This window comes from Streptomyces sp. NPDC001222 (assembly GCF_042896945.1).
Taxonomy (GTDB): domain Bacteria; phylum Actinomycetota; class Actinomycetes; order Streptomycetales; family Streptomycetaceae; genus Streptomyces; species Streptomyces gibsoniae.
Genome location: NZ_JBIAXT010000020.1, coordinates 112,448 through 161,428, shown reverse-complemented (window position 1 = coordinate 161,428; position 48,981 = coordinate 112,448). Strand labels below are relative to the sequence as shown.

The window sequence follows — 48,981 nt, the reverse complement described above, 5'->3', positions numbered from 1 at the left end:
GGCAACTGCCGCGGAGGCGAACATGGTCCGGGTCACTCGCATGAGGTCGTCCTTTCGCCGCCGCCGCGAAGGCCGGCACCACGCCGGCACAGCGGAATCGCAGCAGCAACGTGATTACCCTCAACCCCACCCCCGCCCGCGCCCCTGAAGGACACGGAAAGGGAGCGGCGCCCTTACTCCCTCCGAGTGCCTCCAAGCCGAAAAGTAACCCGGTCGGCCGCACGCCCGATCCGCCAGACCGACGTATGCGGCCATACAAGCGCGTAAAGCGTCAGGGACATGTCGTGGACACACGTTCGGTGACGCGGTTTCAGGCTGCCCGCGGGCCACCCGACGTCGTTGCGTGTGTCTGCGCCGAAGCCGAACGGGAGGGAATGGCGTAAGCCGTGACGCATCCCGTCCCGCCGCCGGTGTCAAGAATTCCGCGAAACGCGGAAAGGGGTGGAGGTGAAGCCCAATTTATCGCAGTGGCTTGGGAGTTGATGCACGAGGCGATGGTGCCTGGAGATCACGATGGCGTAGGTTGGGCCCTGGTGGAGGGGGCGAAGAACATGGCAGAGACCGCGTCGTCCGAGCAGTCGGCACCGGGGCGGCATGCCGCTCGGCGGAAGAAGGCGGCGGCGGGAGGTGTGGGCCGGTCATCCCTGCTGATGGCCCTCGGCACCGTCGTGTCCAGGGCCACGGGGCTCATCCGGACGGTGTTACAGGCCACCGCCTTGGGCACCGGCCTGCTCGCCAGCACCTACAACACGGCGAACACCGTACCGACCAGCCTGTACACCCTCCTGATCGGCGGTGCGCTCAATGCCGTGCTGGTGCCTCAACTGGTACGGGCCCGGGCCACGGACGCCGACGGCGGGCAGGCGTACGAGCAGCGGCTTGTGACCTTGGTGGTGTCCGTGCTGGGCGTCGGGACGGCACTGGCGGTGTGGGCGGCACCGCAGATCGTCGGCATCTATATGCGGGACACCCCCGCCACACATCAGGCGTTCGAACTGACGGTGGTCTTCGCCCGCTTCCTGCTGCCGCAGATCTTCTTCTACGGCGTGTTCAGTATCTACGGCCAAGTCCTCAACGCCCGCGAGAAGTTCGGGGGGATGATGTGGACACCGGTCCTGAACAACGTCGTCCTGACAGGCATGTTCGGCGCCTACCTGAGCCTGATGACCGTCCCTGACCGGGTGGAGGACATCACCACCACCCAGGTCCGGCTGCTGGGCGTCGGCACGACGGCCGGCGTCGCCGTCCAGGCCCTCGCGCTGATCCCATTTGCGCGGGCCGCGGGATTCCGCTTCCGGCCACGGTTCGACTGGCGTGGCACGGGCCTCGGTTCCAGCGTCCACGCCGCGAAATGGACGCTGTTGTTCGTTCTGGTCAACCAGGTCGCCCTGACGGTGGTCACCAACTACGCGAACAGCGCCGACCAGGAGCTGCCGAACGCCGGTGTGGGCTACTCCGCGTACACCTACGCGCAGACCATCTGGATGCTGCCGCAGTCCATCGTCACCGTCTCCGTCGTGACCGCGCTGCTGCCCCGCATGAGCAAGGCCGTCGCCGAGGGCCGCATCCCCGACCTCCGGGCCGATCTCTCGCGCGCGTTGCGCGTCAGCGGAGTCGTCGTCGTGCCTGCCGCCTTCTTCTTCCTCGCGCTCGGCCCGCAGATCTCGACGCTGCTGTTCGCCCATGGCGCGACCGACCCCGCCAAGGCCCAGCCGCTCGGGCACATGCTGCAGGCCTTCGGCCTTGGACTGATCCCCTTCTCCGCCCAGTACCTCCTGCTGCGTGGCTTCTACGCGTTCGAGGACACCCGCACCCCGTTCTTCATGGCCCTGTGGACCGCGGCGGTCAACATCGTCCTGGCCACCGCCTGCCATGTGCTGCTGCCCGCGCGCTGGGCGGTGACCGGGATGGCCGGGGCCTACACCCTCTCCTATGCGGCCGCCCTCGCCCTCACCGCGCGGCTGCTGCGCAAGCGGGCCGGCGGCCGTCTCGACGACGGGGAGGTGCGCCGCACCTACGCCAAGCTGCTGTGCGCCGCGGGCCTGAGCGCCGGCCTGTCCTGGGTCACCGCACGCGGCTGCGCCTCGGCCCTGGGGCCGGGAGCCTGGCCCACCGCCGTCACCCTGGCAGCGGGCACGCTCACGCTGGGCCTGGCCTACCTCGTCCTGGCCCGGCTGATGAGGGTCGGCGAACTCCCGCGTCTGCCGGGACTGGGGTAGGGCGCGCTGCGGCGCGGGGCTCTAAAGTGAGCCGACATCTGCGTTCGGCCGGAGGGCACTCATGGTGCGTAGAACCAGGATCGTCCGCTGTGCCGCCACGCTGGCGGCCCTGCTGCTCTCTGCCTCGTTCGTCCAGGGAGCAGCAGCCAACGGGGCTCCTGGCCGGTCGCGTCAGCTCGCCGTCCAGCTCAACGCCTACTGGACCCCGGCCCGGATGGCCGCCGCCTTGTCCAGCGACGCCGACCAGGGCGCGGAGTCCGCCCCCAATGCCCCCGCCGGATCCCCCGCGGGGGACGGGCCTCAGCCGGGTGAGTACATCCCGCCGAGCGAGGCCTTCGACGGCATGCCCGAGGTGGGCACCTTCTTCTGGACCGACACCACCGGCGCCGGCCGCACCTGCAGCGGCTCCGTGGTGCGCAGCCCCGGCCGCGTCCTCGTGCTCAGCGCCGGTCACTGCCTGAAGGACTATGCCGGCACTTCCCCCCAGCGCAATCTCGCCTTCGTGCCGCAGTACCACGACGGGCTCAAGCCCTTCGGTGTCTTCCCCGTCATGAACAACGGCGTCTATGTCTCGCAGCAGTACTACGACCTGGGCCCGGACGCGGGGGCCGAGTACGACTTCGCCTTCGCGGTCACCGAGCCGAACGAGGACGGGAGGCTGGTCCAGGACGCGGTCGGTGGGCTGCGGTTGCTCACCGGGACGGGGTACGACCACGCCCCGGTGCGGATGGTCGGGTACCCGGCGGCGACGGAGAAACCGTTGGAGTGCTGGAGCCGGACCACCAAGTGGGCCAGCGACGACCCGGCCGACCCGGGCGTCTTCCCGCGCATCGCCTGCGACGGCTTCGTGGGCGGAACCAGCGGCGGGCCGATGCTGGTGCCATGGCTGAGCGGATGGGCCGTGATCGGCGTGATCGGCGGATACCACACCGGCGGCAACACGCCCCAGGTCTCCTACAGCGCCTACTTCGGTGCCGCCGCCCGGACGCTGTACCAGGCCGCGACCACCGGCGCCCCACCGGCAGGGCCGACGTCCTGAGGGCGCCCACCGGAGTCTCGAAGCCGACACCGTGACCTGCCCGGGCCGGCATCGGCGTAGGCCCCGTGTCGATGGGCTCACAGGCCGGCGGCGGCTCTCCTCCGTGCCTGCTCGAACTCCGCCAGCGGGTCGCCACCGGTGCGCCAGGGCCATACGGTGACCGTGCCGCCGAGCGCCTCGAAGACCGGATGGGCCTCGCGCCGCCGGTCGGCTGCCATCAGCGCGTAGGCGAGGAGATTCAGGTCGGCCAGGGCGGTGGCGTGATGGAAGAACTCCGGCCTGGCCCAGGTGCGGACCGCGCGGTCGAGGGCCTGAGTCGCTTCCCGCTGGCCCCAGTGATTGCCCGCCACCAGGGCTTCGACGCCGCCTCGTGCGAGAACGGACTGGTACTGCAGCACCTGGGCGGTGAGTTCGATCGCCGCGCACGGCGCGTTCGCGGGCATGCGGGCGCAGAGGGCGTCGACGAACTCGAGCACCTGGACCCGCGAGCCCCCTTCCTCCGGAGTGAGATAACCCAGCATGTTCAGATAGGCCTCGCGATTCCAGCGATCGCGGGCCAGAACCTCGTTCCACAGGCCGAACACCTGCGACTGATCCCAGCGTTCCAGCCGTGCCGCGCCGAGCAGGACCACCCAGGGGGTGGGGTCTTCCGGCGCCAGCTCGGCAGCCTGGAGGCAGCTCCTGGTGACCTCGGCCGTGTCGTCCAGGCCTCCCTGGGCGCGGCCTCGGGCCAGCAGCGTCCCCGCGTGGAGAACCAGTGCGCTCGCGTTGTGCGGCTCCCGCTTCGCCCAGCTCTGCGACAGGTGTGATGCGCGAAGACAGTCCGCCAGGACGGTCATGCGGTGCGTATGGCGGTCCCAGTCGCCCGGGTTCTCGTCCATGAGGCGCGATATCTGTGCCACACACAGGTCTGTCGTGGCGATGGTGCCTGTTCTGGTGGTCGCCACAAGGGACTTCAGAAGCCTGCCCAGGGCCTGGTCGTCGAGTTCCGGGGCAAGGCGGGGTCTTCTGCGGCGGCTTGAGAGGAATGCCATGCACGGAGGCTAGGGCGGACCTGGTGTCACACAAGACATACGCCAAGATCGTTATCAGTTGCACGTCTTATCTGCTGTTACCCGCTCGTATGGCGAGATACATGCAACTGACACCTGACGGCGGGGGATCGCGGTGCCGGGGGGAGGGGCCGCAAGGGCGCGGGTCCACCGCGCGACAACGGGGAGACGACCAGTTTCGGTCCGGGCGGGCGACGCCTGTCCTCGGTCACCCCGTCGGCACGCTGATCTCCCGCTTGAGGATCTTGCCGGTGGGGCCGGTCGGCAGGGCGTCCACGAGCCACACCATGCGCGGGTACTTGTACGCAGCGACACGGTCCTTGACGAACTGCTGAAGTTCCTCGGCGCCGGCTTGGGCGCCCTCGCGCAGCACGACCGCGGCCGCGACCTCCTCGCCGAGCCGCTCGTGCCGCACGCCCACCACGGCCGCGAGCGCGACGGCCGGGTGCTCGTGCAGCACCTCCTCGATCTCGCGCGGATAGACGTTGTACCCGCCGCGGATGATCATGTCCTTCTTGCGGTCGACGATATAGAGGAAGCCGTCCTCGTCCTGGCGGGCGAGGTCGCCGGAGCGCAGCCAGCCGTCGGGGATGGCGGCCGCGGTCGCCTCGGGCAGGTTCCAGTACTCCTTCATCACATTGGGTCCCCGCACGGCCAGCTCACCGACCTCGCCGGGGCCCACGTCCCGCCCCTCCTCGTCGAGCAGCCGGACCTCCACGTCCTGGATCGGGGTACCGATGGACCCGGCCTTGCGGGGCCGGTCGAGGTGGTTGAAGGTGACCACCGGGCTGGTCTCGGACATGCCGAAGCCCTCCAGCACCGTGCAGCCGAACCGTCGCTCGAAACCGTGCAGGACCTCCACGGGCAGCGAGGCACCCCCGGACAGGCACATCCGCAGCGTCGGTACATCCACCTCCGCCGGATGCTGGAGCAGCGCCGCGTACATCGTCGGGACCCCGTCGAAGACCGTGGCCCCGTCCCGGACGACGGCCTCGAGAACGGTCGCCGGGTCGAAACGCGGGATCAGGGTGAGCGAGGCGCCACTGTGGACGGCCACACTCATGGCGCAGATCTGGCCGAAGATGTGGAACAGCGGCAGACAACCGACCACCACGTCCTGCGCCGTCATCCGCTGCACATGTTCGGTGTTGACCTCGGTGTTGTGCCGCAGTCCGGCATGGGTGAGCGCGGCGCCCTTGGGCCGTCCCGTGGTGCCGGAGGTGTACAGCAGCACGGCCACGTCGTCGCCGGCCGTCTCCGCCACCGCCGCGAGCGGCTCGTGCCCGGACAGCAGCCCGGCGAGGGAGGAGGGTTCGACGACGATGTGCCGTGTCCCCGCGGCGGCCGCTCCCTGCGCCCCTTCGCCCGGCGCCCGGTACCACTCGAACAGCAGCGCCGCACCCGAGTCCCCGAGCTGGTATCCGATCTCCCGCGCCTTGAGCAGCGGGTTCATCGGTACGACGATCGCGCCGGCGCGCAGGATGCCGTAGTAGAGCACGACGAACTCGGGGACGTTCGGCAGCATCAGGGCCACCCGGTCACCCGGATGCACACCCTCGGCGCGCAGCAGTGCCGCGACCCGCGCACTGCGCTCGTCCAGCTCGGCGTACGTGGTGACCTGCGTGTCCAGACGCAGCGCGGGACGTTCCGGCTGCCGCTGTGCCGTCCGTGTCAGGAACTCCGCCAGATTGGGCATGATCCCGCCTCCACACATGGTTGCCGCTGAACTCCGCTGTTCACCTGGACGACATCGTGGAGTGGCCGACTGCGACGATCCATGGGGCGGACGACAGAGTCGCCTCCCCGGCTTTGTTCCCGGGAACAAAAGCACATCGTTATACTGCGTCGATGGACTTCACGGGCGTAGCAGGGGCACTCCATGCGCGGCTGCCGGAACTCGGTGAGCGCATCGCGGAGCGCATCCGCGCGGATGTCGTCGCCTACCAGGACGAGGCGCTCATCCCCTTCGACTCGCTGCGGCACTCGTGCACGGCCAACGCCGACCTGGTCCTCAGACATCTGTGCGACGCCGCCACCCCGGACCCCCTCCCGGCCCGGGAGACCGGCCGTATCCGCGCGGAACAGGGCGTGCCGCTGGCCGACGCCCTGCACGCCTACCGGATCGGCTTCGAGTTTCTGTGGTCGGAGATCCTCGACGAGGCCTACCGCCACCCGGACGTCTCGGACGCCCAACTGGTGGCCCACTCCGCCAAGATCTGGTCGCTGTTCGGCCGCTACGCCGAGGCGGTGGCGGAGGCCCATCGTGAGACCACCGCCGACCTCACCCTGCAACGCCAGGCCCGGCGATCCGCACTGGTGGAAGCGCTGTTCACCGGCGTCATCGCCGACCGCACCACGCTCTGGGAGGCCGCCCGCGAACTGGGCCTGCCCGAACACGGGCCGTACACGGTCGTCGCCGCCGAATCCGCGGCACCCGGCACCGAGCCGCTGGTCGGCATCGAATCCGCGCTCCGCCAGGCCCATCTGCCGTCCGCGTGGCGGCTGTTGCCGAACCAGCAGATCGGGCTGGTCGCCCTGACCACGCAGACGGCGGAGACCACCGGCCTGCGCATCCTGCGCCGGGCCCACGCCCGTGTGGGAGTCAGCCCCGGCTTCCACTCCCTGCGCGAGACGCCCCAGGCCCTGCGTTTCGCCCGGCTGGCCCTCGCCAGCCTGCCCGGCAGCGGCCCAGGGGTCGCGCGCTTCGACGACAGACCCCTGGCGATGGTCGTGGCCGCCGCCCCGGCGGAGGCGTCCCACCTGGTGAAAGTGGCGCTCGGGCCCCTCCTCGACCTCCCGGCCTCGGAGCGCGCCCGCCTCCTGGCCACACTGGAGCACTGGTTCGCCGCGGCCGGCTCCGTCGCCGACGCTGCCGAGGCGTTGTTCGTCCACCCCAACACCGTCCGCTACCGGCTGCGCCGCGTCGAGGAACTCACCGGCCGGCCCCTGTCCGACCCGCGCACGGCGGCCGACTTCGGCGCCGCGCTCCTCGCCGTGCGCAGCCCCGCCCAGGAGCAGCGGCGGACCTGACAGGTCACTCGATCCGGCGGTTCTCCCGTCCGTCGCGGCGGTCGTGCCGGCTGTCGGGACTCGGCACCGACGGGCGATGGCCGGCCCCGTCGTCGGCATGGTCCGTACCGTGTCCCGGCCCGGCGCCGACGGCCGAGGCGTCCAGGACGCGGGATCCTCCTGGTCCCGGCTGGGTGACCGGCCGTCGTGTGGCGGAGCGGCGCTTGCGGAGCAGCAGCCGTCGTCCGGGACGTTCCACCGCCTCGTACAGAACCCAGGACAGTCCGAGCGACAGGGCGAACGCGCCGGCAGTGACGGCGAGCGCCGTCGGCAGCCCGAAGCGAGGGGAGTCGCCCAGCAGGTGGACGCCGGCCCGAAGCACCAGCAGATGGACCATGTAGAAGGCGAACGAGAGTTCGCCCAGGCGCACCAGCCGCCGATGCCGCCACAGCGAGGGCTGATCCCGCAGGTCCGCGACGGCCGCGGCCGGGATGAGCAGGGCGAAGCCGATGAGGGTGCACGGGGTGGCCGGGTACCCGGCGGTGACCTGGGGGACGAAGAAGTAGCCGATGATCGCCACGGCGAGCGAGGCCTCCAGGCCGGGGCCACGCCACCGGTCCAGGATCACCAGGCGTGCCACGGCGGCGCCGAGGACGAACTCCGGCAGACGGGCGACGGGCAGTGAATTGACCGGCTGGCTCAGCCACTGGTGGGCGTCCACCCGGCTCAGGACCAGGACCGTCAGCACCGAGACCCCGGCCAGCGCCGTCGTTCCCCGGGCGCCGAGACGCCGCAGCAGCAGCGCCAGCAGCGGGAAGGTGGCGTAGAAGAACGCTTCGCAGGCCAGGGACCAGCTGACCGGGTCCAGGGTCTGCCACCACGGTCGCCACCAGGAGTGCACCAGCAGAACGTTCGCCAGTCCCTGCAGTGGTTCCGGTCTCGCCCGGTGGTCCAGCGTGTAGGCCAGGACCAGCGCGATCGCCGCGGTGACGAGATGGACCGGATAGATACGGGCGAAGCGGCGCCGCCAGAAGGTGAGCGCTCGGTCGCCGGGGCGCGCGGACCACATCAGGACGAATCCGGACAGGATGAAGAAGAACGACACTCCGGTCGCTCCGGCTCCGAATCCCCACGTCATGACGCGGCCGCCGGTGCCGCCGAAGTAGCCGAAGTTGCGCACGTGCAGTCCGAAGACCAGCAGCGCGGCGATCCAGCGCAGTCCGGTGAGGGACGGCAGTGGGGGCGCCGAAGAGCGCGGGGGTGTTCTGGGGGTGGCCGCGGTGGCGGTGGCGGGCGGCGTCCGGGTGGCGCTGGTCGCCGTCGTCATCGTCTCACCTGCTGGGGTTCTGGGTTCGGGGCATGAGAGGGAACGTTGCCCATTCAGTCGATTTCATTCCGGTGTGGTTGCGCACGTCACATCGGTCGGTGTGGCGCCGCACGGGCGTGTCCGGGTCAGCAGGGCTTGCGCCACACTCCCAGCTCGGGTTTCTTCTGCATCGACGACAGATTCAGTCGTCGGGACTCGGCGCAGAACTTCTCGGTCGGCTCGGCGTATTCGACGTGGAAGACCGCCTTGCCGGCCTTGATGAACGGAGTGAGTTCGGCGCACTCGCCGTACTGGGCGCACTCCTCGTTGACGGCGAAGTCGAAATCGCGCACGAGGTGCGGTATCTGCGGGAGGTCGTTCTTGAGTCCGACCGACAGTCCGCGGTCGTGGGCGAGATCCGCGATCACACGGTTGTAGGCGAGCTGGTCACGCGCGGTGAGCGGGAAGCCGGTCGTGTTGCCGTAGCCCTCCACCAGATCCGGCTCCACCGCGTCGAAGCCCTTGGTGCGGCACATGTCGAAGCGCCGCGCCATGATCGGGCGCAGCACCGAGCGGCGGCGGATGTCCAGCCAGCGCTCGCCCGACCAGCCGTTGGACTTCCCGAGCAGCGAGCGCGGGAAGACGCCCTTGTCGGGACGGAAGTCCTCCCAGGCGCCCACGTTGACATAGCAGATCACCTTGCGCCCGGCCCGGTGCAGACGGGCCACGTCCGCCGCGGAGTTCTCGAAGCCGTCGATGTCGTAGACGGGCACGTCGGCCGAGGGATCGACCTTTCCGTCGAGCTGCCACTGCCAGGCCAGGCCGGGGCGGGGCCGCCAGCGGGCCTTCGCCGGACGGGACGGTCTCGCCGGTGCGGTGGCAGTCCCCCCGGCGGACGGTGTCCCGTGCGCCGCGTCCGGCCGGTCGCCGTCGCGCGGGCCGTCCGTGGCGGAGCAGCCGGTCAGTACGGAGGCCGCCACCGCGGCCGCCAGGGTGACGCGGGCCCACATCGTGCTCTTCATCGCTCCGTTCCGTTCAGCGCTGGGGTCAACTCCCCCCAGGGGTTGGGGGGTTCGCCGGTCACGGGGCCGCAGACCGCCGCGCCGCGCTCGTGCGCGGTGCGCACGGCGAGCGGCACCAGGGCCTCAGGCACCCCGTACACAAGATGGCAGAACCGCTCGGGTGGTTGCCGCGTCGTCCACCTCGGTCTGCTGAAAGCCGACACATACGTCGACCAGTGGCCCTCGAAGGTGACGGTGAGGTCGGCGAGGCGGGCGTATCCGGGTGCCGGGTGAACTCCCGGATTGAGTACGACCGTTGTCGCGCCGAGTCTCCGCACGGCACGGACCAGCCGACGGCACGCCGGCAGCCCGCCCGGTGTCGCGGTCACCCGGTCCAGGAAGCAGCCGTCGGCCGCGTACCACCGCTGGTGCCGGCGCAGGTCCTCGGCGATCTCGGCACGGTCGCGACGGCCGTAGTCGGTGTCCACATAGCCGAGCAGCCGGGCCCCGGCCGCCCGCAGCGCCTCGGCCACCGAGGTGAACGCCCGGTCCGGCGCCGTGCCCGGTCCGTTCGCGGGGTTCAGCACGATGGCGTAGGTGCGGGCCGCGGCTGTGATGAGACGGTGCCAGGCGCCCGGATCCTCGGCGGGGTGGACATACAGCGGAACCAGCAGGGTCACAGAACGCGCTCGCCTTCCGGGTGGGGGCACGAGCCCTCGGCCGTGGCCGACCACAGCGCGGCGAGCGCATCGTCCAGCGTGCGGGACGGCCGCCAGCCGAGGGCCTCGTTCGCGGCGGTGATGTCCGAACACTGCCAGGACACCTCGGCCGAGCGGGCCGAACCACCCGCGTTCTCCTCGATCCGCCCCCGGAAACCCGCCGTGCGGGCCAGTCCCCGCACAAGTTCCCGAACCGCGACGGCATGGCCTGCGCCGATGTTGAGGACCGGGGGCAGCGGGCCCGGCGCGGCCAGCGCCAGCTCCGCCGCCCGGGCGACATCGCGCACGTCCACGAAGTCGCGGTACGCGGACAGATCACCGAGCCGCAGCACGGCCTCCGGGTCCGCGCCGGCCGCGCGCAGCAGCGCGGCCATCCGGCCGGGAAGCCCGGTGGCCGGCGCACCGGGCCCCACCGGGTTGCCCACCCGCAGCACCACCGCGTCCAGGCCCGAGGCGGTCACGGCGACCGTGCCCGCGAGCTTGGTCGCGCCGTACGGGCCCACCGGCCCAGTGGCCGACGACTCCGTCACCCGGGTGTCCCGGACGCCCGGTCCGTACTCGGCGGCCGAGCCCAGATGGACCAGCCGCGCCGCGGGCGCCGCCTCCCGCAGCGCGGCACACAGCACCGCGGGGCCACGGGCGTTGACCTCGGCGAGGGTCACGGCGTCGCCGCCGGTGGCGCCCGCACAGTTGACCACCGCGTCGGGCGCCGCCGACGCCAGGGTCCTCGCCAGCGCGTCGGGCCGGTCGCAGGCGAGATCGACGGTGAAGTCGGCGCCGGGCGAACGGCCACCGCCGAGGACCAGCGCACCCGGCCGGGCGCGCAGCCGTTCGACGAGGTGACCGCCCAGAAACCCGGTTCCGCCCAGGACGAGAATGCGCATGCGGTGCTCAGGCTCCCTTGAGCAGAAGCGACTTGCGGGTGGTGAACTCGGCGTTGGCCCGGTCGTAGTCGTCCGGGCGGCCGATGTCCAGCCAGTAGCCGTCGAACTCGTAGGCGTGCGGTGGCCGCTGAGCCGTCAGCAGGTCGAGAACCAGTTCGTCGAAGCCCAGCGGCAGCCCGGGGGTGTAGCCCCCGAGCGTCTCCCGGGACACCCCGTAGACCCCCATCGAGACGCGGTAGTCCATGCTGGGCTTCTCGGTGAAGGCGACGACCTTGCTGGACTCCGTGGTGAGCACTCCGAAGTCGATGTGCACCTTGCGGGCGTAGGTGGCGATGGTCAGCGGTGCGCCGGAGTCCCGGTGTGTGCGCAGTACGTCGGCGTAGTCCAGGTCGGTCAGGACGTCGCCGTTCATCACCAGGAAGGTCTCGGGCAGCCGGTCACGCAGATTGAGCAGCGGGCCCATGGTGCCGAGCGGGCTCTCCTCGGTGGCGTAGTCGACGGTCATGCCCCACTGGGAGCCGTCACCGACGTAGGCGCGGATGATCTCACCGAGATGGCCGATGGCGAGGGTGCAGTGGGTGAAACCGGCCGTGGCGAGCTGACGCAGCACGATCTCCAGGATGGCGTGCTGGTCACCGATGGGGACGAGCGGCTTGGGCAGCGCGGTGGTGTAGGGGCGCAGCCGGACGCCCTTGCCTCCCGCCAGGATCACGGCGTGCATGGGGCTCCTCCTTCGTGGATGCCGGGGGATGACGTGCCGGTCGGGGGTCAGATGTTGTAGATGCCGGTCTTGTAGCGGGCGAGGTTGGCCGGGTCGCGGAAGAACTCCACGGTGTGCGCGAGGCCTTCCTCCAGCGTGCGGGCGGGCCGCCAGCCCGTCGCCGCGGCGAGCCGGGAGGCGTCCGCGACCAGCCGCATCACCTCCGAGTTCGCGGGCCGGATACGCTCCCCGTCCTCCCGTACGTCCAGCGGGGTGTCCATCACCTTGCCGATCAGCGCGACGAGATCGCCCACCGAGATCTCCCCGCCGGTACCGGCGTTGAAGGTACGGCCCACGACCCGCTCGGCCGGTGCGCCGCCCACCGCGAGGAACGCCTGCGCGGTGTCCTTGACGAAGGTGAAGTCCCGCGTGGGACGCAGATCCCCGAGGGTGATCGTGTGATTCCCGGCCGCCACCTGGCCGATGACGGTGGGGATCACCGCGCGCATCGACTGACGCGGTCCGAAGGTGTTGAACGGTCTGAGCGTCACCACCGGTGTGTCGAAGCTGGCGTGGTAGCTGTCCGCCAGCCGGTCCCCGCCCGCCTTCGAAGCGGCGTACGGGGACTGGGTGTTGATGGGGTGGTCCTCGGTGATGGGCACGGTCCGCGCGGTGCCGTACGTCTCGCTCGTGGAGGTGTGCACCAGCCGGGGCGTGCCGAGCGCGCGCACCGCCTCCAGCACGTTCAGTGTGCCGGTGACATTGGTGTCCACATAACTGTGCGGCGCCCGGTAGGAGTACGGGATCGCGATGAGCGCGGCCAGGTGGTAGGCGACATCGGCGCCTTCGAGCAGGCCGCGGACCGAGCCGGGGTCGCGGACGTCGCCCAGGACGATCTCCACCTGGTCGAGGACGTCCGGGGCGAGGGTCTCCAGCCAGCCGTAGGAGGAGAAGGAGTTGTACAGGACCATGGCCCTGACCCGGTGCCCCGAGGCGACCAGCGCCTCGGTGAGGTGGGAGCCGATGAAGCCCTCGGCTCCGGTGACGGCGGCGAGCGGTGCGGAGGTCAACTCGTGTGTCCTTCCGATGGGTTGGGTGGGCTTGGTGCACCCGGGGGGCGGCATGGCGGGTGCTGCCGTACGGCGGCGCGCACAGGCCGGTTCATCAGGCGTGCGGGGCGGGCCGTCCGAGCAGACGCAGCGCGCACGCCGCCAGACACAGTGCGGCGGTGCCGCAGCCGAGCGGCAGGATCGCCGGGCCCGGTGGCAGACGCAGCAGCGTGACCGCTCCGACGGCGGCCGCGGCCGCGAGGCAGATCACCGCCGACGGCCACGCCACCCCGAACGCCTGGAGCAGCAGCGCGGTCCACAGGGTGGCCGCGAGCAGCAGCAGCGCGGTCGGCTCGGACCCGGTCAGCAGGGCGGCGGGCAGCAACGGCAGCACGTAGGCGAGGAGACACAGGGTGAGGACGCCCGCAGAGCGCAGCAGGAAACCGGCGGGCGTCGCGGCCGCGCGCAGCGCGGAGACCGACAGCCCTCGATAGCGGTACAGCAGCCATTCCGCCGGTCCCATGCTCAGGGTCAGCACGATCACCGCGTACGGCTCCCGCCGCCCCTCCAGCAGCACCAGCGTGCCGGCGGCCAGTCCGAACAGGCCGTACGGCAGCGACGCCGGCAGCCGCGGTCGGCCGGCGCCGACCGCGGGCGGGGTGGTGAGGACCTGGGCCAAGGCCAGTCCTGCGGCGGCCAGCGTCCCGGCCAGCGCCAGCATCGGCAGGCCTACGCGCAGCGGCGCGCCCGGCTCCCACCACGGGAGTACGGCGGCACCGGCGGCCAGCGGCGACAGCGCGGCCAGCAGCAGCCGTTCGCGGCCCAGCACCAGCAGGACGCCCGCCGCCGCCAGGTACAGCGACTGCGCGGCCGCCGCCAGCGTGACCGGGCCGCCCCCGGCGGGCAGGGCGGCGAGTGCCGTGGCGAGCGCCGCCCCCAGCGGCGCGCCGATCAGCAGCGTCCGCCCGGCCTCCCGGCGCCCGGCCGCCATCCGCAGATGCGCGCGGTGGCCCAGTGCCTGCCCCCAGGCCCAGGACGCCAGTCCCGCCACGACGAGCACGGCGGCATACCGTCCGGGGTGCCACAGGGGTGCGGTGAGCAGATAGGCCAGTCCCGGCAGCGCGAACAGCGCGCCCCGCAGCAGGCAGCGCAGAGTGTTAGGACGCCAGGGGTCGGGGGCCGGACCGGGCTCGGGAAAGACCCGTGGCACCCGCTCGTAGAGCGCGGCGGCGAGCGAGAACAGGTTCGGGTGTCCGTACCGCTCTCTGATCACGTCCGCGGACAGGCCCTCCGCCTCCAGCAGCGCGGCGACCTCGTAGGGATGGACCGCGGGACCGATGCGGTCGGCCAGTTCGGCGGCCAGCCGGCTGACGGCCTCCTCGTCGGGGCCGCGCCCCGGCAGCCGCGGCGTGAGTGTGCCGTCGTCGGCCGGGCGGGAACGTGGCGCACGCCTCCTGGTTCCGGCCAACCGCAGGGCCAGCGTGTCCTGTTCCGTCCCGCCCGGCTCCAGTGCCATCGGCCCGCTCATCCGGCCAGGCTCCTCGCGTCGGCGGCCACCGAGGCCGGGGCGCCCGTGTCGGCCGCCGCGCCCGGAAGCGTGGACGTGGGCACCATCGCGGGCTCGGACGAAGCTGGGGACGGGGCCGTAGCCGTAGACGCGTACGCCGGCGAGGTGCGGAGGAGGGTCGCCAGCTCCAGGTAGATGGCGCGGAAGGTGTCGATGGTCTGCCGCAGGGTGAACCGCTCGACAACCCGCAGCCGCGCCGCCTCGCCCATCGCCCGGCGGCGCCCGGGCGCGCCCAGAAGCTCCAGCGCCGCCGCGGCCATGGCTGCCGGATCGCGCGGCGGCACCACGAGCCCGGTGTCGCCGACGGCCTCCCGCACTCCGCCGACATCGGTGGAGACGGTCGCCCGGCCGCACGACATGGCCTCGATCAGGGTGAACGGGAAGCCCTCGCTGATGCTGGAGAGCATCACGACGTTGCCGGCCGCGTAGGCGTCCTTGATGTCGTCGACCCGGCCCTCGAAGGTGACGGCGTCCGCGTGCCCGAGTCCGGCCGCCAGCGCCTCGCACCGCTCCCGGTAGGCCTCCCCGCCACGGGGCGTTCCGCCGAACAGCCGGAGCCGGGCCTCGGGTATGCGCTCCCGGACCTCGGAGAACGCGCGGATCAGGGTCTCCAGGTCCTTGATCGGGTCGATGCGGCCCGCCCAGCTCAGGGTGGGTACCCCCGGTTCGGGCCCGGCCGGCGGGAACGCGGCCGGGTCCACGCCGTTGTACACGGTGCGGATGGACTCGGGGGCGGCGCCGCCCTGTTCCTCCCACAGCCGGTTGTAACGGTTGCCCGGCGTGATCAGGGCCGCCCGGCGGTAGCTCTCCTCCGCCAGCAGCCGGAAGAAGCCGAGGACGACGGCCTTCACGGGCCAGCGGTAGGGAGCGGTGCGGTAGCCGAGGTAACGTTCCCGCAGATAGACCCCGTGCTCGGTCAACAGCAGCGGAACGCCGTACCGTTCCAGCCCGGCCAGCCCCGGAAGGACGGCCACGCCACCGCTGACCGCGTGCACCACCCCGTCCTTCGGCGGCGGCGCGGCCAGGGGACGCAGGGCGTGCTCCAGCAGGGCGGTGGCGGTCAGCGCGTCGTGCAGGGTCGGGCGGGCCTCGCGTACGGCCAGACCCGGACGGTTCCACACCCCGCTCAGGATCGCGATCGCCCGGTCGCCGCGCAGGAACGGGCTGAGCGCCCCGTCCGCCGCGGCCCGCGCCAGGTCGTACAGGGCCGGGGCGAACCCGTCCTCGACGCAGGGATCGAGCAGCGCGGTCAGGAACCGCTCATAGGCGGCGACGAGCCGGTTGCGAGCGCGGCCCCGCGGTGCCCGGCCCTCGGGCGGGGCGCCCCACATCGGGACGGACCGGACGCCGGCGACCTGGGCGGGCAGGTCCCACACGACGGGCTCCCGTCCGGTGCCGGTGACGGCGACGACGTCGAAGTCGAGGTCGGGCATGCCCTGGACGAGCTGGTCGCACCAGACGCTGACGCCGCCGTGACTGTGTGGGTAGGTGCCTTCGGTGAGCAGGGTGACGCGCGTCGCGCCGGGGCGTCGCGCGCCGTGGTGAACGTGCATCGATGTGCTCCACGGCCGAGGTGTGGGGTGGTCGTGCCGGTCCCGGCCGCCGGTGGGCGGCCGGGACCTTCCTTCGGTGCGCCGTTCAGCGGTTCGCTGTGAAGGGGACCTGTCGCTCGACCCCCGCGGGGACGCGGGTGTCGGGGGCGGGGCCGGTGGCCGGGGCGGGTCGGGTGGCATGGGTGGCCGGAGCCGCGGCGGAGGTCGGCAGCGTGAGGGTGAGCGGGGTGCCGGACGAGGGCGCCCAGCCGGACGCCTCGCCCGCGTACGCCGAGCCGAAGGCGGTGCCGGCCAGTTGGGTGCCGGTGGGCAGGGTCGCGGTGGCCGCCACGCCGCTCGGCGCCTGGATGGTCACGGTGTCACCCACGCGGTAGGCGGTGACCTGGCCGGCCCGGAGAGCGGCCTGCCAGGCGCCGCGCCGCTGCAGCTCGGTGCCGATGTCCTTCATCCGGAGGTTCACCACGGGGGTGTTGTCCGCGAACAGGGCGTCGTACCCGTCGAGGACACCGCTCAGGACCGGGTAGGCGATGCGGTCCTCGGCGAGGTTGGACTGGTGGATGAAGTGCGGCTTGGGGTCGTTGGACAGCACATGGCCGAGGGCGATCCGGGTCTCCAGCGGGACGATGTAGCCGCTGTAGCCGGTGGCGGCGTCCAGGGGCGCCGGCAGACAGGTGGTGGTGTCCGGGTGGTCCTCGCAGACGCCGCTTCCGCCCTGGGCGCGACTGGTGTACAGCCAGTTGTACTCGTCGACCTGCTCGGCCTTGTGGCCCGCGTTGTAGAAGATGTTCATCGGGTAGCGGGGGACCGTCAGGGCCGCGCCGACGGAACGCTGCCCGGACTCACGCGAGTTGTCCGAGGCGAGCCAGGTGACGTGGTTGTCGGCGAGTGCGGGGGCGAGATGGGGGTTGTCGTCGGGCTGCTGCGGCAGCACCTTCGTCCCCGAGTGCTCACCGGTGACCAACTCGCTTTCCTCCAGCGGCAGTCCGGCGGCGCGTGCCCAGGACCGGTTGTTCGCGATCTCGTCGGAGATGGTGGTGCGGCTGACCCACTTGGTGCTGCCGTCGGCGTCGGTGGTGCATCTCCAGGGCACCACGGTGGTGTCCTGCTCGCAGCCGAGGAAGGCGTGGGTGTAGGTGTGGTTGACCCAGCGGAACTGGTCGCGGTCGGCGATCAGCCTGTCGGCGAGCTGGTCCACGCCGTTGTGGTCCTCGCGCTGGTCCACGCTGCCGGAGCCGTTGAAGACCATGTCGAGGGTGAAGTGGTGACTGTTCTGCCAGGCGGTGGCGTGGTCGACGTCCGCGGAGGTCATCCGGATCGGGTTCGGCGTGCCGCCGCCATTGGTGCAGTCGACGTCTCCCGGTGTGCAGTTGAGCTGGGTGTCCCAGCGGTCGTCGGCGGCGAAGACGTCGTCGACGTGCACGGCGAAGTAGTTGCGGGAGGCCCCGAGGTGCACTCCGCCGGTCATCCACTCCACGATGCCGCGGGCCAGCAGCCGGAACTGCTGCTGGTACTGGTTGTAGACGAAGGTGACGACGAGCTCGCGCCGTCCGTCGTGCCGGTACTCGCCCACCAGCGACCCCCGCTTCGACGTGCCCGGGATGGGTGCGTCGACGTACGGGGTGAAGTCCGCACCGGCCGAGGGGGTCGACAGATAGGCGTAACTCTCGGTCACGGCACGTGAGTTGTCCTCGAAGGGCACCGCACCGTCGAGATAGCCGAAGGGCCCTGCCTTGCCGGCGCCGGTCACCTCCGCCTGGACGCCGTCGAGGCTCCCGGAGTAGCCGCCGTGGACCGGATACTGCAGGCCGGCCTCGGGGCGCGCATAGGTGTAGGCGTCGACCTGCGGGATCGTGTACGTCTGCTCGTAGGCCGCGAGCGCCGTCATCTCGGCGGACCCCGCCGCGAACGGGTTGTCGTTGGGCAGGACCACGGCCTGGAACTTGGCCCGGGGCCGCCCGTCCACGGTGTCGGAGAGGAAACCCGCGTCGATGGCCGGCCGGTCGGAGCGGTCGAGGTCGATCTGGGTGTACGGCGTGCCCGCGGCGTCCAGTTCGGCCGCGATGGCCTCGGTGGCCGGTCCGCCGTCGCTCACCAGCAGAACCCGCAGGTCGATACGGGGTGCCGCGATGTCGGCCTGGGCCGCGCCGGCCGGCAGGCCCAGTGCGGCGATGAGTGCGCCCACCGTCAGCGCACTGGTGCGTATGGTCCGCTTCATGCGGTGAAGTCCCCTCCCCGGGCAGGGGTGAGTACAGCTCCCATGGAGCGGACGCACCCCCTGGCGTGACGCCGGCGCCCCCTCAGAAGCCGGTCATCGACGCTCTCGTCGCGTACATGGTGATGGCTCTGTGTAGCTTTCGTGGTCGTGCGGCGAAACATGACGGAAAAGCGAAGGTGGTCAACTGGACACGTCAGCAACGGAATTGAGCGTTCAGCTGTACCGGGGCCGCCCGGGCCGGGAGGTTGTGTCGAGGGTCGCGTGCGCTGGTCCGGGACCCGAGCAGCGCGCCGGCGGACTCAGGGGTCCGCCGGCCGGAGTGCCAGAGGTCCAGACCGCGGTGGGTGCCCGGTCGCAGGCCGAATTCAGGTCAGCCCACCACGGAAGCGGACGGCCGTCAGGAGCAGAGCACCCGCGTCTCGGGCGTGTAGACCGGGCCGTCGTTGGTTTTGGAGCTGTCGCTGAACTCGGCGTAGTAGTAGGAGTAGAAGCCGATGTTGCCGTTGCAGCCGGAGTCGGCGGCGACCTTGAGCGTCAGCGTGACAGTGCGGCTCTGGCCGGGCGGGATGGTGGCGCCGTAGTTGCCGCCGAGGTTGGCCGGACCGGTGCCGGAACAGGGGGTGCTGCCGGCCGCCGTGGTCAGGTTGCAGCCGGTGAAGCTGTACTTCAGGTCGGGGCGCTGGGTGGTCAGCCAGGTCGGGTCGATCGTCTGGTAGACGAACCAGATGTCGTAGGTCTTGTTGTTGGTGATCGTCATCGACAGGTTCACCGTGCCCCCGGGGGTGGTGGTGCTGCTGTCCGGGGCGAACGTCAGCGCCGCCGGTGCGGGGTCCGCGCTCGCGCTGGGGGCGAGGCCGAAGACGGCGAGGACGAAGGCAAGGGCGGCGGCGAGACCCAGGCGTCTCTTCAGAGGTGATCGCATGGCCCGGGAGGCTAGGGACGCGGCGAGCGCACCGTCTGCCCCTCCGGCGGAGCCCGTGGGGCCCGTCGGCCGGAAGTGCGCCTCATGTGAAGACCCTGTGGCGAAGGTGTGACGGCGCCCCACTCGTCGTGTACACGCAGGCGCGAGCGGTGCGGCGGGGCGGTCCGGCGGGCGGGCGGTCGCGGATGCAACGGCGGTGCGGCCGCGCGCTATTGGCGCATACGAGACCTGCGGGCCCCACGGCACGCCGGATGACTCCGGGCGTACAGAGGGATGTTCTCAGCCATCCGCGCATATCCGGCCCCATCGTGAGTCTGTGTCGACAGTGGCGCGCGTCACATCGCCCTCATGTCACAGATGGACGGGCAGCTCCCATCTCCTGGCCGTCAGCAGCGGTTGGAGGAAGGCGGAGGAATGAACACACGACACCCGACCGGCGCCGCGACCACGCACCATGTGGTGATCCTGGGCGCGGGATACGCGGGCCTGTCCGCGGCCGTCCAGCTAGCGGCCCGGGTCACGGGGCGTGAGGACGTGCGGGTGACCCTGGTCGATGCACAGGAGCGGTTCACCGAACGGCTTCGGCTCCACATGGCGGCGACGGGGCAGCAGCTCGCCGAGCTGAACATCCCGGAACTGCTGGAGGGCACCGGGGCGCAGTTCGTACGCGGCTGGGTGACGGCGGTGGACGCGGAGGCGAAGACCGTACGGATCGACGACGAGCGCGAACTGCCCTACGACACCCTGGTGTACGGGTTGGGCGGCGTGGCCGACACCGCGGCCCTGCCGGGCGCCGAGGAGCATGCGCACACCCTGAACTCGACCGGGGACGCGAAGGTGCTGGCCGACCGGCTGGCCCGGCTCGGCAGCGGCACGGTCGTGGTCGGCGGCAGCGGACTGACCGGCGTCGAGGCCGCCGCTGAGATCGCCGAGCAGCACCCCGAGCTGAACGTCGTGCTGCTCGGCCGGCAGGATCCCGGTGCGTCCATGAACCCGAAGGCCGGGGCGTATCTGCGGTCGGCGCTCCAGCGCCTCGGGGTGGAAGTGCGCGCCGGGGTCGAGGCGGTCAAGGTGCTGCCCGACGGGGTCGAGCTGGCCGACGGCGAGCACGTGGCAGTCGACGCGGTCCTCTGGACGAGCGGTACGCGGGTGTCGCCGCTCGCGGCCGCCGCCGGGCTGGCCGTCGACGAGCGCGGCCGCATCGTCACCGACGTCACGCTGCGGTCGGTGTCGCACCCCGAGGTGTACGCCGTGGGCGACGCGGCCGCGATCCGCCAGCGCTACGGCGTCATGCACGGCACCTGCCAGAGCGGTATGCCCAGCGGAGTGCATGCCGCGCTCGCGATCCTCCGTGCGCTGGAAGGCAAGCGGCCCAGGCCGTTCCGCTTCGGTTACTACCACACGCCGGTGAGCCTGGGCCGGCACGATGCGGTCGTGCAGTTCACCCGGCCCGACGACACCCCTCGACGGTTCTGCCTGACCGGCCGTATGGCCGCGCGCTACAAGGAGACGGTGACGGCTTCCCCTTGGCCTGCATGGGTCCGTATGAAGAAGATGCCTTCCTCAGGCGCGTTCTGGCCTCGCGGCGGACGCTTCACCCGGATCCCGGAGGCTCAGTGACCGGCCCGTCCCCGAACGTCGACCGGCAGGTGTTCACCCGCCATCGCAATCTGCTGTTCTCGGTGGCCTACCGCATCCTCGGCAGCGCGGCGGACGCCGAGGACGCGGTCCAGGACGCCTGGCTCAAGTGGTCGGCCGCCGACCGCTCGCAGGTGGCCGAACCCGAGGCCTATCTGACGCGGATCGTGTCGAACCTGGCGCTGGAACGGCTGCGTTCGGCCCGGCATCAGCGCGAGACCTATGTGGGGCCCTGGCTGCCGGAGCCCATCCTCACCGGCGGGGATGTCGCCGAGGTCGCCACCGTGACGGAGTCGGTGTCGATGGCGATGCTGGTGGTGCTGGAGACACTGAGCCCGCTCGAACGCGCGGTGTTCGTGCTGAAGGAGGTCTTCGACTTCAGCCATGGGGAGATCGCGGAGGCGGTGGGGCGTTCCGAAGCCGCGGTGCGGCAGGCCGTGCACCGCGCCCGTGAACATGTGCGGGCCCGGCGGCCGCGCTTCACCGCCGACCGGTCGCGGCAGCGCGAGGTCACCGAGCGGTTCTTCGCCGCCGCGACCGGTGGCGACGTCAACGCCCTGATGGAGCTGCTGTCCCCGGACGTCACCCTGTGGACCGACGGCGGCGGCAAGGTGCGCCAGGCCTTGCGCCCGGTGGTGGGCGCGTCCGCGGTGGCCGCCTGGTTCGCGGCCATCGGCACCGTCACCTACCAGGGCGTCGAGCCCGCCGACATGAACGCCGAACTCGTTCAGATCAACGGGGGACCGGGCATCGTGTTCAGCGGACCCGATCATGTGATCGCCACCGTCACCTTCGATTTCGACGCCGACGGCCGTATCACCGCGATTCACAATGTGGCCAACCCGGACAAGCTCCAAGCCGTCGCCGACGGCACCGTTCACGACATCGCGTAACAGCGAACGCGGTGAACGGTGCCGACCGGGACGGTGGAGTGCGGCCCGGCCCGCTCCGGCCTGATCAGGCGGTCGTCGCCGATCAGGCCGACTTCGGCCGGCGGGCCGCCATGACCGCGTAGACGATGATCCCCGCGAAAAGGAACAGAACCCCCTGGTACACCGCCGCGTATCCGGCGCCCGCGACGAGCCACAGGGTGAAGGCGGCCGCGATCGCCGCGACCACGGCGTCCCGCACCAGCCGCGCCCGGTCGACCTGCTCGTGCCGGCCGGAGACGAGATGGAAGAGCTGTGCGGCGGTGGCCAGCAGATACGGCACGGTCGCGGTGAAGGTGGTGACGAGGACCAGGGTCTCGAAGACCTTGCCCCCGCCCGAGGTGTAGGTGGAGATGGTGAGCAGGGAGGCCAGTACGACGGTGACGGCGACGCCGACCGTGGGCACACCTCGCCGCCGGCGCGCGAAGGCGGCGGGGAACAGCCCGTCCTGCGCGGCGGCGTACGGCGTCTGGGCGCTCAGCAGGGTCCAGCCGTTGAGGCAGCCGGTCATCGACACGAGCGCGGCGAGCGCGACGGCCCAGCCGCCCCACGAGCCGCCGAACATCGCGTTCACGGCGTCCGAGAAGGGCGCGGTGGAGTGGACCAGGCGGTCGTGCGCGACGGTGCCGAACACGGACAGCGTGCCCAGCAGATAGACCAGTGCCGCGCCCGTGGTGCCGATGACGGTGGCGCGCCCGACATTGCGCCGGGCGTTCTTGACCTCGCCCGCGCTGACGGCGGCGGACTCCACACCGAGATAGGAGAAGAGCAGGACCGCGGCGGCGGCGGACACCGCTCCGACCGCGCTGCCACCGCTCGCCTGGAACGGACCGAGGTTGTGCGGGTCGAAGAAGAACAGCCCGCCGACCGCGACCAGCAGCAGTGGCACGAACTTCAGTACGGTGGAGACCAGTTGGACCGCGCCGACGTAGCGAGTGCCCGCGAAGTTGGCGAGCGCGGGCAGCCACTGCAGGGCGAGCGCGGCCAGACACGCGCTCCAGCGGTGGTGGTTGACCGGGATCAGCACGTCGAGGTAGCCGACGGCGGCGACGGCGAGCGCCGCGTTCGACACCCAGGTGGTGATCCAGTACGCCCAGGCGGCGAGGAAGCCGGCGAAGTCACCGAAGGCCTCGCGGGCGTAGACGTAGGGCCCGCCGGTGCGCGGGTCGCGCTCGGCGAGCCGCCCGAAGACCAGGGCGAGGGCGATGGCGCCGACGGTCAGGACGCCGAAGGCGATCAGGCTGACCGTGCCGTACGGGGCGACGGAGGCCGGGAGCAGGAAGATCCCGCCGCCGATGATATTGCCCATGACCAGGGCGGTGGCGACGGGCAGCCCGAAGCGCCGGGCATGTCTGCCGGTGTCGCCGGTGGGGTCCTCGGCGCGGGAGGGAGCCGCGGGGGTCTCTCGCGGGGCCGGAGCCGACTTCGGGGCGGTTCCGGTGTCGTGCATAGGGTGGTGCCGCCTCTCTCGAACAGGTGCCCGGGATCGCCGGGCCGGGGCCCATGGTCCGGCATGAGATGACATCGCTCCAAATCACACGCTTTTGTCCTGTAGGTCGCCTCGACAGCCGTAAAAGGTACGCTTTCGCGGGCTCTGGGCCGGGAATCGTCCAGCGGCTGCGTGCCTCCGAGGTGCCGACCGCCGGCACGTCGAACCTCGGCACACCGTCCGCGGCGGCGACGGGTCCGCGATCCCTGGCAGCAGCGACCTTCACGGTCACCGCGACGGCGACGGCCGACCTGGGCACGAGCTCGATCGCCGGTACCCTGAGCGCCCAGTTGGGCACCCACTGGGTGAAGGGCCCGGGCCCGCTCGTCTCCGAGACTGCTGAAGCGGGACGTGCCCGGCCGTCGCTGCGACATTCCGGCGCCGGGCAGCGGGGGTGATGCCGTCGGTGTGATGCGGGTGCCCGGCCGGATCGAACCGGTCCGAGTGGCGGGGGCGGCTACGGATGCGGCTTCCGGTTGACACGCCCGTGCCGGAGTGGGTGTGGTTCACCCGGTCTGCCCTTGGTCGGTGAAGACCGGCGAGGCTGTGCGGGGCGTGGTCGTCGAGGAACGGCCTGTGGAGGCGGGAAGCGTCGACGGCAGCGGCGGCATGGCGCGGGAACCGAGCCTCCTCGTACGCGGTGAGCGCGGCCTCGATGTCGGCCGGGTGTGCCGCGAGGGCGTTGCCGAGTTCGGCGCCGTCGTACATGGCGAGATTGGCTCCGTCGCCCGACGGGGGGCATCAGGTGGGCGGCGTCGCCGAGCGGCGTCACGCCGGGCAGGCGGTCCCAGCGGTGTTCTGCCGGCGAGGTGTTGACGGCGCGCGGAACCTGGTCCACACGGGACGGCACGGTGTCGCCCACACCTTCGATTCTGGCCGTCGGAATGGAAGTCGAGCTTCGGGTTGGCCCGTGACGGTCTGTCGAGCGGAGGCTGTTCTGTTCGATTCAGCGAGGAACTTCGCGGGGCCGTTTGGCCATTCCGTGCCTCAGGCTCCGGGACTGACGTCGTTCCAACCTCGTTCGAGGAGGTCGAAGGCGCGGGCAACCCTTTCATGGCTGTCGGCGCGTCCGTGGGCGGTGCGGGGCGCTTCCAGGACGAAGTGGGCCAGCGCCGCACAGTGCGGATCGTCGACGGGGGCTCCGGTCTCCTCGGCGATGGCGTGCGCGAGCGCGGTTTCGTGGCGCAGCCACATGCGCTGGGCGTAGTCACGCAAGGCCGGGGTGCTCTCCACGAGTTCGGTAAAGGCGGCGAAGTCCGCGTCGGTGTCCCCGGCGCCGACCCGGTGGCGCAGTGCGTGTTCGCGCAGGGCCGCGAGGACGGACTGGCCCTGAGGCCTCTCGCGCACGGCGGCCAGCAGCCGGGCTTCCTGGTCGGCGTCCTCGTCGAAGACGAGCGCCTCCTTCACGGGGAAGTGCTTGAACAAGGTGGTGGTGGACACGTCTGCCGCATCGGCGATGTCGCGGATGCCGACCTGGTCGTAGCCGCGTTCAAGGAAGAGGCGCAGCGCGGCATCGGCCAGGGTCTGCCGGGTGGCGGCCTTCTTGCGCTCGCGGCGCCCCATCGGCGCATTTTGCGCAGTCGTCTCGCTCATGCCTCAACCCTACCCTCTTTGGTTGGACAACTCCAAAAGTTGTCTCGTTGCACTTTTGGATTGAGTGTGCTCTTCTGGAATGGCCGGCCGCCCGGCACTGCCCGGGCCGCGGCGATCCCCTTCTCCTGCCTGCCGAACCCCCTTGAACGGAGCACCACCATGAGCACCTCCACCGTGTCCCGCATCGCGATCATCGGTGCCGGCCCCGGCGGCCTGACCTGCGCCCGCGTCCTCCAGCAGTACGGCATCACCGTCACCGTCCACGACCAGGACGCCTCCCGCACCGCCCGCAGCCAGGGCGGCACCCTCGACATGCACCCCGACTCCGGCCAGGACGCCCTGCGCGAAGCCGGACTACTGGAAGACTTCCTGGCACTGGCCCGCCCAGAGGGCCGACAGATGCGCCTGGTCGGCCGCGACGCACGCGTGCTGTTCGACGCCGTCCCACCCGAGGCCGACACCGCAGACGGCAACCCGGAAATCGACCGCGGCCAGCTCCGCGATCTCCTGCTGGACTCCCTCGAACCCGGCACCGTGCGCTGGAGCCACAAGCTCACCCGCGCCGAACCCGTCAGCGGCGGTGTCCACCGGCTGCACTTCGCCGACGGCACCACCACCGAGGCCGACCTCGTCATCGGAGCCGACGGCGCCTGGTCGAGAGTCCGCCGCCTGCTCTCCGACGCAACGCCCGTCTACACCGGCGTCACCTTCGTCGAGGCCGGTCTCGACAATGCCGACACCCGCCACTGCGAACTCGCCTCCCTCACCGGCGACGGCACCATGATGGCCGTCGACGACAACCAGGGCTTCATCGTCCAGCGCAACAGCCACCAGCACATCCGCGTCTACATCGGCATGCGCACGGACGAGAACTGGCACCAGAAATCCGGACTCGACCTGGCCGACACCGCCGCCGTACGCGCAGCGCTACTCAAGGAGTTCACCGGCTGGAGCCGCGACCTGCTCGGCTTCATCACCGACACCGACACCGGATACGTCAACCGGCCGCTGTATGCCCTGCCCGTCCCCCACACCTGGCAGCACACCCCCGGCCTCACCCTGCTGGGCGACGCCGCCCATCTCATGTCGCCGTTCTCCGGCATGGGCGCCAATCTCGCCATGCTCGACGGTGCCGACCTCGCCCGCGCCCTGATCAGCGGCACCGGCGTCGACGACGCCGTCCTCGCCTATGAGAACCTTCTGCTGCCCCGCTCCAGGGAAGCAGCCGAAGGCGCGGCCGAGGGGATCGCCGGCGCCTTCGCGCCCGACAGTGCCGCCCAGGCCCTCGCCCACATGACCCGAAACCACTGACAGCAGGGGCGGAACCGAGCAGTCGGCCGACACGCCGAGCCGGTGTCGTCAGGCACTTGTACCGCCCTGGGGTCGTTCGACACCACTCCCGCCCGGTCCTTGTGATCCTCTCAGGCCGGCAAGGGTGCGGCACCGGATACCTGGTGCTTCAGCGTACGAGTGGCCCACTGTCGGCCGGGTCCTCACCGGCGATCACCCGCCCTTCGGCGTCGTAGGCGGACTCATGGCTCTCGTGCAACTCGTCGGTGCGCCGCGCAGCCAGCGCCGCCGTTCCTGGGTGCCGGCGGCGGCATCGACAACAACAGCTCGCTCACCGTGCGTGACTCCGACGTGTTCGGCAACTCCGGAGAGAACGGCGGCGGCATCTTCAACTACCTGGCCGGCCAAACGGCCACGGTGACCCGCTCCGCGGTGCACTACAACACCGCGAGAGTGACCGGCGGGGGCGGCATCGTCAACACCCAGGGCCAGGTCACGGTCGCCGACTCCGCGGTGTACGGCAACAGCGCCCCCTCGGGCGGCGGCATTTGGAACGGAGGAACGCCGACGGTGACCCGCTCCGCGGTGGTGCACAACACCGCGACGGGCGGCACCGGCCACGGAGGCGGCATCTACGAAGCCGGCGGCACCGTGACCCTGGACCGGTCGGAGCGGGATCCGGCCGTCCGACGGCGCCGATTGTCAGTGGCTCGTCCTACGGTTTGATCACTCGGACCTGCCGGAGAGGCCGTGGGTCCGTCCTGGGGAGGGGTCTGCCATGTCTACCGGTTCCACGGTGTCGACGACGTATCTGGAGCTGTCGCAGGAGGGTGACGGCGCGCACAAGTTCTACGAAGTGACCGTCGACGGCCAGGTGGTGACGGTGCGGTACGGACGGATCGGTGCCGGGGGACAGACACAGACGACGACGTTCGCGACGGCGGAGAAGGCGCGGAGCGCAGCCGCGAAGAAGGTCGGGGAGAAGGTCCGCAAAGGGTATGCCCCCGCTGTTCCCGGACAGCGCGCCCCGCGGTCGGTGACCCGGCGTCAGGTGGCCTCGGCCCCCTCCACCGCCCGCGCGGTCGCTCCCGTGGTGTGGCGGTTCCGCACCGGTTCCTCGGCGTTCGGCATCCATGTCGACGACGAGCGCTGCTGGGTCGGCAACCAGGCGGGCGACGTCTACACCCTGGACCACGAGGGTGGCCTCCTCGCCCGGTTCAGCCTGCCGGACGGCGTGAAGTGCCTGGTCGCCGACGACTTCTGGATCTACGCGGGCTGCGACGACGGCAGGGTCTACGACCTGTCCTCGAAGCTGCCGTTCGCGGCGTACGACATCGCCGCGGACGTCGACATCTTCTGGCTGGACATCCACGAGGGCATCCTGAACGTCTCGGACCGCGCCGGCCGGCTCACCGTCATCGACCACGAGGACGAACACCAGTGGGCCCGCCGCAGCCAGGGCGAGCACGCCTGGATGGTCCGCGCCGACGACCGTGCCGTCTACCACGGACACCACCGGGGCGTCACCGCCTACGCGCCCGACGGCGGCGGCGAGTTGTGGCACACGCCAACCCGGGGCGGCGTCCTGTTCGGCTGGCAGGAGGACGACACCGTGTACGCGGGAACCACACACCACGTGGTCCAGCGGCTGTCCAAGGCGACGGGCGTGATCGAGGCCACCTACACCTGCGACAGTTCGGTGTACTCGTGCGCCACCTCGCCCGGCGGGCGGTTCGTCTTCGCCGGTGACGCGGCGTCGTCCGTCTACTGCTTCGACCAGGACGGCACACGCCTGTGGAAGCTCGGCACCGGCGACGGTTCGGCGCTGTCGATGCAGTACCGCGACGAGCGGCTGTACCTGGTGACCACGGCAGGCTCGCTGGTGTGTGTGGACGCGAGCGAGGCGGCCATCGCCGCGGCGCAGCAGGGCACGGTGCCGGTGGCGCGGGACATCAAGCTCGCCGCCGCCCTGCCGACCTACGCGCCTGCCACGGCCGTGGGCGCGGTGGCCACCGTCGCCCACGCCCCCACCGGGGCGGTCGTCGTCGAGTGCGTCCAGGAGAGCGGGCGCATGCGCGTGCACGTGGTCTCCGAGGGCTATGACGCGTCCTGGAACGTCCAGTTCCCGCGTGCGATACGGGAGCCCGGGGCCCGCTATGTCGTGGACGCCCTGCACGCGGCGGCCGGCGGCTTCTACCGCGTCCGCGGTGACATCCGGCGGCTGCTGTGAGCGGGGCGGCCACCGATGGTTCAGCTGATGACCGCGGCCGCGGATCGCCGCGCAGACCTCCTGAGCGTCGTCGGCACCGCAGACCGCCGCCGGACAGCGGTCGGCGCCCCCGGCGTCCGCCGACCGGCCGTGGTGGCTCGATCGGCGGGCTCCGCCGGGTTCGGTCCTGCGCTGCGGTCAGTGACGCGCCGCCTGCTTGATCAGGTCAGCGACGGCGTCGGGATGCGAGACGTACACGGAGTGACTGCCGGGCACTTCGACCGTCCGGGCTCCCATCCGCTCGGCCATCGTGCGCTGGGCCGGCGGCGGGATCATACGGTCGTCGCGGGCCACGAGGTACCAGGCCGGCTTCGTCTGCCAGGCCGGCTGGGACACTGCGCCGTTGAGGGCGTCCAGCCCCCACGGGACCTGCGAGTCGGCCATGAACTCGGCCTGGGCACGCGGCAGATCACCGGCGAATGAGGCGGCGAACTTGTCGCGGTCCAGGAACAGGAAGCCCTGGTTCGGCGGGAGGATCGGGGGGACCGGGGCTCCCGGCGGCGGGTCGGCGATCAGGGTGCTCACCGACTCGCCCTTGTCCGGGGCGAACGCGGCGATGTACACCAGCGACGTCACCTTCTCGTGGTTGCCCGCCTCGGTGATCACTGCCCCGCCGTAGGAGTGGCCGACCAGGGTCACCGGACCCGGCAGTCCGTCGATCACCTGTCGGGTGGCGGCCACGTCGCCTTCCAGCGAGAGCGTGGGGTTCTGCACGACGGCCACGCTGTAGCCGTCGGCCTTGAGGGCGCCGTGGACACCCTGCCAGCCGGAGCCGTCCACGAAACCTCCGTGGACGAGCACGACACTCCCGTGCGATGTGTGGTCGTTCATGATTCCTCCAGGGTTCTCCGGGCCCGAATGTGCGGCCCTTGGGTGTTCAGACAGCGGAACCGTGCCCCGCGGTCACGAATGCGGCGACCTCAGCGGCGAACCGCTCGGGCTCCTCCAGGTGGCCGAAGTGTCCGCTGTGCTCCAGAACCAGCAGCTGCGAGGCGGGGATCAGCCGATGCAGTTCCTCGGCCCACCGCACTCCGCAGACGACGTCGTGGCGACCGGCCACGACCAGCGCGGACACGGTCAGCGTGCCGAGCAGATCGCGGTCGTCCACCAGGTCGGGTGTGCCGTGCTCGTCCAGCCCCGAGATGTAGCTCGCCCGCAGGGACTCCCGCAGCGGCGCCCATCGCCGTGGATCACCCCAGTAGCCGGCGACGTAGGCGGGCAGTACGCCCCTGGCGGCCGTCATCATGGCCTCGTCGTCGGCGATTGCCGGGATCGACGCGAACGTCTCCAGCACAGCCGGCAGTTCCGGATGGCCGGCGTGCCGCGCGGCGAACTCCTCCACCGAGCACATCACTTCGGCGGCGTGCTCGGCCCCGGTGACCGGCGCGCTGTCGTACAGCACGATCCCCGCGACCTGGTCGGGACGGTGCAGCGCGTGGTACTGCGCGACGAACCCCCCGTGCGAATGGCCGAGAAGATGCACATGGGGGACGGCGAGGCGGTCGATCACCGCGGAAAGACACCGGCTGTAGAGGGCTCTGGTGTAACCGTGGGGATGGCCGGCCAGCCGACCTGAGCCGCCGGTGCCGAGCGGCTCCACGTACACCATGGTCAGGTGATGCTCCAGCGCCGGTGCGCGCAGATAGTCCCAGGCGATTCCGGGGCCGCCGGGGTGCGCCACGCACACCGGCCCGGTGCCGTGCACGTGATAGCGCAGGACGGTGCCCGCCACCTCGACGGTGTGGACGCCCTGCGCCAGAGGCGCGGTGACAGGTGGGGCCATCAAAGCTCCCGATCTCGAAGGTGGTCCGATGAACACCGACAAGATGCGCGAGTGAAGCGAAAGTTCGATCGCGCAGATGTGACGTGCGTCACGCGATTCTCGCGGGGGGTGGCCACCGCCTCAGGTGACGCGAGCCCCTCTGCGGACCGTGCGAGCGACGCTCACCCCGGCGGCTCGGGAAAGATCACCCGGAGCGTTCGCACTCGTCCGTTCCGCCGGAACATGAGCCAGGCGAGTGTCGGCGGGCAGGGGTGGGCGGCCCCCGGGGGATTGATGACGTCCATCTCCCAGAGGGTCATGTCGCGGCTGGCCACCACATGACGCAGATGCTGGCGTACCCCGGCCTCCCGGTTCCGCCGCATGGCCGGGAAGGGATGGGTGCGTTCTCCGGGCGGGCTGAGCGTGCCCAGCAGTCGGGTCTCGGCCGGCCACAACTCGGCTATCTCCCGGGGCAGGGTGCCACGCGCGGCACCCTCCAAAGTCGCCACGGCCTCATGCCTGCTCTCCTCGGTGAGAGCGGCGGCGTCGTCGTGCGCTTGGGTGGCGGTCGACAACAGTGCCCGTGCCATCTTCCCCCTGGCCTGGTTGAGCCGGCTTCGTACCGTGCCGACCGGCACCTCGCAGACGGCGGCGATCTCCCGGTAGGAGGTGATGCCGCTGAAGTGCCGCAGCATCAGCACCAGCCGCAGCTGCGGAGGCAGTTCCTCCACCGCGTACCAGATCCAGTCGTGCATCGCATGCCGCTCGACGAGCTGCTCGGGGTGGGAGGGCTCATGGTCGCGGAGGTGCAGATGATCAAGCCCGTCCAGTCCGGGTGTCTCCCGGGTGGCGCGCAGGCGCATACGGGCGGCGTTGCGCACGATCGCCCGCAGCCACGCTCCCACGGCCGCGGGATCCCGTACGTCGCCGATGCGCCGCAACGCGGTCAACGCGGCATCCTGCACCGCGTCCTCCGCGTCGGGGCCGTAGCCGAGCAGGCTCAGCGCCACCGCGCGCATCGACGCCTGATGGCGAGCCAGCAGCAGCCCGAGAGCTCCGGTCTCGCCGGCCTGGGCCCTGCGGGTGAGTTCCTCGTCCGTGGGCGGCTTGTGGGGTGCCATCTCTGAAGGCCTCCGTGGCGACGTGTCACGAACCATGCGTTGCTGCTGGGAGTTGGAGCCGCCCGTCTCCCACCGGGCGATGCGCGCAGGATAGGCCGCGCGCATCAGGCCGCGGGCCCGGGTTCCGGAAGCCAGCTTCCGTGGAAACCGGACGGGACGGGGTAGGGCAGTTCCACCACCGCTTGGACGGAGAGTTCCGCGGCGTCGAGGACGAGCAGTTCCCCGGCCTCACCATCGTCGTTGGAGATGAGCGAAAGAAGCCAGCCCTCGTCCTCGCCCTTGCCGTCCGCCGCCGGTACGAAGACCGCCTCACCGGCATGGCGCGCGCCGGGCGTCTCGTAGAGGTGACTGGTGCGGCACGTGAGGTCGTGTTTGACGATGCCGTCACCGGAGACGGTGTACAGATAGCGGTTCGGGCGACCGGTGCGGGTCTCGTTGTGCGTGGGAAACTCGGCGTCGCGGTCGTCCAGCGGGGACTCGGTGACGCGGCCGGTGACCGGGTCGAGGGTCCAGCGGTGCAGGACGGCGTGGGACTGGGGGTGACCTGGTTCCGGTACACCGGCCGGACCGCCGGGCCCTGTGGATCCGCCGAGGTCCGACCAGGCGTTCCGAAAGCCGGCGTGGTCGTAGCGCACCGCGTCCAGCACGATACGGCCCTGCGCGTCCTCGTAGGCGTTGCCGACGTGGAAGACGTAGCAGGGATCGACCTCGTACCACCGCACGTCGGTGCTGCCCGCCGTGCGGGACATGAGCCCGAGCCGGGCGCCGTAAGCCTCGTCCCATCGGTAGGGCATGCCGCCGCGCCCGGCCAGGGCGGGGTCGAAGACGACGGGCAGGTCCATCCAGACGATGTGGTGTTCGGTGATGGCGAAGTCGTGCATCATCGTCGGGCCCGGCACGTCGATCGGGCGGCTGTCGAGCAGCAGCCCCTCGGCGGTGACCCGGTGGTAGGTGAGGTAGGGCGGGGCGAACCCGGCTCCGAACAGGTGCAGTTCGCCCGTGGCCGGGTCCTCCTTGGGATGGGCGGTCATCGCGGTCTTCAGCCGTCCCGCGAAGTCGTACGGCCCGACGGTCTCCAGCGACGGAGTGACCCAGTGGGGGAGGCCCACCTCGCACAGGGCCAGCACGACGCCGGCGTGGCGGATCACATGGGTGTTGGCGGGTGTCGCGGTCAGGTCGATGGTGAAGTCCCGGCGGACGAACGGATGTCCTTCCAACTCCCGTGTGCGCACCCACCGGTTGCGGTACCACGCGGCGCGTCCGCGCCCCAGCCGGATGCCGTGGAGCATGCCGGAACCCGTGAACCAGTGTCCCTTGTCCTCGCCGGGCAGGGGGTTGGGACCGTTGCGCAGATAGCGGCCGTCCAGATCGGGCGGCAGCGACCCCCGCACGGTGAGATCGGCCGCGCTGTGCTCCTCGGGGACCGGGGCGAAGCGACCCCGGAGGTAGAGGGGAAGAGTGGTCTCGTCGGACATACTGCCTTCCTTGTTCAGCCCCCTGCGGATCCGCGAACGTCACGGCACCCGCAGAGGGACGGCGGGGATCCCGTGGCGGCCGAACAACCGTGGCCCGGACTCGGCTTGGGGCTTGGGGTGGCCGACCGCCGGCGCGGGGCCCACCGGCCCCAGGTGTACGAAGGAGCGGCCGGACTACTGCGGAAGTGCGGTCGCCGGCGCCGGCGCCTGTGCCTGCAGCCGTGCCTGGGCCCGGGCGGGGTACACCTTGGTGAAAATGGCAGGACCGACGAGGCCGACGACGTGGGCGGCGATACCCACCCAGGCCGGGGCGTTCACCGCGCCGCAGACGGCCAGACTGACGCCGATGAAGGTGAAGCCGGTGCCCCAGGCACTGGTGATGTGGTTGTTGACCCGGATGAACTCCGGCATGTCCCAGTACTCGCGGGGCGTCTGACGCCGGGCGATACCCAGCGTGAAGGGGCGGCGGATCGCCAGGGTGCCCCAGGCGGTGGCAGCCAGCCAGCCGAAGGAGACGGCATCGGTGTGCTTCGCCAGGGCCGAGTGCGGCTGGGCGACAGCCACGGCGCCGACCACGACGAAGTACGTGATGGTGCTGATCTCCAGGATCAGAGCATCGAGGTCGACTCCCCGACGGCGGTCCTGCACCAGGAGCAGCAGCCCTGAGACGAGGCCTCCCATCGCGCCCCAGCGCCAGTCGAAGGACGAGACGACGCCCGCGACGATCCAGGGGATGAATCCGCGCAGATAACCCATTGAACGGTCCTTGAAGAAGTGGAGTGGACGGCCGCGGAGGAGTGGTGCTCCGCAGCCGACCGGTTCGACGCCGACTAGATGCAGGGCGGGCGTCGAAGTTCGAGCAATGGGGTGTGACGCTCGTCACGAGGTCGTTGCCGACGCGGGCGTGCCGTCGGCGAGGGCGAGGGCGGACCCCGCGCCCTGAAGGTTCGTAGCCGCCGGGTCCGGCCTGCCCGCGCGGGCAGGGCCGCGGCCGGACTCCGTCCTTCCGGCGCCTACGGCGTGGCCCGCAGGCCCGCCAGCAGCACCTGCAGCGCGAGATCGGTGGCCTCGTCCAGAGGCGTGTCGTCGAGCAGCCCGCCGACCGCCAGGGTGGCCAGACCGTGCACGGTGGAGAAGGCGATCTGGGCCAGTCGGACGGGATCGCCGGGACGGACGATGCCGTTCCGCTGTGCCTCGGCGATCAGGCGGGCGGCTGTCTCCAGGGCCAGGTGCCCGAGTTCGCGCAGTTCCTGGCTGGACTGCTCCTCGTGTTTCGCGGTGAACATCAGCTGGAGCAGGGCGGCGCGCTCCACGGCGAAACCCAGGTACGCCCGTCCGAGCGCGATCAGCCGCTGTTCGACCGGTCCGGGTTCGTCCGCGGCCGCCTGCAGACGCCCGTTGAGCTCGGTGAAACCGTTGACCACGAGCGCGTCCAGCACGGCCTGGCGGTCGCGGAAGTGGCGGGTCGGTGCGGCATGGCTGACGCCGAGGTCGCGGGCGAGGCCACGCAGGGAGAGCCCGACGGCTCCGGACTCGGTCAGTACGGCCTCGGCCCGTTCCAGCAGGGCGGCTCTCAGGTTGCCGTGATGGTAGGAGCCCTCGGGCACAGCGCCCTCCTCAATGTTGGCGGTTGACTACAATGTATGAGCTTGCCTACATTGATTGTCCCGCATGCCGCGGCAAGGGAGTGGAGCACCCGACGATGTCCAAAATGTCCTATCGATCCACGACGGCCCTGATCACCGGCGCCAGCTCGGGACTGGGCGAGGAGTTCGCCCGGCAGTGGGCCGAACGAGGTGCCGACGTCGTCCTCGTCGCCCGCCGCCTCGACCGGCTCCACGAGCTCGCCGTCGAGCTGGAGAAGAACCACGGAATCACCGCGACCCCCATCGCCGCGGACCTCGCCCGGCCGGGAGCCGCAGCGGAGCTGCGGGCGGAACTCGAATCGCGTGGCATCACCGTGCAGACGCTGATCAACAACGCCGGTTTCGGCAGCCACGGGGCGTTCGTGGAGCAGGAGCCGGAGCAGATCTCCCGCATGGTCCAGCTCAACATCGGGGCGGTCGCCGACCTGTCCCGGGTATTCCTGCCCGAGCTGATGGCCGACGGCCGGGGCGCCCTGGTGACGGTGGCGAGCACCGCCGCTTACCAGCCCACCCCGGCCATGGCGGTCTACGGCGCCACCAAGGCGTTCGTACTGAACCTGACGGAGGCTCTGGCCTACGAGACCCGCCGGTCCTCGCTGCGCGTGCTCGCCGTGTCGCCCGGGCCCGTCAGCACCGAGTTCTTCGACGTGGTCGGCAGCCGCGACGCGATGGTGGGGCGCGTCGCCACGGCCGCGCAGGTGGTGACGGCGACCCGGCGCGCCCTGGAGCGCGGCAGCACTCCGCCGAGTGTGGTCGTGGGGCTGGGCAATCGCCTGTCGGTACTGTCATCCAGGTTTGCTCCGCGCCGAGTTGTCCTCGCGGTCGCGGGCCGTGCGCTCAAGGCCTGACCACTTCACAGCGCGTACGACACCTCCGAATGACACGGCGGCGGGGTCCGGGCAGGAACTTCTGCCCGGACCCCGCCGTCACGATTCCGCGTCACCATAGTTCAGACGGCGTGTCGCGGTGGGGTGCGGGTCAGACGAGCGACTCGACGGCCGACGTGGCGAAGAAGTGGTCCTGCTCCGGGGCACCGCCGCCGACCCCGATGGCGCCGATGAGCCGGCCGTCGCGGTGGACGGGGACCCCGCCGGCGATGAAGAGCAGCGGCTGGCCCAGGGCGGTGGGCAGGGTGTGGAAGGGGCCGCCGGGCTTGACCGCGTCGACGAGGTCGGTGGTGGGGGCGTTGAGCTGGAGGGCGGTGTACGCCTTGCGGGTGCTGGTCTCCCCGGAGATCAGCACGGCCCGGTCGTCGCGGCGGAAGGCGAGGAGGTGGCCGCCGGCGTCGAGGACGGTGATGCTGACGGTGACGCCGGCGGCCTCGGCGGCACTGCGGGCGGCAGCGATCAGGGCCTCGGCGTCCTGCGTGGTCAGCGGCGTGACGGCGGTGGTGCTCATAGGGGTTTCACTCCAAGGGTTGTAGATCGTTGACGGGGTTCCAGATCGGTGCATGGTGATCTGCCGTCGGCGAACGGGTGGTCTGCGGCCCGCAATTCTGGGGCTGGGTGAGGGGGGTGCGACGACGCTCAGCGCATCGCGTCGGCCGGCGTATGCGCCGTGCTGCCGGACGCCGCCACGAGGCGGGCGAAAGCACGTGTGCGTCGACTCGAGCCGGCGGTCGGGATGGAGACCCCGAAGTCGCCCGCGACCTGAGGCAGGACGCCCGTGATCACGAACTCGGTGGTGCCGATTCCGAAGGCCCCGATGGCCAGGGCCAGGAGCGCGAGAGGCATTGGGAAGACAGCCTTCCAGATGGTTGCGTGAGGGGCTTACGTGCGAGAACAATAATTGCACGCGCGGCATAAATCAAAGCCGGGCATACGGAGCACGCCGCATACCGTTGCCCGCAATCATCTGGGGGGCGCTGGTGCCACCATGGCGGTCAGCAGTGCGCATGCGGCTGGGGTCACCTTGACGCGAAGGCCGCCTCGACATTGTCCGAGCTCCGCCCGGTCGGCCGAAACCGGCACTCCGGGACCAGCTTTGCGCTGATCGGCTCTCAGGAGACGGGCGGTCCGCCATGGTCTGCACCTGCCCGCCGCGCCCCCGGGGGCGTCGTCATATCCATGAGCGCCACCGATCATCGCGGAGTCACCCCTCCTTGTGGCGAAACGGTGGAGTGACCGCACATGAAAGGTGATTAAGCAAGAAAGCGGGCGGACGTCGTCACCGGAAGGCGGCACAAAAGCTATAGACCGTCACATATCGGAAGTGGCAGATCGGCTGCGGCACGTGTAGGGGTTGGTGGGGGGCATCGCCTCGGATGGCGGCGCCCTGGCTGACGACGGCGGTGTCGTCGGCCTTGGGTGCCGGCGTATGGCGCCGCCAACTCCTCATGTCAGGAGTCGACTTGACGCACGTCGAGATCCACAGGCACCCCGGGCGCCCAATCGCACCTGACCGCATCACCTGATCGCCCTACTGGCGGTCGGGACAGTCCGTCAGCGGTGGTGGCTCGGGGAAGACTCGGTTGCCGTCCAGTCAGTCCGTCAGCCACTGCGCCGAGGTGAACCGCTCCGGGAAGAAGCAGTGTCGCTCACGGCGGGCGTTCGGTTCCCGGCCTCACATGCGACCTTCTGGCGTGCTGAAATCGACGAACCACCAGACGGCGGAGCCGAGGGGCATGAGGGGCGCCGTGTGGCGCGGGGGGTGCGGAGGTTCCGGTTCGGTCGGTCCGGACGCGCGTGTGAGCCCGCCTTCGCAGCTGCGCCAAAGGGAGCGATTTCTCGTGACGGTGGTCTGGCTGGGGCGCGCTCGGCCTGGAAGTGGCGGTGTGCGACGGGCGGGCCCCCAGCGGTCGGCAGGCAACGGGGCCGTTGTCGGGCCGAGTTGACTCATGCCCCCATCGTGTCGGCCGGTCACCGCCGGGTCGGGCCGTAGCCGTCAGGCTCAGTCGTGGTCGCCGGACTCAGTCGTAGGCGCAAGGCTCGGTCGTGGTCGCCGGACTCAGTCGTAGGCGCAAGGCTCGGTCGTGGTCGCCAGACTCAGTCACTGTCCGAGCTCGTGCGGATCAGGCCCGGTCCGCGGTCCACGACCGTGTCCCCGTACGTGATGTCGTGGCCGTTCTCGCACTGGAGAACCGCGTGGACCGGTGCGCCGCACTCGTCGTGGCGTACGACCACCGAGGGGCCCTCTTCGCTCGCGGCCCATGTGTCGCCCCACTGCCGCAGTGCCATGAGCACGGGCAGGAAGTCGCGGCCCTTCTCCGTCATCTGGTAGGCGTAACGGGTTCGCTGGCCGGGCTCCCGGTAGGGGACGCGTTCCAGCAGTCCCGCGGCGGTCAGTTCCTTCAGGCGCGCGGAGGTGGCGGGCTCGCCGATGCCCACGCGCTTGGCGAAGTCGTCGAAGCGGCGAGTGCCGAAGAACGCCTCGCGCATGATCAGCAGCGCCGACTTGGTGCCGACGATCTCCAGGGCGCGGGCGATGGAGCAGTTGGTCGTGGACCAGGCGTCGCGTTCCGTCAGCAGATCAGTCATGTCCTAACCCTAACCTGACTTGCTTCATACGTAGCCAGGCGGTAGCGTCCTGGCTGACTTTTGTAAATGTTAGCCAGCCTGAGGGGTGCTCCCCCCGGCAGGAGGAATCATGGACATCAGCACAGCCACCGCCCTGGTCACCGGTGCCAACCGCGGACTCGGCAGGAGGATCGCCCAGGAGCTGGCCGCCCGCGGTGCCACCGTGTACGCCGCGGCCCGGCGGCCGGAGACGGTCGACCTGCCCGGTGTGAAGGCGATCCGGCTGGACATCACCGACCCGGACTCCGTGGCCGCGGCGGCCCAGGAGGCCGGTGACGTCAATGTGCTGGTCAACAACGCCGGCACCTCGACCGGATCGGACCTGCTGACGGGCAACTGGGACGACATCCGCCTGGAGGTGGAGACCCACTACCTGGGCACCCTGCGCATGATCAGGGAATTCGCCCCGGTGATCGAGGCCCGGGGCGGCGGCTCCATCCTCAACATCCTGTCCGTTCTGTCGTGGATCAGCTACCCCACCGTGGGCCCCTACGCCGCCGCCAAGTCCGCGGAGTGGAGCATGACGAACGCCCTGCGCCAGGACCTTGCCCCGAAGGGCATCAGGGTCGCCGGGCTCCACGTCGGCTACATGGACACCGACATGGCCGCCCATGTGACGACGCCCAAGAGCGACCCCGCGGACGTCGCCCGCGTGGCCGTGGACGGCATCGCCGCCGACGCGTACGAGATCGTCGTCGACGAGGTCAGCCACAAGGTCCAGGCGGGATTCCCGGGCGGCGTCGCCGCTCTGTACCCGCAGCTCGGCTGAGACGGGGAGTCCGTGCCCGCCACTCCTCCGTCCGCCACGCCGTCGCGCCCGGGCCCGCCCGGGCGCGACGCCGGCGGACCCCCCGCAGACCGGATCTCCCCGCACCCTCCCTCCCGGCTCGCCCCGGCCGTCACGCTCGTCGCGATGTGCCTCGGCGCCATGACGACCTTCCTGCTGATCACCGCCTCCGTGTCGGCGCTGTCGGCCATCCAGGACGACCTGCGTGTCTCCCCGACCGGGCTGGTCTGGATCCCCTCCGCGTACACCCTGCTCGTAGCGAGCCTCGTGATGTCCGCGGGCACCATCGGCAATCTCTACGGCCGTAAGCGGACCTTCCTCACCGGCGCCGTGGTCCTGATCCTCGGCTCGGTCACCGTCTATGCCGCGCACTCGACGAGCGGCGTGATCGCCGGGCAGCTGGTCTCCGGCCTCGGCGGGGCTCTCATCCTGCCCAACAGCCTCGCCATCCTCGGCGCCGCCTTCCCCGATCCTCACCGGCGCACCGAAGTCGTCACCGCCTGGGCGGCGTCGTCGGGCATAGGACTCGCCGTCGGCCCGATCATCGCCGGGGTGCTGCTGGATCACTTCCGCTGGAACACCGTCTTTCTGTCGACGGCCGTCCTCGCCGTCGTCACCATGGCGGTCGCCGCCTTCGTCGCCGAGTCACGGAGCCCCGGCGGCAGGCTCGACATCCCCGGCCAGGTCCTGGCCGTCGTCGGCGTCGCCGCCCTCGTCTATGCCCTCATCGAAGGCGGACACGACGGATACACCAGCGGCCGCATCCTCACGGCATGGGCCGTCGCCTTCGCGGCCCTGACCGGCTTCGTCCTCGTCGAGCGGGCCAGCACCGCGCCGCTGCTCGACCCGAGCCTGTTCCGCTCGGCGTCGTTCAGCGCGGTGATGTTCGTCGCGGCCGTCTCGCTGTTCGGCTTCACCGGCGTCGCCATCCTGTCGGTGCTCTACTACGAGCGCGTCCAGCACCTGAGCGCGCTTGATGTGGGATGGCGCCTGCTGGCCTTCTTCGGCGTCTACGTCATCGTGGCGTACGGGACCGGACGCGTCATCCGCCGCACCGGCTTCAAGCTGCCGCTGACCCTGGGCTTCCTCCTCGGAGCGGCCGCCGCCGCCGGATTCACCACCCTGGATCCGGACACCCCCTACACACGGGTGTGGTGGATGTACGCCCTCTTCGGCGCCGCGAGTGGAATGGTGGCCGCCCCGAGCACCGCTGCGGCGCTGGTGAGCGTCTCGCACGAACGCGCCGGCATGGCCTCCGGAGCGGTCAACGCATTCCGCCAGGTCGGATCCGTCATGGGCTCCTCTCTGCTCGGTGCCCTGCTCGCCAGTCGGCTTCAGTCGCACCTGCCGGACCGGCTCGGCGCCCACCACGTCCCGCGCGCCGCCTGGCCCGCCGTGGAGCACGCCGTCTCCACGGGCACCGGCGGCGGAGCGGCTCCGCCGAGCGTGACCGCCGCCGTGGCCGATGCCTTCACCACCGGGGTGCACGCCGGTATGGCCGTCATCGCCGTGGTGTTCCTGTGCGCGGCGCTCGCCGCGGCGTTGCTGGTGCACAACCGACCGCACCACACCACCGCCTCCGCGACGAACTGAGCTCGCGGATCAGCCTGGGGTCCGGGCGGACTCTCCGGGCAGGTGTTCTCGATGTGCTCCCGGCCGTGGATGCGGCCGGGAGCACATCGCGTTGCGACGCGCACGAGGCACAGGATCGTCAGAGCGCTGCCGTACGTACCGACGCCTCCGGCAGGTTGTGGCCCTCGACCCGTACTTCCGCCCTCCCCGAGGCAAGGGCGCCGGCGGGCCACGACAGTGTCAGATCCCTGCTCTCACCGGGCAGCAGCCACAGATGGTTGTCGCTGAGAGCGTCGGGAGGACCCGTGGACCGTTCTCGGCGTCGAGGAGCGAGACACGCACCATGGCCGCGACCGCCGCACCCCGGTTGCGGACTCGCGCGGTCAGGCCATGACGGGACCTCGAGCGGTCGGTGCGGATGATGTCCACGGCGACCCGGGTCCGGGCGGGCCCGGTTCAGCGCCGTCATGTCACGGGCGTCCCGATAGCGCCGGTACGTGTTCTCGGCCGGCACCCTGCCCGCGCTGTCCGTGAGACGCAGTCGCAGCAGATGGAAGGCGAGCAGACCGCCGTCCCACCCGGCCGTGAACACGTCCGCGGTCGCCGACGCGGCGACGTCGACGGTCTTGCGCTGTTCGGGGGCGAGCAGGTGACCGGACAGGTCGAAGCAGCGCGCGGAGACGGTGACGCCGGTGAGCGGCCGGGGTGTGTGGTTGACCAAGGCGTCCGACCGATCGAAAGCTGGTTCTAGTAAATTAGTAATTAATATTGACAGCGTTTCGGCCGCGCGCCACAGTCTTCGCCGTGACGCCACCGGCCCCGGTCCCCATGCGGCCCGCGTCGCGTCCTCATGCATCCCAATTCCCGGGAGAGGCAAGTGACTTCACGCTCGTCAGCACACAGAACCGGTCGTCGACGGCCCCGTCGCCCGGCCCTCGCCGCGGGGATCGCGGTGGCCCTGACCGCCTCGGCGGTGCCCGCGGCCACGGCGGACACCGGAGCGGACCAGGGCGCCCCCGCGTACTACGACAGCGGCCTCGCCCCGACGCCGTACATGGGCTGGAACACCTACTACGGCCTCGGCGCACCCACCGAGAAGGAGGTGCGGTCCGTCGCCGACAGGCTCGTCAGCAGCGGTCTGCGGGACAGCGGCTACGACATCGTGTGGCTCGACGGCGGCTGGCAGGCCGACAACCCCCGTGACACGCAAGGCCGGTTGGTGGCCAACCCGGACCGCTTCCCCTCCGGTGTCCCGGCCCTGGTCTCCTACCTCCACCGGCGGGGTCTGCGCGTCGGCATCTACACCGACGCCGGCACCTACGACGGCGGCAAGAGCTGCGGGCTCGGCAGCCGCGGCCACTACGGCCAGGACGCACGGCAGTTCGCCGACTGGAAGGTCGACGCGATCAAGGTCGACTTCCTGTGCGGAATCGCCGAGCACCTCGATCCGGGGCCCGCATTCAAGGAGTTCAGCGACGCCGTCGCCAAGTCCGGCCGCAGGATGCTGCTCAATCTGTGCAACCCCCTCACCGACGACTGGGGCCTGCCGCACTCACCCGAGCAGGACGCGCACAACACCTATGCCTACGGCCCCGTCGTCGCGGACTCCTGGCGCACCGGGACCGATATCGCCTGGGGCACCCCCAGCTCCGGCCAATGGCCCAACGTGCTGCGGAACATGGACGCCAACGCCTGGCATCCCGAGGCGCAGGGTCCCGGGCACTACAACGACCCCGACTACCTCATCCCCATGCGCCGCATGGCCGACGGGAACTACGAGCTGACCGAGGAGGAGTCCACGACCCAGTTCGTGATGTGGGCCGAGATGGCCTCCCCGCTGGTCCTCGGCTCCGACCCGCGCACGCTGTCCCCGTCGATGCTCGGGACGCTGCGCAATCCGGAGATCATCGCCGTCGACCAGGATCCGCTCGCCGTCCAGGGCGTCCGGGTGGCCACCGACTCCGTCGGCGACGTCTACAGCAAGGTCCTCGCGGGGCGCGGCAAGCGTGCCGTGGTCCTCCTCAACCGCTCCGACCGGCCGGCCGAGCGGACCGTCGACTTCGCCGATGTGGCGCTCGGCGGACCGGTCGCCGTGCGTGATCTGCGGGCGCGGGCCGACCGCGGCGCGCACACCGGCTCGTACACCGTCGAGGTCCCCGCGCACGGCACCGCCTTCCTCAAGCTCACCGGCACGGACGCCCTGCCCGGCGACGATCTGGGCGTGGCCACGACCGCGAGCCCGGCCGTGGTCCGCTCGGGCGAGACGCTGACGACCTTCCTGCGTGGCCCGCACGGTTCGCTCGTCGAGCACCGGGCCGCCGCGAACGGCGCACCGCGCGTCAGGGATCTCGGAGGCCCGGTGCGGGGCGGAATCCTCGGCCAGCCGGGCGCCTACGCCTCCGCCGGCGGACGGATCGACGTCTTCGTGCGCGGCGCCGACTCCCGGGTCTACCGCCGGGTCTTCACCGGCGGGCACTGGGGCTCCTGGCAGGGCCTCGGCGGTCGACTGGCCGACGCGCCGTCCGTGGCGTTCACCGGTCCCACGCACTGGACGCTCGTCGCACTCGGCGCGGACGGGCAGGTCGTGCGGCGCGGACCGTCCTCCGACTGGTCCTCGCTGGACACACCCGGCGGGCGCCCGGTCTACGGCAGGCCGTCCGCGGCCGTCGACGCCCAAGGCCGCGTCCATGTCGCCGTACGCACCGCGGCGGACGACGTGTGGACCCGCAGCGAGGACACCTCGGGGCAGTGGTCCGACTGGACCTCGCTCGGCGGGACCGTGAGCGGCAGTCCCACCCTCGTCAGTGTCGGGGACGCCGTGGTGCTGTACGTCCGCGCCGCCGACTACACGCTCTGGCAGCAGCGGTACGAGAACGGCGCCTGGCAGGGCTGGACCAAGCGACAGGAGTTCCCGAGCGCCGCCTTCGACGGTGCGCTCGGCGCGGTGGCGGGGCCCGACGGCTCGGTCGACGCGGTGTACCGCGGGGTCGACGGACAGGCTCACCGCACTCAGTTCAAATAAATTAGTAATTAATCTTGACGTGGTGGAAGCGCCACGCGAACCTGGACCCGCCGCGAGCGGGGCCGGCCGCCGATCGGCCGGGCCCGCCCCGCGGATCCACGAGGAGCCCTCCATGACGAACGCTCAGCCCAGCCGACGGCGCTTCCTCGCCGGACTCGGGACCGCCGGGACGGCGGCACTGCTCAGCGGCTGTGTCACCTCGACCTCTTCCTCCAAGCCCTCCTCCACGGGCGCGGTCAGCCTGCAGTCCAACCTCTCCGCACCGCAGGCGAAGGCCGCGATGCAGGACCTGGTGGCGGCCTACGGCAAGAAGGGGTCCGGACACGTCAGCCTCAACACGATCGCCGCGGAGACCTTCCGCACCCAGCTGCCCACGTATCTGACCTCCGCCAACCCGCCGGACGTGCTGACCTGGTACCCCGGCTCCGTGGCCGACACCTACGCCCGGAAGAACCTGCTGCTCGACCTCGACGACGTCTGGAACTCCTCGCCCGACCTCAAGCGGTACTCCAGTGCCCTGCACACGCTGTGCACCGCGAGCTCAGGCAAGAAGGTGTTCGTGCCCACCACCTACTACTGGTGGGGGATGTTCTACCGAAAGTCCCACTTCGCCAAGTGGGGCGTGAGCGAGCCCAAGACCTGGGACGACTTCCTCGACCTGTGCGACAAGCTCAAGAGCAGGAACATCGCCCCGATCGGGCTCGGGGCCGGCGGCAACACCGCCTGGGTCGCCTCCGCCTGGTTCGACTACCTCGACATCCGCATCAACGGGGCCGCCTACCACCGCGAACTGCTCGCCGGCAAGCACCGCTTCGACGACCTCCCGGTGCGCAAGGTCTTCGACCGCTGGCAGGAGGTGCTGCCGTACTTCGACCCCAACGGCACCGCGGTCGCCTTCCAGGACGCCACGACCGCCCTGCTCAACGGCCGCAGCGGCATGATGCTGATCGGCACCTTCTTCGCCGACGCCGCTCCCAAGGACGCGCTGGACGACATCGACTTCTTCCGCTTCCCCGTCATCGACCCCAAGGTCCCGCTCGCCGAGGAAGCGCCCACCGACGGCTACTTCGCCAGCGCCCGCACCGGACACCGCGACCAGGTGTCCGACCTGCTGAGCTACCTCGCCACGGCCGAGGCCCAGGAGATCTACATCAAGGGCTCCTCCGGCACCGCCCTGCCCTGCCACCCGGACGCGAAGGACGCCGGCACCTCCCTGGTGAAGAAGGGCCGCAAGCACATCGAGGAGGCCGCGGAGATCACCCAGTTCTTCAACCGCGACTCCAGCGACGCCCTCCAGCCCACCGCGGACACCGCGCTGACCAAGTTCCTCGCCCGGCCCAAGAGCGTCAGCAGCATCCTCACCGACTGGCAGCGCGATGCCGAGAAGATCTGGCAGGCCTGACGTGGCCGTCCTCACCCCGCCCGCACCGACGTCCGAGGCCCCGACGCCGCCGAGCGGCGCCCGGGCCCGGGCTCGGCACCGCACACCCCCACTCGTGATCGCCTTCGTCCTGATCCCGCTGCTCGCGGAGGCCGTGTGGGTGTTCTGGCCCGCACTGCAGGGCTTCTATCTGGCCCTCACCAACTGGGACGGAGTCTCCGCACCGACGTTCGTCGGCCTCGGCAACTTCCGGGAGATGGCCCACGACGACGTCTTCCGCAGCGCGACGATCCACACCGTGCTGTGGCTGGTGCTCTTCGGCGGTCTGTCCGCCGTGCTCGGCCTGGCCGCGGCGCTGCTCCTTCAGCAGGAGCGCCGCGGGGTGGGCCTCTACCGCGCCGCCCTGTTCCTGCCCGTCGTCTTCTCGCTGGTCGCCACCGCCCTGGTGTGGCAGGCCATCTACCAGCCCGACGGCGTCCTCAACCAGGTTCTCGCCTCCATCGGCCTGGGCAGCCTGCGTCACGCCTGGCTCGCCGACCAGGACACCGCCCTGTACGCGGTGATAGTGCCCGCGCTGTGGCGGCAGATCGGCTATGTGATGGTGCTGTACCTGGCCGGCCTCAAGGGAATCGACCCTGCCCTGTACGAGGCGGCCAAGGTCGACGGCGCCGGACGCCTGCAACGCTTCCGGCATGTGACACTCCCTCAGCTTCGCAGCGTCAACGCCGTCGTCCTGTCCGTCATCGTCATCGACTCGCTGCGCTCCTTCGACGTGGTGTGGTCGCTCACCCGCGGCGGCCCCTACCACTCCTCCGAACTGCTGAGCACCTACATGTACTCCACCGCCTTCCAGTCCCTGCGCCTGGGATACGGCTCCGCCCTGGCCGTCGTCATCTTCCTCCTGGCCTTCGGGGTCATCGCCTCCTACCTGGTGCGCGCCTTCCGGGAGGCCGACTGATGTCCGCCGCCCGCCCGTCCGCGTCCGCCGCCGCCCTGCGCCGCCGGCGCGCCGCCACCGCCGGGTTCCACCTCGGAGCCGGTGTCCTGGCGGTCCTGTGGCTGCTGCCCATCGCCCTGGTCCTGGTGACCAGCCTGCGCTCCTTCGACGACATAGCCGCCCATGGCCTCGGCAGTTGGCCCCGGTCCTTCACCCTGGACAACTTCCGGCAGGCATGGGTCGACGGCGGCCAGCAGCGCGCCCTGACCAACAGCCTGATCGTCACCATCCCCTGCGTTCTGGTGACCCTGGCGCTCGCCGCCATCGCGGCCTTCGCCCTCAGCCGCTACGAACTTCCCCTGCGGCGCTCCCTGTTGCTGCTCATGCTCGGCGGCAACCTGCTGCCGCCGCAGATCCTGCTCATCCCCGTCTCCAAGCTCAGCGAACTCATGGGCGTCTACGACACCCTGACCGCCCTCATCGGTGTGCAGATCGGCTTCGGCGTCGGCTTCTACGTCTTCGTCCTGCACGGCTTCATGCGCGCCATCCCCACCGAGATCCAGCAGGCCGCCGTCATCGACGGCGCGAGCCCCTGGCAGATCTTCCTGCGGATCATCCTCCCGCTCACCCGCCCCGCCCTCGCCGCCCTGAGCGCGCTGTCCTTCACCTGGATCTTCAACGACCTGCTGTGGGCCATCACCGTGCTGCGCAGCGACACGAAGATGCCGATCACCGCCGCGCTCATCGGTCTGCAGGGGCAGTACGTCTCGATGTGGAACGTGATCGCCGCCGGCTCCGTGATCGCCGCCGCCCCCACCGTGGCCGTCTTCCTCCGCTTCCAGCGCCACTTCGTGGCCGGCCTCAACCTCGGAGCAGTGAAGTGACGTCGTATCAGCGCTGGACCCTGCGCACGGAGAACACCAGCTACACCGTGCGGCTGTCCCCGGACGGACCCTGGGCCGAACTCGACGCCTGGGGACCGCACGGCGTCGAGATCGGCCCGTCCGCCCTCGAAGGGTCGCACCGCACGCACTTCATCACGCCCGCCGACGCCGCCCCCGCGGAGTACCTGCCCCAAGGGCTGCGCCCCTTCGCCGACGCCGACCTCATCGCGGGTCGGCCCGGCTCCGAACGCGGCGTGTGGTGGACGTTCGACGGCGCCGAGACCGAGCCGGGCACCCTGCGGCTCGGCTTCACCGACGACGTGCTCGGCCTGCGCACGGTCCTGTGCTACGCCACCGTGCCGGGCACCGACGTCATCCACCGCTGGACCGAGTTCTCCGCGACCGGCGACAAGGAACTGCGCCTGGAACGGCTCGACTCGGCCGCCGTCACCGTCCCCGTCACCACGGGAGCCCGGCTGACCTGTCTCACCGGTCAGTGGTCGCGGGAGTTCCAGTACACCCGGACCGACCTCGTCCGGGGCACGTTCGGCATCGGAAGCACCCAGGGTGCACCCGGGCACGCCTACGCGCCCTGGCTCGCCGTGCAGGACGCCGCCGCACCCCTCGACGCGCCGGCCCCGGCCTATGGCGTGGCCCTGGAATGGCCCGGCAACTGGCACATCACCGCTCAGGCCGAACCCGGCGGCATCGTGCGCGTGCGCTCGGGCCGGGTACCGCACGAGGGCGCGGTGTACCTGGCGCCCGGCGCCACCCTCACCACCCCCCGCCTCGCCTGCGCCTTCAGCCCGGACGGGCTCGACGGACTGTCCCGCGTCTGGCACCGCTACGAACGCCGTCTCGCCGGCCCGAGGCTGCACCGCCCCCGCAAGGTGGTCTACAACTCCTGGGAGGCCACCGGGTTCGACGTCGACGCCGCGGGACAGCTGGATCTCGCGAAGACGGCCGCGGACCTCGGTGCCGAGTTGTTCGTCGTCGACGACGGATGGTTCACCGGCCGCGCCGACGACACCGGGGGACTGGGTGACTGGCACCCCGACCCGGCCGCGTTCCCCCAGGGCTTCGAGACGTTCGTCGCCGACGTACGGGCGCTGGGCCTCGACTTCGGTCTGTGGGTCGAACCCGAGGCCGTCAGCCCCACCAGCCGGCTGTACGCCGAGCACCCCGAGTGGGTCTATCGCATCGAGGGACGTCCCGGCCGCCTCGTACGCAACCAACTGATCCTCGACCTCGGCCGCACCGACGTCCAGGACTTCGTGCTCACGACCCTCGACCGGCTGCTGACCGACTACGACATCGGCTATCTGAAGTGGGACATGAACCGGCCGCCCACCGAGCGCGGCCGACCCGGCGCCGGACCCGCCGACCACCTCGACCTGGACGCCCAGCACGTCCACGGCTATTCGCGCGTGCTCGACCATCTGCGGTCCGCCCACCCCGACGTCACCGTCGAAGGCTGCGCGGGCGGCGGCGGCCGTATCGACCACGCGACCCTCGCACGCACCGACGTCGTCTGGCCCAGCGACAACACCGCGCCCATGGACCGGCTCACCATCCAGTACGGCTTCCTGCACGCGCACGCACCGCACCTGATGAGTTCCTGGGTCACCGACGCCCCCGGTGTCTTCGACCCGCGCCCGCGCAGCCTCGCCTTCCGCTTCGTCACCGCCATGTGCGGGGTCCTGGGCATCGGCGCCGACCTGCGCGCCTGGACCGCTGACCAGCGCGCCGAGGCCGCCCGCTGGATCACCCGCTACAAGCAGGTACGCGACGTCGTCCACCACGGCGAGGCCCGGCTCCTGGGCAGCCCCGACGACGCCACCTGCGGGGTGCAGTACGACTCCGCCGACGGCAGCCGGATCGTCGTGGCCGCCTTCAGCACCGGCCCCCTCGACGGGGCGCCGCTGGTGCCCGGCCGGCCCGCCCGGCTGCGGCTGCGCGGCGTCGACCCGGGTGCCTCCTACCGCGAGACGTCGTCGTCCACCACGTACAGCGGAAGCCATCTGCTCCACTACGGGCTGCCCTTCGCGTGGAGCGCGGACCACGACGCCGAACTGGCGGTCCTGACGCGCCGGTAAAGGCGCGGAACGTATCTTCACCCCACACCCGTCTCAGCGCGGGTCCCACACGGTAAGGAGCCGAACCCCACGATGGACCCCTCACGACGGTACGGTCCCCGGTTCACCGGCCGCACGGCCGTGGTCACCGGAGCCGCATCCGGTATCGGAGCCGCGACCGCGGAACGCCTAGCCCAGGAGGGAGCCTCCGTCGTACTCGCCGACATCGCCGAGGAACGCGGAGAGGCGGTGGCCGAACGGATCACCAAGGACGGCGGCCGGGCCCGGTTCGTGACCGCCGACGTCGCCGCGGAGGACGACTGGACCCGGATCGTGGCCGCCGCCCATGCCTTCGGGCCGG

General features: G+C 71.0%; 40 protein-coding genes and 2 pseudogenes (1 of these 42 running past the window's edge). 17 read left to right on the top strand and 25 right to left on the bottom strand.

Annotation, left to right across the window (positions count from 1 at the left end):
- Positions 1 to 551: 551 nt before the first annotated feature.
- Positions 552 to 2,219 carry a murein biosynthesis integral membrane protein MurJ gene (gene murJ / locus ACFY2Z_RS25565; protein WP_390746430.1) on the top strand — a complete coding sequence of 556 codons (1,668 nt, stop codon included), beginning with the start codon at positions 552 to 554 and terminating at the stop codon, positions 2,217 to 2,219.
- Positions 2,220 to 2,280: 61 nt separating this feature from the next.
- A complete protein-coding gene (locus tag ACFY2Z_RS25560) occupies positions 2,281 to 3,258 on the top strand; it encodes a trypsin-like serine peptidase (RefSeq protein ID WP_390746429.1) in 978 nt (325 codons plus the stop codon).
- A 77-nt stretch (positions 3,259 to 3,335) separates the two neighbouring features.
- On the opposite strand, the gene ACFY2Z_RS25555 is transcribed toward ACFY2Z_RS25560, so the two are convergent.
- Entirely contained in the window at positions 3,336 to 4,292 is a 957-nt protein-coding gene (locus tag ACFY2Z_RS25555) for a hypothetical protein (protein WP_390746428.1), read from the bottom strand.
- A gap of 226 nt (positions 4,293 to 4,518) precedes the next feature.
- The gene (locus tag ACFY2Z_RS25550; protein ID WP_390746427.1) at positions 4,519 to 6,006 is read right to left on the bottom strand and encodes a long-chain fatty acid--CoA ligase; all 1,488 of its coding nucleotides are present in this window, start codon (positions 6,004 to 6,006) and stop codon (positions 4,519 to 4,521) included.
- A 152-nt stretch (positions 6,007 to 6,158) separates the two neighbouring features.
- On the opposite strand from ACFY2Z_RS25550, the gene ACFY2Z_RS25545 reads away from it, so the two are divergent.
- A complete protein-coding gene (locus tag ACFY2Z_RS25545; protein WP_390746426.1) occupies positions 6,159 to 7,340 on the top strand; it encodes a PucR family transcriptional regulator in 1,182 nt (393 codons plus the stop codon).
- 4 nt (positions 7,341 to 7,344) lie between these two features.
- Here ACFY2Z_RS25545 and ACFY2Z_RS25540 read toward each other — a convergent pair whose 3' ends face one another.
- The 10 genes from ACFY2Z_RS25540 to ACFY2Z_RS25495 all read right to left on the bottom strand — a co-directional run bounded on the left by ACFY2Z_RS25540 (position 7,345) and on the right by ACFY2Z_RS25495 (position 19,235).
- Positions 7,345 to 8,646 carry an acyltransferase family protein gene (locus ACFY2Z_RS25540; RefSeq protein ID WP_390746425.1) on the bottom strand — a complete coding sequence of 434 codons (1,302 nt, stop codon included), beginning with the start codon at positions 8,644 to 8,646 and terminating at the stop codon, positions 7,345 to 7,347.
- A 125-nt stretch (positions 8,647 to 8,771) separates the two neighbouring features.
- A complete protein-coding gene (locus tag ACFY2Z_RS25535) occupies positions 8,772 to 9,647 on the bottom strand; it encodes an endo alpha-1,4 polygalactosaminidase (RefSeq protein WP_390746424.1) in 876 nt (291 codons plus the stop codon).
- Positions 9,644 to 10,306 carry a spherulation-specific family 4 protein gene (locus tag ACFY2Z_RS25530; RefSeq protein WP_390746423.1) on the bottom strand — a complete coding sequence of 221 codons (663 nt, stop codon included), beginning with the start codon at positions 10,304 to 10,306 and terminating at the stop codon, positions 9,644 to 9,646. Before ACFY2Z_RS25530 ends, ACFY2Z_RS25535 begins: the two co-directional genes overlap by 4 nt.
- The gene (locus tag ACFY2Z_RS25525; RefSeq protein WP_390746422.1) at positions 10,303 to 11,229 is read right to left on the bottom strand and encodes an NAD-dependent epimerase/dehydratase family protein; all 927 of its coding nucleotides are present in this window, start codon (positions 11,227 to 11,229) and stop codon (positions 10,303 to 10,305) included. Before ACFY2Z_RS25525 ends, ACFY2Z_RS25530 begins: the two co-directional genes overlap by 4 nt.
- Before the next feature lie 7 nt (positions 11,230 to 11,236).
- Entirely contained in the window at positions 11,237 to 11,950 is a 714-nt protein-coding gene (locus ACFY2Z_RS25520; RefSeq protein ID WP_390746421.1) for an NDP-sugar synthase, read from the bottom strand.
- A 47-nt stretch (positions 11,951 to 11,997) separates the two neighbouring features.
- Positions 11,998 to 12,999, bottom strand: coding sequence for a GDP-mannose 4,6-dehydratase (locus ACFY2Z_RS25515; protein WP_390746420.1), 1,002 nt, complete (start codon positions 12,997 to 12,999; stop codon positions 11,998 to 12,000).
- Positions 13,000 to 13,093: 94 nt separating this feature from the next.
- Positions 13,094 to 14,506, bottom strand: a complete 1,413-nt coding sequence (locus ACFY2Z_RS25510; protein ID WP_390746419.1) for a hypothetical protein — start codon at positions 14,504 to 14,506, stop codon at positions 13,094 to 13,096.
- Positions 14,503 to 16,098 carry a GT4 family glycosyltransferase PelF gene (pelF, locus tag ACFY2Z_RS25505; protein ID WP_390746418.1) on the bottom strand — a complete coding sequence of 532 codons (1,596 nt, stop codon included), beginning with the start codon at positions 16,096 to 16,098 and terminating at the stop codon, positions 14,503 to 14,505. The genes ACFY2Z_RS25510 and pelF overlap by 4 nt, the downstream gene beginning before the upstream one ends.
- A gap of 85 nt (positions 16,099 to 16,183) precedes the next feature.
- The gene (locus ACFY2Z_RS25500; protein ID WP_390746417.1) at positions 16,184 to 18,313 is read right to left on the bottom strand and encodes a hypothetical protein; all 2,130 of its coding nucleotides are present in this window, start codon (positions 18,311 to 18,313) and stop codon (positions 16,184 to 16,186) included.
- 397 nt (positions 18,314 to 18,710) lie between these two features.
- Positions 18,711 to 19,235 (bottom strand): hypothetical protein, encoded by a 525-nt coding sequence (locus ACFY2Z_RS25495; protein WP_390746416.1) that lies wholly within the window; start codon positions 19,233 to 19,235, stop codon positions 18,711 to 18,713.
- Positions 19,236 to 19,649: 414 nt separating this feature from the next.
- Between ACFY2Z_RS25495 and ACFY2Z_RS25490 the strand changes: the two genes are divergently transcribed.
- Both ACFY2Z_RS25490 and ACFY2Z_RS25485 read left to right on the top strand, forming a co-directional pair.
- Positions 19,650 to 20,855, top strand: a complete 1,206-nt coding sequence (locus ACFY2Z_RS25490; RefSeq protein WP_390746415.1) for an NAD(P)/FAD-dependent oxidoreductase — start codon at positions 19,650 to 19,652, stop codon at positions 20,853 to 20,855.
- Between the two features lie 29 nt (positions 20,856 to 20,884).
- Positions 20,885 to 21,766: an RNA polymerase sigma-70 factor gene (locus tag ACFY2Z_RS25485; protein WP_390746436.1), complete on the top strand. Its 882-nt coding sequence runs from the start codon at positions 20,885 to 20,887 to the stop codon at positions 21,764 to 21,766.
- Positions 21,767 to 21,848: 82 nt separating this feature from the next.
- Here ACFY2Z_RS25485 and ACFY2Z_RS25480 read toward each other — a convergent pair whose 3' ends face one another.
- From ACFY2Z_RS25480 to ACFY2Z_RS25470, 3 genes and pseudogenes are all read right to left on the bottom strand, one after another.
- Positions 21,849 to 23,252, bottom strand: coding sequence for an amino acid permease (locus ACFY2Z_RS25480; protein ID WP_390746414.1), 1,404 nt, complete (start codon positions 23,250 to 23,252; stop codon positions 21,849 to 21,851).
- Between the two features lie 579 nt (positions 23,253 to 23,831).
- Positions 23,832 to 24,105: pseudogene (locus tag ACFY2Z_RS25475) on the bottom strand (FAD-dependent oxidoreductase); the annotation flags it as partial.
- Between the two features lie 173 nt (positions 24,106 to 24,278).
- A complete protein-coding gene (locus tag ACFY2Z_RS25470) occupies positions 24,279 to 24,884 on the bottom strand; it encodes a TetR/AcrR family transcriptional regulator (protein WP_390746413.1) in 606 nt (201 codons plus the stop codon).
- A gap of 159 nt (positions 24,885 to 25,043) precedes the next feature.
- On the opposite strand from ACFY2Z_RS25470, the gene ACFY2Z_RS25465 reads away from it, so the two are divergent.
- From ACFY2Z_RS25465 to ACFY2Z_RS25455, 3 genes are all read left to right on the top strand, one after another.
- Positions 25,044 to 26,195, top strand: a complete 1,152-nt coding sequence (locus ACFY2Z_RS25465) for an FAD-dependent oxidoreductase (RefSeq protein ID WP_390746412.1) — start codon at positions 25,044 to 25,046, stop codon at positions 26,193 to 26,195.
- Between the two features lie 315 nt (positions 26,196 to 26,510).
- Entirely contained in the window at positions 26,511 to 26,900 is a 390-nt protein-coding gene (locus ACFY2Z_RS25460; protein ID WP_390746411.1) for a hypothetical protein, read from the top strand.
- 52 nt (positions 26,901 to 26,952) lie between these two features.
- On the top strand, positions 26,953 to 28,404 hold the full coding sequence (locus tag ACFY2Z_RS25455) for a WGR domain-containing protein (protein ID WP_390746410.1): 1,452 nt from the start codon (positions 26,953 to 26,955) through the stop codon (positions 28,402 to 28,404).
- Between the two features lie 177 nt (positions 28,405 to 28,581).
- Here ACFY2Z_RS25455 and ACFY2Z_RS25450 read toward each other — a convergent pair whose 3' ends face one another.
- The 6 genes from ACFY2Z_RS25450 to ACFY2Z_RS25425 form a co-directional block, all read right to left on the bottom strand.
- Positions 28,582 to 29,274, bottom strand: a complete 693-nt coding sequence (locus ACFY2Z_RS25450; RefSeq protein ID WP_390746409.1) for an alpha/beta fold hydrolase — start codon at positions 29,272 to 29,274, stop codon at positions 28,582 to 28,584.
- Positions 29,275 to 29,320: 46 nt separating this feature from the next.
- On the bottom strand, positions 29,321 to 30,226 hold the full coding sequence (locus ACFY2Z_RS25445; protein WP_390746408.1) for an alpha/beta fold hydrolase: 906 nt from the start codon (positions 30,224 to 30,226) through the stop codon (positions 29,321 to 29,323).
- 161 nt (positions 30,227 to 30,387) lie between these two features.
- Positions 30,388 to 31,326 carry an RNA polymerase sigma factor gene (locus ACFY2Z_RS25440; RefSeq protein WP_390746407.1) on the bottom strand — a complete coding sequence of 313 codons (939 nt, stop codon included), beginning with the start codon at positions 31,324 to 31,326 and terminating at the stop codon, positions 30,388 to 30,390.
- A gap of 104 nt (positions 31,327 to 31,430) precedes the next feature.
- Positions 31,431 to 32,801 carry a carotenoid oxygenase family protein gene (locus tag ACFY2Z_RS25435; protein WP_390746406.1) on the bottom strand — a complete coding sequence of 457 codons (1,371 nt, stop codon included), beginning with the start codon at positions 32,799 to 32,801 and terminating at the stop codon, positions 31,431 to 31,433.
- A gap of 174 nt (positions 32,802 to 32,975) precedes the next feature.
- A complete protein-coding gene (locus ACFY2Z_RS25430; protein ID WP_390746405.1) occupies positions 32,976 to 33,557 on the bottom strand; it encodes a hypothetical protein in 582 nt (193 codons plus the stop codon).
- A gap of 257 nt (positions 33,558 to 33,814) precedes the next feature.
- Positions 33,815 to 34,408, bottom strand: coding sequence for a TetR/AcrR family transcriptional regulator (locus ACFY2Z_RS25425; RefSeq protein WP_390746404.1), 594 nt, complete (start codon positions 34,406 to 34,408; stop codon positions 33,815 to 33,817).
- Between the two features lie 104 nt (positions 34,409 to 34,512).
- On the opposite strand from ACFY2Z_RS25425, the gene ACFY2Z_RS25420 reads away from it, so the two are divergent.
- Positions 34,513 to 35,295 (top strand): SDR family NAD(P)-dependent oxidoreductase, encoded by a 783-nt coding sequence (locus ACFY2Z_RS25420; protein ID WP_390746403.1) that lies wholly within the window; start codon positions 34,513 to 34,515, stop codon positions 35,293 to 35,295.
- 130 nt (positions 35,296 to 35,425) lie between these two features.
- Here the strand turns inward: ACFY2Z_RS25420 and ACFY2Z_RS25415 are convergent, their stop codons facing one another.
- The 3 genes and pseudogenes from ACFY2Z_RS25415 to ACFY2Z_RS25405 all read right to left on the bottom strand — a co-directional run bounded on the left by ACFY2Z_RS25415 (position 35,426) and on the right by ACFY2Z_RS25405 (position 37,923).
- Positions 35,426 to 35,845: a heme-binding protein gene (locus ACFY2Z_RS25415; RefSeq protein WP_390746402.1), complete on the bottom strand. Its 420-nt coding sequence runs from the start codon at positions 35,843 to 35,845 to the stop codon at positions 35,426 to 35,428.
- A gap of 212 nt (positions 35,846 to 36,057) precedes the next feature.
- Positions 36,058 to 36,180: pseudogene (locus ACFY2Z_RS25410) on the bottom strand (MFS transporter); the annotation flags it as partial.
- A gap of 1,251 nt (positions 36,181 to 37,431) precedes the next feature.
- The gene (locus ACFY2Z_RS25405; protein ID WP_390746401.1) at positions 37,432 to 37,923 is read right to left on the bottom strand and encodes a winged helix-turn-helix transcriptional regulator; all 492 of its coding nucleotides are present in this window, start codon (positions 37,921 to 37,923) and stop codon (positions 37,432 to 37,434) included.
- Between the two features lie 109 nt (positions 37,924 to 38,032).
- On the opposite strand from ACFY2Z_RS25405, the gene ACFY2Z_RS25400 reads away from it, so the two are divergent.
- Both ACFY2Z_RS25400 and ACFY2Z_RS25395 read left to right on the top strand, forming a co-directional pair.
- Positions 38,033 to 38,731 (top strand): SDR family oxidoreductase, encoded by a 699-nt coding sequence (locus ACFY2Z_RS25400; protein WP_390746400.1) that lies wholly within the window; start codon positions 38,033 to 38,035, stop codon positions 38,729 to 38,731.
- 12 nt (positions 38,732 to 38,743) lie between these two features.
- Complete coding sequence (locus ACFY2Z_RS25395; RefSeq protein WP_390746399.1) at positions 38,744 to 40,342, top strand: MFS transporter; 1,599 nt, start codon at positions 38,744 to 38,746, stop codon at positions 40,340 to 40,342.
- A gap of 118 nt (positions 40,343 to 40,460) precedes the next feature.
- On the opposite strand, the gene ACFY2Z_RS25390 is transcribed toward ACFY2Z_RS25395, so the two are convergent.
- A complete protein-coding gene (locus ACFY2Z_RS25390) occupies positions 40,461 to 41,177 on the bottom strand; it encodes a hypothetical protein (RefSeq protein WP_390746398.1) in 717 nt (238 codons plus the stop codon).
- Between ACFY2Z_RS25390 and ACFY2Z_RS25385 the strand changes: the two genes are divergently transcribed.
- From ACFY2Z_RS25385 to ACFY2Z_RS25360, 6 genes are all read left to right on the top strand, one after another.
- Positions 41,172 to 43,343 (top strand): glycoside hydrolase family 27 protein, encoded by a 2,172-nt coding sequence (locus ACFY2Z_RS25385; protein WP_390746397.1) that lies wholly within the window; start codon positions 41,172 to 41,174, stop codon positions 43,341 to 43,343. The genes ACFY2Z_RS25390 and ACFY2Z_RS25385 overlap by 6 nt on opposite strands.
- A 112-nt stretch (positions 43,344 to 43,455) precedes the next feature.
- Positions 43,456 to 44,745: an ABC transporter substrate-binding protein gene (locus tag ACFY2Z_RS25380; protein ID WP_390746396.1), complete on the top strand. Its 1,290-nt coding sequence runs from the start codon at positions 43,456 to 43,458 to the stop codon at positions 44,743 to 44,745.
- Between the two features lies 1 nt (position 44,746).
- Positions 44,747 to 45,682, top strand: coding sequence for a carbohydrate ABC transporter permease (locus tag ACFY2Z_RS25375; RefSeq protein ID WP_390746395.1), 936 nt, complete (start codon positions 44,747 to 44,749; stop codon positions 45,680 to 45,682).
- Positions 45,682 to 46,545 carry a carbohydrate ABC transporter permease gene (locus ACFY2Z_RS25370; RefSeq protein WP_390746394.1) on the top strand — a complete coding sequence of 288 codons (864 nt, stop codon included), beginning with the start codon at positions 45,682 to 45,684 and terminating at the stop codon, positions 46,543 to 46,545. Before ACFY2Z_RS25375 ends, ACFY2Z_RS25370 begins: the two co-directional genes overlap by 1 nt.
- The gene (locus ACFY2Z_RS25365) at positions 46,542 to 48,641 is read left to right on the top strand and encodes an alpha-galactosidase (RefSeq protein ID WP_390746393.1); all 2,100 of its coding nucleotides are present in this window, start codon (positions 46,542 to 46,544) and stop codon (positions 48,639 to 48,641) included. Before ACFY2Z_RS25370 ends, ACFY2Z_RS25365 begins: the two co-directional genes overlap by 4 nt.
- A gap of 72 nt (positions 48,642 to 48,713) precedes the next feature.
- Positions 48,714 to 48,981, top strand: the start of a protein-coding gene (locus ACFY2Z_RS25360) for an SDR family NAD(P)-dependent oxidoreductase (protein ID WP_390746392.1). Its footprint extends 503 nt past the window's final position; the window shows 268 of its 771 coding nt (coding positions 1–268); it begins with the start codon at positions 48,714 to 48,716; its stop codon lies beyond the right edge, outside the window.

What these genes read in the sequence shown, in the direction of transcription:
- murJ (WP_390746430.1), top strand. Translation starts at nt 552, where the DNA reads ATGGCAGAGACCGCGTCGTCCGAGCAGTCGGCACCGGGGCGGCATGCC.
- ACFY2Z_RS25560 (WP_390746429.1), top strand. Translation starts at nt 2,281, where the DNA reads ATGGTGCGTAGAACCAGGATCGTCCGCTGTGCCGCCACGCTGGCGGCC.
- ACFY2Z_RS25555 (WP_390746428.1), bottom strand. Translation starts at nt 4,292, where the DNA reads ATGGCATTCCTCTCAAGCCGCCGCAGAAGACCCCGCCTTGCCCCGGAA.
- ACFY2Z_RS25550 (WP_390746427.1), bottom strand. Translation starts at nt 6,006, where the DNA reads ATGCCCAATCTGGCGGAGTTCCTGACACGGACGGCACAGCGGCAGCCG.
- ACFY2Z_RS25545 (WP_390746426.1), top strand. Translation starts at nt 6,159, where the DNA reads ATGGACTTCACGGGCGTAGCAGGGGCACTCCATGCGCGGCTGCCGGAA.
- ACFY2Z_RS25540 (WP_390746425.1), bottom strand. Translation starts at nt 8,646, where the DNA reads ATGACGACGGCGACCAGCGCCACCCGGACGCCGCCCGCCACCGCCACC.
- ACFY2Z_RS25535 (WP_390746424.1), bottom strand. Translation starts at nt 9,647, where the DNA reads ATGAAGAGCACGATGTGGGCCCGCGTCACCCTGGCGGCCGCGGTGGCG.
- ACFY2Z_RS25525 (WP_390746422.1), bottom strand. Translation starts at nt 11,229, where the DNA reads ATGCGCATTCTCGTCCTGGGCGGAACCGGGTTTCTGGGCGGTCACCTC.
- ACFY2Z_RS25520 (WP_390746421.1), bottom strand. Translation starts at nt 11,950, where the DNA reads ATGCACGCCGTGATCCTGGCGGGAGGCAAGGGCGTCCGGCTGCGCCCC.
- ACFY2Z_RS25510 (WP_390746419.1), bottom strand. Translation starts at nt 14,506, where the DNA reads ATGAGCGGGCCGATGGCACTGGAGCCGGGCGGGACGGAACAGGACACG.
- pelF (WP_390746418.1), bottom strand. Translation starts at nt 16,098, where the DNA reads ATGCACGTTCACCACGGCGCGCGACGCCCCGGCGCGACGCGCGTCACC.
- ACFY2Z_RS25500 (WP_390746417.1), bottom strand. Translation starts at nt 18,313, where the DNA reads ATGAAGCGGACCATACGCACCAGTGCGCTGACGGTGGGCGCACTCATC.
- ACFY2Z_RS25495 (WP_390746416.1), bottom strand. Translation starts at nt 19,235, where the DNA reads ATGCGATCACCTCTGAAGAGACGCCTGGGTCTCGCCGCCGCCCTTGCC.
- ACFY2Z_RS25490 (WP_390746415.1), top strand. Translation starts at nt 19,650, where the DNA reads ATGAACACACGACACCCGACCGGCGCCGCGACCACGCACCATGTGGTG.
- ACFY2Z_RS25480 (WP_390746414.1), bottom strand. Translation starts at nt 23,252, where the DNA reads ATGCACGACACCGGAACCGCCCCGAAGTCGGCTCCGGCCCCGCGAGAG.
- ACFY2Z_RS25470 (WP_390746413.1), bottom strand. Translation starts at nt 24,884, where the DNA reads ATGAGCGAGACGACTGCGCAAAATGCGCCGATGGGGCGCCGCGAGCGC.
- ACFY2Z_RS25465 (WP_390746412.1), top strand. Translation starts at nt 25,044, where the DNA reads ATGAGCACCTCCACCGTGTCCCGCATCGCGATCATCGGTGCCGGCCCC.
- ACFY2Z_RS25455 (WP_390746410.1), top strand. Translation starts at nt 26,953, where the DNA reads ATGTCTACCGGTTCCACGGTGTCGACGACGTATCTGGAGCTGTCGCAG.
- ACFY2Z_RS25450 (WP_390746409.1), bottom strand. Translation starts at nt 29,274, where the DNA reads ATGAACGACCACACATCGCACGGGAGTGTCGTGCTCGTCCACGGAGGT.
- ACFY2Z_RS25445 (WP_390746408.1), bottom strand. Translation starts at nt 30,226, where the DNA reads ATGGCCCCACCTGTCACCGCGCCTCTGGCGCAGGGCGTCCACACCGTC.
- ACFY2Z_RS25440 (WP_390746407.1), bottom strand. Translation starts at nt 31,326, where the DNA reads ATGGCACCCCACAAGCCGCCCACGGACGAGGAACTCACCCGCAGGGCC.
- ACFY2Z_RS25435 (WP_390746406.1), bottom strand. Translation starts at nt 32,801, where the DNA reads ATGTCCGACGAGACCACTCTTCCCCTCTACCTCCGGGGTCGCTTCGCC.
- ACFY2Z_RS25430 (WP_390746405.1), bottom strand. Translation starts at nt 33,557, where the DNA reads ATGGGTTATCTGCGCGGATTCATCCCCTGGATCGTCGCGGGCGTCGTC.
- ACFY2Z_RS25420 (WP_390746403.1), top strand. Translation starts at nt 34,513, where the DNA reads ATGTCCTATCGATCCACGACGGCCCTGATCACCGGCGCCAGCTCGGGA.
- ACFY2Z_RS25415 (WP_390746402.1), bottom strand. Translation starts at nt 35,845, where the DNA reads ATGAGCACCACCGCCGTCACGCCGCTGACCACGCAGGACGCCGAGGCC.
- ACFY2Z_RS25405 (WP_390746401.1), bottom strand. Translation starts at nt 37,923, where the DNA reads ATGACTGATCTGCTGACGGAACGCGACGCCTGGTCCACGACCAACTGC.
- ACFY2Z_RS25400 (WP_390746400.1), top strand. Translation starts at nt 38,033, where the DNA reads ATGGACATCAGCACAGCCACCGCCCTGGTCACCGGTGCCAACCGCGGA.
- ACFY2Z_RS25385 (WP_390746397.1), top strand. Translation starts at nt 41,172, where the DNA reads ATGCATCCCAATTCCCGGGAGAGGCAAGTGACTTCACGCTCGTCAGCA.
- ACFY2Z_RS25390 (WP_390746398.1), bottom strand. Translation starts at nt 41,177, where the DNA reads ATGCATGAGGACGCGACGCGGGCCGCATGGGGACCGGGGCCGGTGGCG.
- ACFY2Z_RS25380 (WP_390746396.1), top strand. Translation starts at nt 43,456, where the DNA reads ATGACGAACGCTCAGCCCAGCCGACGGCGCTTCCTCGCCGGACTCGGG.
- ACFY2Z_RS25370 (WP_390746394.1), top strand. Translation starts at nt 45,682, where the DNA reads ATGTCCGCCGCCCGCCCGTCCGCGTCCGCCGCCGCCCTGCGCCGCCGG.